A 57,671-nucleotide genomic window follows, 5' to 3' on the forward strand; every position below is an offset into this window, starting at 1 on the left:
TTCCTAAACCATATGAGCGATTTTTAAACGAGGCTTATCGTCAATGGCAGGCTATTTTTAAAATTCCGTAGACTGCTTTCAATAATAAGTTTCAAAATATTAAAGAAAATTTCAATTAGTGTGATCGCGATCTGAAAAAATGCCGTAAATGTGGATAATTAGATTAATATTTATACATAAAACGTTTATTAACTCGCCATGATAATTTAGCGCCTTATAATTTAATAGCGGACGCTTTATTTGCTAATTCAGAGCGATGGAATGATGTTACTTAAGTGAAACTATTTTTAATTGCTGTTAAAACAGTATGTTGGGAGTGGTGTTGAAAACAGGGGAGTTGTCCTTAATAGACACATTCAGAAATAAACTATTGCAGTTTGTGCTATATAGAGTGGGAATATTTCGCTGCAATTAATTACGTGCGTTGTCAGTTTCTGTCAATTTAACGCCGCAGGCAAAGTTGCATAAGGGCAATATAAGCGGAATTCGTCACCCTCTCTAATGTTATAAATAATATTCTCAAGTGTGATCACATTTTAAATTTATGTTAATTAATAGCCGGGCATGGCAACCCCGGCCAGAAATAAAATGTCTATTTACGGGTGGCATACCAGCATAGTAATGACCCGGCGCAAACCATTAATGCTCCTTGCCAGAATGAGAATGAAAGCGGCGAGCTCAGCACAATAGCCGCCAGTGCGGCAGAAAGTACCGGGGTGAAGTAGGAGACGGCTGCAAGCACCGTCACGTTACCGTGGAGGATCCCAATATTCCAGGCGGCATAGCCGAAGCCAAGAGCAACGCCGCACATCAGCAGCTTCACCACTACCGGCACGCTGAACACCATATCGGGCTGGTCGCTTAGGGCATATTTCACCCACAGGCTTAAGGCGGTCAGCAGGACGAATAGGGTAATGCCGTTTTGCCCTCTGGCATACCTGCTGGTGACGGTGCAGTAGGCGGCCCAGATAAAGGCGCCGGCAAATGCCAGCCCGTAGCTCAGCGGGCTGGAAACGATGTTTTGCATGATGTCGTGAACGTGCAGCCCGTTTTCGCCGCCTAAGACCCAGCCCACGCCCAGCAGGGAGATCGCTAAGCCTGGGATCACCCACAGGGTGGATTTTTGCCCGTTGAACAAAATGGCGAACACAATCGTCAGGCTTGGCCAGAGATAGTTGACCATGCCCACCTCAATTGCCTGCGAGCGTGTCGCGGCAAAACCAAGCGACAGGGCAAGGCACATTTCATAGCTGACAAACAGGACGCTGCCCGCAATGAGATAGCCTTTCGAAAACCGTTTAATATCCGGGAAACCTACCGTCGCCAGACACAATAACCCGCTGACGGTGTAGATCATCGCTGCGCCCCCCACCGGGCCCAGTCCCTCACTGACGCTGCGGATGAGACCCACCATGGTGCTCCACAGCAGTATGGCCGCCAGACCAATCAGCGTTGCTTTTTTTCTGTCCATTACCATGCCAGTCTTATAAAAATCAAAGGGTAAACTTATAGCATCTAACCCATTCACCAGGCGAATTTTCTGTTTCGCGGTTAACCCGAAAGGAGTAATAAATCATACCGGCGGTGACTATTAAGGGGGCGAAGTTCGGCGACCTTGATTTGACGCAAAAAAAACAGGGGCTTTGCTGTTAGTTTGCGGCGCGAAGTCTTTTCAGATAACGAGGACAGCAATGGACGTCAGCCGCAGACAATTTTTTAAAATCTGCGCGGGCGGTATGGCCGGAACAACAGCCGCAATGCTGGGATTCGCTCCCAAAATGGCGCTGGCTCAGGCACGCAACTATAAACTGCTGCGTGCGAAAGAGATCCGTAACACCTGCACATACTGCTCCGTGGGTTGTGGGCTATTAATGTATAGCCTGGGTGATGGCGCGAAGAACGCCAAAGAAGCGATTTATCATATTGAAGGGGACCCGGATCATCCGGTGAGCCGCGGGGCACTTTGCCCGAAAGGGGCGGGACTGCTGGACTACGTTCACAGTGAAAATCGCCTGCGCTATCCGGAATACCGTGCACCGGGTTCCGACAAATGGCAGCGCATCTCCTGGGACGAGGCCTTCTCACGTATTGCAAAACTGATGAAAGCGGACCGCGACGCCAACTTTATTGAAAAGAACGAGCAGGGCGTCACGGTTAACCGCTGGACCTCCACCGGGATGCTGTGCGCGTCTGCGGCAAGTAATGAAACCGGCATGCTGACGCAGAAGTTTGTGCGCTCCCTTGGCATGCTGGCGGTAGATAACCAGGCGCGCGTCTGACACGGACCAACGGTAGCAAGTCTTGCTCCAACATTTGGTCGCGGTGCGATGACCAACCACTGGGTTGATATCAAAAACGCTAACGTCGTGGTGGTGATGGGCGGTAACGCCGCTGAAGCCCATCCGGTGGGTTTCCGCTGGGCGATGGAAGCGAAAAATAACAACGATGCGACGCTTATCGTCGTCGATCCGCGCTTTACGCGTACGGCATCGGTGGCGGATATTTATGCGCCGATCCGCTCCGGTACGGACATTACGTTCCTTTCCGGCGTGCTGCTGTACCTGATTGAAAACAACAAAATCAACGCGGAATACGTTAAGCACTACACCAACGCCAGCCTGCTGGTGCGGGAAGATTTCGCCTTTGAAGATGGCCTGTTCAGCGGCTATGACGCGGAAAAACGGCAGTACGATAAATCGTCCTGGAACTACCAGTTCGACGAAAACGGCTACGCGAAACGCGACGACACCCTGACCGATCCGCGCTGCGTGTGGAATTTGCTGAAGCAGCACGTTTCCCGCTACACGCCGGACGTTGTTGAAAACATCTGCGGAACGCCAAAAGCCGATTTCCTGAAGGTGTGTGAAGTGCTGGCTTCCACCAGCGCCGCCGACAGGACCACCACGTTCCTGTATGCGCTGGGCTGGACACAGCACACCGTCGGGGCGCAGAACATCCGCACCATGGCGATGATCCAGCTGCTGCTCGGCAACATGGGCATGGCCGGTGGCGGCGTGAACGCGCTGCGCGGACACTCCAACATTCAGGGCTTAACCGACCTCGGCCTGCTATCAACCAGCCTGCCGGGCTACCTGACGCTGCCGTCCGAGAAGCAGAGCGACTGGCAAAGCTGGCTTGACGCCAACACGCCGAAAGCGACGCGTCCGGATCAGGTGAACTACTGGAGCAACTATCCGAAGTTTGCCGTTAGCCTGATGAAATCCTTCTACGGCGACGCGGCACAGAAGGAAAACGACTGGGGCTTTGAGTGGTTGCCGAAATGGGATCAGGCGTATGACGTCATCAAGTATTTCAACATGATGGATAAGGGCGACGTCACGGGTTATATCTGCCAGGGCTTTAACCCGGTTGCGTCATTCCCGGATAAAAACAAAGTCGTTCGCAGCCTGAGCAAGCTGAAGTACATGGTGGTTATCGATCCGCTGGTCACCGAAACGTCTACCTTCTGGCAGAACCACGGTGAATCGAACGATGTCGATCCGGCAGCGATCCAGACCGAGGTCTTCCGCCTGCCATCTACCTGCTTTGCGGAAGAAGATGGTTCTATTGCCAACTCTGGCCGCTGGCTTCAGTGGCACTGGAAAGGGCAGGATGCGCCGGGCGAAGCGCGTAATGACGGCGAAATTCTGGCCGGCATATACCATCGTCTGCGCGAAATGTACCGCACCGAAGGCGGCAAAGGCGCCGAGCCGCTGCTGAAGATGAGCTGGAACTACAAGCAGCCGGATCGTCCTGAGTCTGAGGAAGTCGCGAAAGAGAACAACGGCGTGGCGCTGGCGGATCTCTACGACGCCAACGGCAACCTGGTGGCGAAGAAAGGCCAGCTGTTGAACAGCTTCGCGCTGCTGCGTGACGACGGTACTACCGCCTCGTCCTGCTGGATCTACACCGGCAGCTGGACGGAGCAGGGTAACCAGATGGCTAACCGCGATAACGCCGACCCGTCAGGCCTGGGCAATACACTGGGCTGGGCATGGGCGTGGCCGCTGAACCGTCGCGTATTGTACAACCGTGCGTCCGCAGACGTGAACGGCAAGCCGTGGGATCCGAAACGCATGCTGATCGAGTGGAACGGCACGAAGTGGACGGGGAATGATATCCCGGACTTCAATACCGCCGCGCCGGGAAGCAACACCGGGCCGTTTATCATGCAGCCGGAAGGGCTGGGACGTCTGTTTGCTATCGACAAGCTGGCGGAAGGGCCGTTCCCGGAACACTACGAGCCAATGGAAACGCCGCTCGGCACTAACCCGCTGCACCCGAACGTGGTCTCCAGCCCGGTGGTGCGCATCTATGAAGACGACGTGCTGCGTTTAGGTAAAAAGGACAAGTTCCCGTATGTCGGAACGACCTACCGCCTGACCGAGCATTTCCACACCTGGACCAAGCACGCGCGGCTTAACGCTATCGCGCAGCCGGAACAGTTTGTGGAGATCAGCGAAACGCTGGCGAAAGCGAAGGGCATTGCCAACGGCGATCGCGTGAAGGTGAGCAGCAAGCGTGGCTTTATTCGCGCGGTGGCGGTGGTGACCCGTCGTTTGCAGTCACTGAACGTGCACGGCCAGCAGGTCGAGACGGTGGGTATTCCGCTGCACTGGGGCTTTGAAGGGGTGGCGCAGAAAGGCTATATCGCCAACACCCTGACGCCAAACGTCGGCGATTCCAACTCGCAAACGCCGGAGTACAAAGCGTTTCTGGTCAACATCGAGAAAGCGTAAGGAGCGATTAAATGGCGATGGAAACACAAGACATTATTAAACGCTCCGCGACCAACCCGATAACCCCCGCGCCTCGTGCGCGGGACTACAAGGCAGAAGTCGCCAAGCTGATTGATGTCTCCTCCTGCGTGGGCTGTAAAGCCTGCCAGGTGGCCTGCTCGGAGTGGAACGATATCCGCGACGAGGTAGGGCACTGCGTCGGGGTTTACGATAACCCGGCTGACCTGAGCGCCAAGTCCTGGACGGTGATGCGCTTTAGCGAAACCGACCAGAACGGCAAGCTGGAGTGGTTGATCCGCAAAGACGGCTGTATGCACTGTGAAGATCCGGGTTGCCTGAAGGCGTGCCCGTCTGCTGGCGCCATTATTCAGTATGCCAACGGCATCGTCGACTTCCAGCAGGACAACTGCATTGGCTGCGGCTACTGCATCGCGGGCTGTCCGTTTAATATCCCGCGCCTCAATAAAGAGGATAACCGGGTATACAAATGCACGCTGTGCGTCGATCGCGTCAGCGTCGGCCAGGAGCCTGCGTGCGTGAAGACGTGTCCGACCGGGGCGATCCACTTCGGCACCAAAAAAGAGATGCTGGAAGTGGCGCAGCAACGGGTAGATAAGCTCAAAGCGCGCGGCTATGACAAGGCAGGGATCTATAACCCGCAGGGCGTGGGCGGTACGCACGTCATGTATGTTCTGCACCACAATGACCAGCCGGAGCTGTATCACAATCTGCCGAAAGATCCGGCGATAGATACCTCAATCAACCTCTGGAAAGGGGCGCTTAAACCGCTGTCTGCGGCGGGCTTTATCGCCACCTTTGCCGGGCTGATTTATCACTACATTGGTATCGGGCCGAATAAAGAGGAGGATGACGACGAGGAGGAGCATCATGAGTAAGTCGAAAATGATTGTGCGCACAAAGTTTGTCGATCGCGCCTGTCACTGGACGGTGGTGATCTGCTTCTTCCTGGTGGCGGTATCCGGCATTTCGTTCTTTTTCCCGACGCTACAGTGGCTTACGGAAACCTTCGGGACGCCGCAGATGGGGCGCATTCTGCATCCGTTCTTCGGCGTGCTGATTTTCGTGGTGCTGATGTTTATGTTCGTGCGTTTCGTTCATCACAACATCCCTGACAAGCAGGATATTCCCTGGATTAAAGGGATTGTAGAGGTACTGAAAGGCAACGAGCATAAGGTCGCGAAGGTAGGCAAATATAACGCCGGGCAGAAGATGATGTTCTGGACCATCATGAGCATGATTTTTGTGCTGCTGGTGACCGGGGTGATTATCTGGCGACCGTATTTTGCGCACTATTTCCCGATTCAGGTGGTGCGCTACGCACTGCTGATCCACGCGACGTCAGCCATTATTTTGATCCATGCCATCCTGATCCATATGTATATGGCATTCTGGGTGAAAGGTTCAATTAAAGGCATGATTGAAGGGAAGGTGAGCCGCCACTGGGCGCAGAAGCACCACCCGCGCTGGTACCGGGACGTTGAGCGTCTTGAAGCGCAAAAAGAGAGTTCAGAAGGGATGAAGTAAATGCCCTGCGCCGTCGGCTTTGCCCGGCGGCGCTGCGCTTGCGCGGGCCTACTTCTCAATATCAAAACCGCTCTGCAATATACCGGAAGGGATATTTTGTTGGCTTCACTTTGCCGATTTTTCGTTTCGGTAAATCCACCTTGTCGACGTGAACGTCTTTATAAGGGATCTGCGAAAGCAGATGCGAAATAATATTCAGCCGCACCCTTTTTTTGTCTTCTGAACGCGCCACAAACCACGGCGCCCAGGCGGTATCGGTCGCTTTAAACATGGCGTCACGGGCGAGGGTATATTCATCCCACAGATTGAAAGATTTAATGTCCATTGGAGACAGCTTCCAGATCTTGCGACCGTCGTTAATGCGGTCGCGCAGGCGGCGCTCCTGCTCTTTTGGCGTGACCTCAAGCCAGTATTTCAGCAAAATGATCCCGGCATCGACCATCGCTTTTTCCATCACCGGTGTTCCATCAAGAAATTTTTCGACCTGCTCTTCGGTACAGAAACCCATTACCTTCTCCACGCCTGCGCGGTTGTACCAGCTGCGGTCGAAAATCACGATTTCACCGGCAGAGGGCAGATGGGATACGTAACGCTGAAAATAGAGCTGACTTTTCTCTTTATCGGTAGGGGCCGGTAGCGCAACGACGCGGAAAACCCGAGGGCTGACGCGCTCGGTGATGGCTTTGATGGTGCCGCCTTTACCGGCGCCGTCCCGTCCTTCAAAAACAATACAGACCTTTAACCCTTTGGCGACCACCCATAGCTGGAGCTTAACCAGTTCAACATGGAGGCGGCGAAGTTCTTGCTCATACGCTTTGGTTTTGAGTGGCGCATTTTTAGCGACATCATCAACAATACGGGTTTTCTTCTTACTGACCATGGTGGATCTCCCTTTGTGTGCGGTCGCGGAATCGAGGCCGTACTAAGAGTGTAATCGACCTGAATGAATGGATTAATGTGTCAGAAAGCTGATTTGAACTGGTTCACCATACAAGTTTATTCAATAATGCTCGCTGCATATTTTTCAACAGTGGTCGCGGTATGAAAAAAACAATTTTTTCGTTAGCACTGGCTACCTTTGGCCTGGGGATGGCTGAATTTGGCATCATGGGCGTGCTGACAGAACTGGCTCATGACACGGGCATTTCAATTCCCTCCGCCGGGAATATGATTTCCTTTTATGCTTTTGGCGTGGTGATCGGCGCGCCGATTGTGGCGCTGTTCTCCAGCAAATTCTCGCTGAAAACCACGCTGCTGTTTCTGGTGGCGATGTGCGTCGTCGGTAATGCGCTTTTTACTTTCTCTGACTCCTACGTAGGGCTGGCAGCGGGGCGGTTGATCTCTGGTTTCCCGCATGGCGCGATTTTCGGTGTGGGAGCGATAATCCTGTCAAAAATTGCACCGCCGGGAAAAGTAACGGTCGCTGTCGCCGGGATGATAGCCGGGATGACCGTTGCCAATTTGCTTGGCGTCCCGCTCGGGACGTGGCTGGGACATGAATTTAACTGGCGTTACACCTTCTTTTTAATTGCGGTGTTTGACGCCCTGGTGATCCTGTCTGTCCTGCTCTGGGTTCCCTCTCTCTATGACAATTCTACCACTCGCCTGGCAGAGCAATTCCACTTTCTGAAGACGCCTGAACCGTGGCTGATCTTTGCCGCAACGATGTTTGGTAACGCCGGGGTGTTTGCCTGGTTTAGCTTCGTGAAGCCGTTTATGGTCAACGTGTCAGGCTTCTCCGAGGGCGTCATGACCGCGATCATGATGCTGATGGGGCTGGGTATGGTGCTGGGCAATCTGCTCAGCGGTAAGCTATCGGCGCGCTTTAGCCCGTTGCGTATTGCCGCCACCACCGACCTGGTGATTGTGGCTTCGCTACTGTTACTGTTTGCGTTTGGCGAACTGAAAACGGCCTCGCTGCTGATGGGATTTGTCTGCTGCGCCGGGCTGTTTGCGCTCTCTGCGCCGCTGCAAATTCTGCTGCTGCAAAATGCGAAGGGAGGCGAGATGCTGGGGGCCGCAGGCGGGCAAATGGCGTTCAATCTCGGCAGCGCGATTGGCGCCTGTTTTGGTGGAATGATGATTACCCTTGGCTTTAGCTGGAGTTATGTCACGCTCCCGGCAGCGATCTTATCCTTCTCCGCGATGACCTCACTGCTGCTGTATGGCCACCGGTGCGCTAAAAAGCGTCAGGCCAACGCGGGGGCATTGGCCTGATTTCACACGTTGCCCGCAGGTCGCGGCACGTAAGCGTGAACTACACAAATTTCGCCAGCGGGTCAGCGGCGGCAAATGCGACCGCTCTGTCTGCTGCTGGCGGATAAATCAGTTTGTTGGTGATGGCCACTTTGATTTTCTTGCCCTCATCGCGCACGGATTTAACACGCTGTTCCCACCCCTCGGTATACACCGCGCCCCAGCCACCCAGATCCAGACAGGTAACGTAATTCACCTGACGGTAAGGGTACGGCGCCAGATTTAACAGGCTGGCGGCGGCGTTATGTCCGGCGAATTTTCCCAGCTGGATCGCGTGCTGGCAGGTCATGAGCGCCGTGTTGCCCACGTCGTCCGTTTTTGCGTGCGCCATATCACCCGTCGCGTAAACCTCCGGATGCGCAGGCACCTGCAACGTGTCGGTGACTTTCAGACGTCCCTGCGAGTCGCGTTCCCCGGTAACGTGCTGGCTGAGGGGGTTCGCTTCGACACCTGCCGTCCATACCACGGTAGCGCTGGCTATGCACTCTCCGTTTTTGAGCGTCACGCCGCAGGCATCAATGGCTTCAATTTCACTGTTTAAACGCCATTCAACCCCCAGCGCGTTGCTGGCTTCTTCAATTGTGTTACGCAGCGCCTGGCTGTAATGTCCGCCAAGGGTTGTACCTCTTTCAACTACGATTACTTTGGTCTTTGTATCAGCACCGAAACGAGTGCGGAGTCGGGCTGGGAGTTCCGTTGCCAGCTCAATGCCGGTAAAACCGCCGCCGCACACTACCACGGTATTACGCTCCGGGGAGGAAGGACGTGTAGCCAGGGCGTCCAGGTGTTGCTCGAGCAGCCTGGCGGATTCAAGCTGATCGATATCGAAGGCGTATTCCGCCAGGCCGGCAATCGGGGGACGCTTAGTCTGGCTACCGGTTGCGAGGATCAGGCGTTCGTAGGTGACTTCAGCTGTGGCGCCGTTTGAATCGCGATAAAAAACGGTTTTTGACGTTGTATCAATGCGTTGTGCTTCACCCGAAATAAACGCAATATCGAGCTCAGCAAACAGATCGGTCAGCGGCGCGACCATCGTTGACACGTTTTCCTCATAAAAGCGGGGGCGAACGCGCAGTTCCGGAACGGGGGCCAGCACGGCAATGTTAAGGCTGTTGTTACCCTCCAGAGCAGAAAGACGCGCGGCGCTGACCGCAGCCCACATGCCGGAAAACCCACTACCCACAATTAAAATCTGCTTTTTCATACTTGATCCTTTTGATCGTCAGGCCATATGTCTGACATAACTGCCACTATACTTGTCGGAGTTAACTGCGACAACTTTTTTCTGAGTTAAAAATCGTTATAATGCAGCGAACGATAACCCGGAGTAAGCCATGGCGTTTTACAGTTCTGGTGTGGAATACGGCATTCACAGCCTGATGTGTATGGTGGATGCTAAAGGTAATGAGCGTGAGATGAGCGTCCGGGAGATGGCGGCCTTGCAGGGCGTGCCGTACGACTATCTTGGAAAGATCTTCACCCGATTGTCCCGTGCGGGGCTGGTTATCAGCACCGAAGGCAAAGGGGGCGGGTTCCGGCTGGCGCGTCCGGCAGAGTTGATTACCGTGCTGGACGTGGCGCATGCCATCGACGGCGAGAAAAATATGTTTGAGTGTCGGGAAGTGCGACAACGCCTGGCGGTGTTTGATGAAACGCCACCGGCCTGGGTGTGCGACGGCCCGTGCGGAGTGCGGTCAGTTATGGACAGCGCGCAGCAGCGGATGGAAGAGGAGTTAGGGCGCCATACTATCCTCGACCTGGCGCGTAAAATGTACCGAAAAGCGCCGGACACGTTCCAGATTGAAGTTCAGGAATGGATTTCCGATCGGCGTTCGTCCACCTGAAAGGCCGGGCAGGGCAAAGCCGCCACCCGGCAACTGCCGTTTAAGAACGTAAATCAATCACCATACGGCCACGGATCTGGCCCTGTTCCATCTCTTTGAAGATGGCGTTGATATCTTCCAGCGGGCGCATCGTGACTTTCGGAACCACCTTACCTTCCGCGGCAAACTGGAAGGCTTCGAGCAGATCCTGACGGGTACCCACCAGGGAGCCCACCACCTGAATACCATCCAGCACCAGACGAGGAATATCCAGGCTCATCGCTTCCGGCGGCAGGCCAACGGCCACCACGCGCCCACCGGCGCGAACCGCGTCAACGGCAGAGTTGAAGGCCGCTTTCGCTACCGCCGTCACCACCGCCGCATGGGCGCCGCCGGTTTTCTCCTGAATGACTTTTGCCGCATCTTCATTGCGGGAGTTCACGGTTAAGTCTGCACCCATGCTGGCAGCCAGTTTAAGCTGTTCATCGTTCACATCAATGGCGATGACTTTTGCATTAAAGACGTTTTTCGCGTATTGCAGGGCGAGGTTACCCAATCCGCCCAGACCGTAGATCGCAATCCACTGGCCGGGTTTGATCTTGGAGACTTTTACCGCTTTGTAGGTGGTGACCCCGGCGCAGGTGATGCTGCTGGCCGCAGCAGAGTCCAGCCCCTCCGGGACCTTAACCGCGTAATCCGCGGTTACGATGCACTCTTCCGCCATGCCGCCGTCAACGGAGTAACCCGCGTTTTTCACGTCGCGACACAGGGTTTCGTTGCCGGTATTACAATATTCACAGTGGCCACAGCCTTCGAAGAACCACGCTACGCTCGCACGATCGCCTACTTTCAGCGAGGTGACGCCCGGACCAATTTCTTTGACGATACCAATCCCTTCGTGGCCGAGGATCACCCCGGTCTTGTCGCCAAAATCGCCATTTTTAACGTGGAGATCGGTATGGCAAACGCCACAGCACTCCATCTTCAGCAGCGCTTCACCATGCTTGAGCGCGCGTAAGGTTTTCTCTGTAACGTTAACCTGATGATCCTGAGTGACAACAGCAGCCTTCATGTGTTTCTCCTTTTCATGATGAGTATCTGCATTGCAGGTGTAATACCCATTAAGGATTAATACTTTGGCGCAGTAATGCAAGGCAGCCGCAACATAATGTCATCATTTAGTGCAGTTTCAGATTAAGAATACGGCGATCCTCTAATAATCAGTAGGGGAAAACACTGACATCAAAAAAGACCCGGCGTAGCGACCGCCGGGTACAGATTTACAGCTGGGCTTCTATCACCTCAATCTCTTTTCGCCATTGCGCCTGCAACTGCGGTTTTTGATGTTTGGGCTTGCGCGCCAAATCTTCTTTCAGCAGCGTTTCCAGCGCGACCAGGCGTTCGAGCAAATCATCAGACGCAGCAAGTGGCGCGTTCAGCGCTGATATCGACGGTTCGGGGACAACCGGACCGGTCCCCTCGCGCAGACGATCGAACACCGCCTCCGCATCGTGCCATTCGCTCAGCCTGCCGTCCTCAATAAGCCAGAAACGGTTACAGCTCTGGCCGATCAGTTGACGGTCATGGCTTACCAGCAGCGCGCCGCCTTCAAACTGTTGCAGGGTAACAGCCAGCGCGTCTTTGCCTTCCATGTCCAGATGATTTGTCGGTTCATCCAGCATCAGCAGGCTATAGCGGGCAAGCGTCAGGCCGACGAACAGCAGGCGCGAACGTTCCCCGCCGCTCAGCGTACTGACTTTTTGCCCGTGCCGCGCCCACGGGAAGCCGGCACTGATGAGCGCCATTTTACGGGTCTGCGGATCTGGCGCGAAAGGTTCCAGCGCATCCAGCAGCGCCGCATCGTCCGGCAGCTGGTGCAGCGTCTGGTCGTAGTAGCCGACCGAGACGCGCGGATGACGCTTAAGCCTGTCGTCTACAATCTCGTCGCGAAAATGACGCCAGATAAGCTTCATCAGCGATGATTTACCGCAGCCGTTACGCCCCACAATCGCCACGCGATCCCCACTTTTCAGCCGCGCGCTGTCGAGGGTAAACAGCGCTGGCAGACCCGGCTCCGGAGGCACGCCGAGGTCGGTTATTTCCAGCAGGCGATCGGCCCGCAGCGCGTCCCCGCGCAGGGTTAAGGTCCACGGGCTTCCCGCCGTCAGTTCCGTCTGGTTTTCTTTCAGCCGTTCGACCTGTTTTTCCATCTGCTTAGCCTTACGGGAGAGATCTTCGTTGTCGTAGACCTTGCCCCAGGTCGCAAGGCGTTTGGCGCTGGCCGTTACGCGGTCGATCTCTTTTTGCTCTGCCTTGTGGCGCTGCGCATCGCTTTCGTCTTTCGCCTCCAGCGCCTGACGGGCGGCAGTGCAGGGAAGGGCGAAGTAGTGCAGTGTTTTATCGCGCAGGATCCAGCTGCCGTTGGTTACCGCGTCCAGAAGCTGCCTGTCGTGAGAGACCAGCACAAAGCTGCCGGACCAGCGCTGTAAAAACTGCTCCAGCCACAGCAGGGTCGGCAGGTCGAGGTGGTTGCTCGGTTCGTCCAGTAACAGCAAATCCGGATCGTTTATCAGCGCTCTCGCCAGCAATAAACGCGTATGCTGACCGCCGCTCAGTGTGGCGGATTGCAGCGCCGTTTCCTGCGTCGTAAAGCCCATTCCGGCCAGCAGCGTCTCGGCCTTCCAGCGCAGACTGTCGCGCTCAGCGGTCGGCAGCTGCGCCAGCACTGCATCCAGCATGGTCAGGGGATAAAGGGTCTCCGGCAGATGTTGTTCCACGCGCGCCAGCAGGCAATGTCCCGCCAGTGAAACGGTTCCAGCAGCAGGGGACTGCGTCCCGTCGAGGATCTTCAGCAGCGTACTTTTTCCGCAGCCGTTATCACCCAGCAGGCCAATGCGGTCGCCTTTTTTCAACGTAAAGGAGAGAGAGTCGAAGAGCGTGCCAAACGCGGTATCAACACGTAAAGAATGTGCAGTAAGTAGAGTGCTCATTGTTGCTTACCCAGGAGTTACAGGCATGTTTATGCCTCGTCAAACATCGCTGACGATAACTCAGTAAGCCCGAGAGAAGGGATTTCAGGGGTTGGTGTCTTCGCTCAAGCGGAAGTTATCGCAGCACGATACCGATAACGCTTGAGCTGGTGCGATCACCAAATGTATGTGAAACATTGAAAATTTCACAGTACAGCATAATTGGCCTCCTTATATATTCAGTGGGTTGATGGATGAAGGGAGTGTAGCGGGGGAATGTGGGTTTGGCTAGCGGGAAGTGCCGTATATTCCCTTCACCCTGACCCTCTCCCCTTTAGGGAGAGGACTGGGGTAAGGGGCAATGTTTAAATCGAAGTACGACGATAGCTACGGTATTCCGGCATCCAGAAATTATCGTCAATTGCCTGCTGCAACGCATCGGCAGAGGTTTTCACCGCTACGCCTTGCTGCTGCGCCATTTTGCCCACCGCAAAGGCAATGGCACGGGACACCTTATGTATGTCCTTCAGCTCCGGCAGTACCAGTCCTTCACCGTTGTTCACCAGCGGAGAGTGACCCGCCAGCGTTTCGCTCGCGGACATCAGCATTTCGTCGGTGATGCGTGATGCGCCGGAGGCGATGACACCCAGGCCAATACCCGGGAAGATGTAGGAGTTGTTGCACTGCGCGATGGGGTAGAGTTTGTCCTTCCACACCACCGGATCGAACGGACTGCCGGTCGCGACCAGGGCATTGCCTTCGGTCCAGGCGATGATGTCCTGCGGCGTTGCTTCCACGCGTGAGGTCGGGTTTGACAGCGGCATCACGATAGGACGTTCGCAGTGCTTGTGCATTTCGCGAATGATCTCTTCCGTAAAGAGGCCAGTCTGCCCGGACACGCCAATCAAAATGTCCGGCTTGACGTTGCGCACCACGTCAAGAAGGGAAAGCACTTCGTTGTCGGTATCCCAGTTTTTCAGGTTCTCGCGCTTCTGCACCAGTTTGGTCTGGAACGGAAGCAGGTTCGGCATGCCGTCGGTCAGCAGGCCAAAGCGGTCCACCATAAAGACGCGGGAGCGGGCCAGCTCTTCGCTCAGGCCTTCTCGCTGGGTCTGGGCAATAATTTGCTCGGCGATGCCGCAGCCCGCAGAGCCCGCGCCCAGGAAGACAATTTTCTGATAGCTAAGCTGGCTGCCCGCCGCACGGCTCGCGGCAATCAGCGTACCGACGGTCACGGCCGCGGTGCCCTGAATGTCGTCGTTGAACGAGCAGATCTCATCGCGATAACGGTTAAGCAGCGGCATGGCGTTTTTCTGCGCGAAGTCTTCGAACTGCAACAGAACGTCCGGCCAGCGGTGCTTCACGGCCTGAATGAAATCATCAACAAACTGATAATACTCGTCGTCGGTAATGCGCGGGTGACGCCAGCCCATGTACAGCGGATCGTTCAGCAGCTGCTGGTTGTTAGTCCCCACGTCCAGCACCACCGGCAGGGTATAGGCCGGGCTGATCCCGCCGCAGGCGGTATAGAGAGAAAGCTTACCGATAGGAATACCCATCCCGCCAATGCCCTGGTCGCCAAGGCCAAGAATACGTTCGCCATCGGTCACCACGATCACTTTGATATTGTGGTTCGGCACGTTTTGCAGAATGTCGTCCATGTTGTGACGGTTCTGATAGGAGATGAACACGCCGCGGGAACGGCGGTAGATCTCGGAGAAGCGTTCGCACGCCGCGCCGACCGTTGGGGTGTAAATCACCGGCATCATCTCTTCGAGATGGTTCTGCACGAGGCGGTAGAAAAGGGTTTCGTTAGTATCCTGGATATTACGCAGGTAGATGTGTTTATCGATTTCGGTTTTGAAGCCCTGATACTGGATCCAGGCACGTTCTGCCTGTTCTTCAATGGTTTCAACGACTTCAGGCAGCAGGCCCAGCAGGTTAAAGCTGCTGCGCTCTTCCATGCTAAAGGCGCTGCCTTTGTTCAGAAGAGGGAACTCCAGTAAAACCGGACCGGCGTAAGGAATATAAAGGGAACGATGTTTTTTCAGTTTGTTGTCCATGTCACTCACTCTTTTTAAGAAGATCCGTCCCTGACACTGCTGTTTGTCATCTTTCTGGCCTGTGCTACGGGGTGCGGTCGGTTGGTATTATAAAGGAGCTGAATATTAATTACCGCAACACATAAACAAAAACACCATCGGGATTACCGATGGTGTTGTGAATATCGTGCCGGGACTTACTTGCCGGAAGGGCGTTTTCTGCCGGTAGCGTGGGTAACCTGCGTTTCGCTACCCTCCTCAATCACCACTTTACGCTTGTTAGAGAGCTTGTAGTTCAGTCCCAGAATGTGGCGTGCCTGACGGTTCGATTTCATATTAACTCCTCAATCCTGTTGATAGTTTTAAGGACAAGTTTGCTTACGCAAACGAAATGTAACCCCTTAGGTTGCAGATCCAGCTTAGCAGGTTTTTATAAAGGTGCGTTGCGCCCGCTAACCACATAGTTGATGGTTTGCTGGTAGATGTCACTGAGGATGTCATTGTCCGTGGCTTCCACCCACTTGGTCAGTTCCATCAAAATGTCATCTTCAGTAACAACACCGTGCTCGGCGTGAAGACCTTGTGCGATCGCGTTAACAAGTTCCGGTTGTGCTGCTGTGGTATGTGCCGGGTAATAAGTAAACATGCTGCCTCCGTGTCGTTGTCTGTTTAATGTTACGGCGTGCAAAATCGTAATTCGCATTCAGAGTGACAAATATTTTCGTCGTTGTGGCTCAGATTCGTCCTGGAAATAAAAATATCACATGCCGTAGCACAGAAATAAATTTTAGGGCTTCCAGCGGCGTAAATTCGTCGTTTTTTCATAAGGCATGGGGGTCGGCCAGGAGATCAATTCCACAACGCTGCCCCAGGGGGTTTGACCATAGCAGAAAGCATTGCCTTCACCTTGCTCATCCGGAAAGCTAAGCGGCTTCGGCGCGGTAAACATCTCGCCGCCGGCGGCGGTGAAAGCCGCGATGGCACTATCAAAATCATCAACATAAACAGCAAAATGCTGAAGGCCAAAATCGCTGGCGCGGGCGGGCATACCCTGCTCAGGTCCGTGCATTTCGAAGAGTTCAATGCCGGGTCCGTGAGGCATGGCGAGCATGCGGATGGCGTGAATTTTAGTGCCGGGAAATAATTTTAAGGTGTGTTGCTGAGCGGACTGGTCAATATTATCGGTTTCAGCATCGACAGAATGATATAAAACCTTCGCGCCGAAAGCGTGCTCAAAAAATAGGGTGGCTTTTTCAATGTCGGGCACGGTAATACCGATATGGTCGATGCCCCTTACTGGCGATTGCATATAAAACTCCTGCTATAAAAAATTTAAATATAGCAGGAGATAATCAGGCTATTACCACTTCATTTCGCCGGTATTCACTTTGGCGCTCAGTTCCAGAGAACTTTCTTCCGCAAGGTTCGGCCACTGTTTTTTCATCGCGTTGATGACGCCGGTTGATTCTTTATGCGTCGTGAGGGCCAGTTCAAAACGCTGTAGATAGTCACGGGTAAAGTCAATCGCGCCGGTTCCCGCAGGTGGTGTTCCCAGGTAGTGGCCTGGAATCACGCGATCGGGCTTACGGGCGGCCATATTATCCAGGGTCTGCTGCCACTGTTTGCGGCTTTCTGGCGTCTGAGTATCCGCCGTCCAGACGTGAATGCCCCAGGCGACGCCCGTGCCGCCGAGGATGGTTTTCGCGGAGGGGATCCAGACATACGCTGCATAGCTTTCAGGCTCTTCAATGCTCACTCTCTCACCGTCAATCATAAAGGTGGTTGAGGCAAGCACCTGCGGTACGTAAAGCTGCGTGGGCGCGCCGTCTTTCATCTGCGGCCCCCAGAAGGCGAGCTTGGCGTCTTTAGTGGCGTTGATATGGTCCACCACCTGCTGCGTAGCGACAACCTTGGCGTTCGGGAAGGCTTTCACCAGCGGTTGCAGACCAAAATAGAAATCCGGATCGCCGGAGGTGATCACAATTTTGTTCAGCGTTTTACCGCTGTGGCGAATTTTTTCCACCAGCGCTTCGCCATCCTTCACGCTGAACTGCGCGTCAAACAGCACTGCCTCTTTCGGCCCAGATACCAGGGTGGAAGAGACGGCAAAAATCCCTTTTTCTTGCGGGTTGTACGTATCAATGGTTAACGGCGCGGCAAACGCGGCCGGAGTAACAAGGGTGGTCAGCAAAGCAAGGCGGGCGATGGTCATGGTCAACTCTCTTTTTATCAGGAAAGTCTCTATTGTACGGATCTCTGCATTTGCCAGAATTCCTGAAACAGGAGATGCTTAGTTTCATAAATCGAGCAAATGGAGGTCAGAATGGATCGCGTAATTGCCGCCCAGGTGTACAATCGCATCTGTGAGCTGGGAAGTTTAAGCGCGGCGGCGCGGGCGCTGGGGATCTCTCGCCCGATGGTGAGCCGCTATCTGGAGCAAATGGAGAAGTGGGCCGGTGCGCGGCTGGTGAACCGTTCCACCCGCAAGCTGACGCTAACGGCGGCGGGAGAGAAAGTGCTGCAAAAGACCCGTACGCTGTCGCAAATTTCTCAGGAAATTGAAGATCAGTCCGTGAAGGATTTGCCCTCTGGCACCCTTCGCGTCGCCTGCGCGCATTTTACCGCGACCCAGCTGATCGCTCCGGTGCTGCCGGATCTGTTGCAGCGTTACCCTCAGCTGCGCATCGAACTGGATGTCAATAACCATCCGGTGAGCCTGGTGGGAGAGCGAATTGACGTGGCGATCCGCATCACCGATAGCCCCGAGCCCGGCATGATCGCCCGCAGGCTGGGAGAGTGCAGGTCCGTGCTTTGCGCCTCGCCGCAGTATCTTGCCAGCCGGGGCGTTCCTGAACAGCTTGAAGATTTAGCCCGGCACAACTGCCTGCATTACAGCTTCTTCGCGGGGCAATCGTGGCGTTTTTTGACGCCCGAAGGCGAAGCGATCGCAACGGCGGTGAGCGGCAATCTGAGCGCCAGTATCTCGTCTCTGCTGATGGAAGCAGCGATAAACCACTGCGGTATTGCCATGCTGCCCGAACGCGAGGCCAGCGCGGCGCTCAAAGAGGGCAGCCTGGTGCCGGTGCTTAACGCCTTCACGCCAAAACCGATCGGCATTTTTGGCATTTATCAGTCGCGTGACTATCAGCCGGCGGCGCAGCGCGTGTTTCTCGACGCGCTGGCAAACCACCTCGCTGCGCCTTCGGACTAGTCTGTGTTCCCTGCAAAACGGGTGAGGCGTCCTATACTTAACCCTTTGTAAGCCAAAAGGAGAGCAAGAATGACGATTCATAAGCACGGTTCAGCACACTGGTCAGGCGACATTAAGCGCGGCAAAGGGACGGTATCAACCGAAAGCGGCGTCCTCAACCAGCAACCTTACGGCTTCAACACCCGCTTTGAGGGCGAGAAGGGAACCAACCCGGAAGAGCTGATTGGTGCAGCGCACGCAGCCTGTTTCTCCATGGCCCTGTCGCTGATGCTGGGTGAAGCGGGCTACACCGCTGACTCCATCGATACCACGGCGGACGTCTCGCTGGACAAAACCGACGGGGGTTTTGCCATCAGCAAGGTCGCGCTGCAAAGCAAGGTGACGGTACCGGGTATCGATCCTCAGCAGTTCGACGGCATTATCCAGAAAGCGAAGGCGGGCTGTCCGGTCTCGCAGCTGCTGAAAGCGGAAATTACGCTGGACTATAAGCTGAACTGATTGCAGGCCGGGCAGATGCCCGGCTTATTTTTTAACGGTTACGCCAGCAGCGCACGCTTCGGCTCCCGGAAGAGGATTGAAGTTGTTGCGGCTGTTCACATCCCTGCGTCGCCAGTGGGCAACGGTCACGGAAATAGCACCCGATCGGCAAGTGCCGGTTGCCGGGCAGGTCGGTTTTTCGCAGCGCCAGCGCGTCGTCAAGCGGCTCGCCGGTGCGGGGAACGGAGTCGAGCAGCAGCTGCGTATACGGATGACGCGGCTGGCCCAGCACCTGGTCCGCCGTGCCCAGCTCAACAATCTGCCCCAGATACATCACTGCCACGCGATCGCTCATGTGCCGGACCACCGAAACATTGTGTGAGATCAGCACGTAGGTGAGATTTCGCTGCTGTTGCAGGGCAACCAGCAAATTGAGGATCTGCGCCTGGACGGAAATATCCAGCGCGCTGGTAGGTTCATCCAGCACGATGATGTCCGGATCCGAGGAGAGCGCCCGGGCAATGGCGATTCGCTGACGCTGTCCGCCCGAAAACGCATGCGGCAGACGGTCAAGGTATTCAGCACGAATGCCCACCTGCTGCGCCAGGGCTTCGGCCAGCTGACGACGCTCCCGCTCGCTGCGGCGTTGCTGTATCCACACCGGCTCGGTGATGATGCGCCAGACGGGTAAACGCGGATCGAGGGATGAGAGCGGATCCTGAAATACCATCTGCATACCGCCCGCCGCGTTCGCGCGCTGACAGGCGCCGGTGCTCAGTTTGAGCATGCCCATCAGCAGCTGCGCCAGCGTACTCTTTCCACAGCCGGATTCCCCCACAATGCCCAGCGTTTCGCCGCGATGGATCTGGAGATCCATGCCGTTCAGAGCGTGCACCTGTTCCGTCACGCGCCCCAGCCAGTTTTTGCGCGCGGGAAAATTCACGTGCACGTCGTCCAGTTCCAGCAATACCTCAGACATGGCGTGTCTCCTGTTGTGGATACCAGCAGGCTGCCTGCTGGCCTTCTGCGCCCGTGGAGTGTAAGCGCGGCGTTTCACCGCATTTCGCACCGGCCGCAAAACAGCGCTCGCGAAAGGCACATCCGCGCGGCAGGTGGCTGAGATTAGGCACCGTGCCGGGAATGGCCGGGAGGATCTCACGCGGTTCGCCATTTTCCGGCGCGCACCGCAGCAGGCCAATCGAATAGGGGTGCACAGGATGGTGAATCAAGGTCTGCGTGCTGCCGCTTTCGATCACGCTGCCCGCGTACATGACGTACATCCGGTCACAAAGCTGCGACACTACCGCCATATCGTGACTGATAAACAGCACCGACGTTCCGCTGGCGCGCGCTTTATGTTTCAACAGCCGCAGCACCTGGAGCTGGACGGTTACATCCAGCGCGGTGGTGGGTTCATCGGCAATGATCAGCTCCGGCTCGCAGGAGAAGGCAAGGGCGATCATCACTCGCTGGCGCATGCCGCCGGAAAGCTCAAACGGATAGCGATCCATCACCTGCGCCGCGTCCGGAATTTGCATCTCGCCCAGCAGGGAGATCGCCTTCTGCTGCGCTTCACGCCGTGAAAGCGGCTGATGCTGGCGGATCACCTCCACCATCTGCCTGCCGATCCGCCGCGTGGGATTGAGCGCCGTCATCGGCTCCTGAAAAATCATCGCCACCTTTGCGCCGCGCCACTGGCGAAGCTGTTTTTCTGACGCGTTCAGCACATCATCCCCGAGCAGCGTGACCCGCCCGTGGTGAACATGGTAACTGCCTTCCGGCAGCAGGCGCATCGCCAGCATCGCGGTGACCGATTTTCCCGAGCCGGATTCGCCCACTACTCCAACAATTTCACCCCGGCCAATCTCCAGCGAGACGTGGTTGAGCGCATGTACATCGCCGCGAAAAATGGGGAAGCTCAGGTGTAAATCTTCAATCGATAATACGGAATCACTCATGACTGCTTCCCTCCTGATTTGGGATCCAGCAGGTCGCGAAGACCATCGCCAAACAGATTAAACCCGACTGCCGTAATCAAAATGGCCGCCCCGGGAAACGCGCAGTACCACCACTGGTCAAGCACGTAGTTACGTCCCACGGCCACCATCGCGCCCCATTCGGCGGTGGGCTGCTGCGCGCCTAACCCAATAAAGCCCAGCGTGGCAGCCATCAGAATAGCGCTGCCGATATCCAGCGACGCCTGAACGATCAGCGGCGGCAGGGCGTTACGCAGGATATGCCAGCGAATCAGGTGCCAGCGCGATGCGCCAAAGGTGCGGGCGGCCTGCACATAGGTAAACTGGCGCACGACCAGCGTCTGACCACGGGCCAGCCGTACGTAAAACGGAATGCGGACAATCGCAATCGCCAGCATCGCGTTAAACAGGCTTGGGCCGAGCGCGGCGGCCAGCGCCATGGTCAGCACCAGCGAGGGGATAGAGAGCATAATGTCCATGATGCGCATGATGCTGGCGTCGCCGCGCCCACCGAGTACGCCGGACAAGCAGCCGAGCAGCGAGCCGATGCCGCCCGCAATCACCACCACCGCCAGCCCCGCCGTGATGGACTGCTGGCTGCCCACCAGCACCCGGCTGAACAGATCCCGGCCCACCTCATCGGTGCCGAACCAGTGCTGGAGTGACGGCGCCTGCAAACGCGCGGTGAGATCCAGCGCGTTCGGATCGTGCGGCACTATCCACGGCGAAACCATCATCATCAGCAGCATCAGGATCATAATGACCCCGCCGATCAGCGTGAGCGGGCTTTTGCGTAGCATCCAGAACAGCTTCGCCCAGTGGATGCGCTGTTTAGCGGTGCTGACAGGGACAGGCGTTTCCTGAGTTAACATCATTCGGCACCTCCGCGCCCGATTCGCGGGTCGATCCACAGATACAGCAGATCTACCACCAGATTGACGAAGACGTAGGCCAGCGACACCACGACCGCGAAGCCCATGACGGCAGGGAAGTCCAGCGCCTGAATGGAGGTCACGACCCAGGCGCCCATTCCCGGCCAGGCAAACACGGTTTCGGTGAGGACGGCCCCGTACAGCAGATCGCCCAGCGCCAGCCCGAGCACGGTAATGGAGGGGATCATGGCGTTGGGCAAGGCATAGCGCAGCACGATGTACCAGCCCGGCAGCCCGCTCGCCCGAGCGGTACGAATATAATCCTCGCTCAGCTGCTCCAGCATGGCGGAGCGCACCTGACGCGCCACAATTCCCAGATGCACAAAGGCCAGGGTCAGGGACGGCAAAATCAGGTGCTGAAGCGCGTTGAAAAATACTTCGCCGTTGCCTTCCAGCAGGGCGTCCAGCAGATAAAAGCCGGTCACGTGGGCAGGGGGATCGAGCCAGTCGTCCAGCCTGCCGCCTCCGGGCAGAATTTGCAGCTGCCCGTAGAACAGCACGATGACCCCCAGACCCAGCCAGAAGGCAGGGGTCGAGATGCCCGTCATCGCCATCAGCCGCACCAGGTGATCCAGCCAGCGGTTACGGTACACCGCCGATAAAATTCCCAGCGGTACGCCAATCACCAGCGCCAGCAGCAGGGAGCAGAAGGCCAGCTCCAGCGTGGCGGGGAAAAAGGCTTTCAAATCTTCCGCAACGGGACGACCGGTGCGAATGGACGTGCCCAAATCACCGTGCGCCAGCGCCTCAACATAGCGGCCAAACTGAATATAAAGCGGCTGGTCCAGGCCCAGCTGCTGGCGGATGCCCTGCACAATGTCATCGCTCGCGCGGTCACCGGCCAGCAGGCGGGCCGGATCGCCGGGGATCAGGTGTGAAATAATAAAGGTAATAATACAGACACCGGCCACGACGAGGATTAACCCCCAGCAGCGCTGGCGCACGATGCTCCAGAACGTCATACACTTTCCCCCGGCATGGACCGTTACTTACTCATGGTGGTGATGTTAAAGACCTGCTCCAGCATCGGATTAAAGGTGAAGCCTTTGACCTCTTTGTTCATCGCCAGCTGGTAGTTCTTCTGGAACAGATAAACGTAAGCCGCCTCGTCAATCACCACTTTCTGCGCCTGCTGATAGTCTTTGGTACGTTCCGCCTGATCGGTGGTTTTCAGTGCCGCCTGCAACAGCGCATCGACCTCTTTGTTCTCATAGAATGAGCGGTTGCCCGGCAGCCCTTTTTTGTCCGATTCGAACCAGTAGTTCATGAACATGTACGGATCGGCAAAGTCCGGGCTCCAGTTACCAATCGCGATGTCATAATCACCTTTGCCGACGCGGTCGCGCATGGTGGCGTTCGCCAGTTTCTCCAGCTTGACGTTAATCCCTAGCTTGCTCAGGCTCGCCTGGGTGGAGAGGGCGATAGGCTCCCAGTTCGGGTCGTTATCGGAGTAGAGGAACGTCAGGCTGGCGGGTTTATCGTTGACTTTCTCCAGCGCCGCTTTGGCTTTGGCCTCGTCAAAGCTGTACTGCATGGCGTTTGCATCGAAGCCCCACATGCCCTCCGGGATCGGGCCGCGCATCTGCTTGCCGTTCCCGCTGATAATGCCTTTCACCATCCCCTGATAATCGGTCGCCCAGGAGACAGCACGGCGCAAATCCACCTGATTCATCGGGGCTTTACTGTTGTTCAGATAGAGATAGGTCACCCGAAGGGACGGGTATTCCGCCACGGCCACTTTGCCTTCCTGCTTCAGGGCGGCAAGCTGATCCACCGGCAGGGCGTCGGCGATATCCAGATCGCCACGGGAAAGTTGCAGGCGACGCGAGGCGCTTTCACCGATAATCTTCACCGAGACGCGCTTAAAGTGCGGCTTTTCGCCCGGCCAGTGCGGGTTGGGCACCATTATCAGCTGCTGACCTTTGCGCCAGCTTTTCAGCATAAATGGCCCGGAACCCGCGGTGTTTTGCGCCAGGAAACCCCGCGCATCGTCGGCGGCATTGGCCTTCAGCACCGCCGGGTTGACGATCGACGCGCCGTCATTCGCCAGCGTGTAGAGGAACGGGGCAAACGGCTGGCTGAGGGTGAATTTCACCGTATGTTCATCCACGGCGTCCACTTTCAAATCTTTCGGGAACGCTTCGGATGGCCCCTGGTTAATTTTCAGCAGGCGTTCAAACGACAGCTTGACCGCTTCGGCGGTCACCGGCGTGCCGTCGGAGAATTTTGCATTGTTTGCCAGGGTAAACGTCCATTCTTTCTGATCCTCTGACGCCTTCCAGCCCGTCGACAGATCGCCTTCCACCTCCGTGGTGCCAGGCTTGTATTTCACCAGACGCTGGTACGAGGGGTAGGTCACCGTCCAGTCGTTGTTATCGATAGTCACCGCCGGATCCAGCGTTTGCGGATCGGCAGCTTTACCTATTACCAGCATATCTTTTGGCACTGCCGCCAGCGCGAGCGGGGCGCTGAGGGCGAGCGTAGCGGCAATCAGGGTAGTAAGCAGCGTTGTTTTCATGGCCGGGCTCCAGAATTACAGTGAGGGTGTGGTCGAATAACAGGCGAACTGGTCGTCCAGCAGCGGGTAGCTTGCGGCGTTCGGCAGCTCGAAATGCCACCACTCGCTGCTGATGCCGACAAAACCGCCGCCGGACATCACGGCGTTCAGGAGCAGACGATTACGCTGTGCCGCGGGCGGAACGGAAGGGTGCCAGGCATGAGAGCGGTCGTGCATTTCGTCAAACGCGGCGCCCATATCCAGCACGTTGTCGTGTTCATCCATCAGCGTGACGTCAATGGCGGTGCCCCGGCTGTGGTTGGAGCCAATTGCGACGTCCACCACGTATTGCGGATTGGGGCAGGCATCCCAGAGTTGCGCCTGCGCCTGCTGGGGTCGGTAGGCGTCGTAGACCACCAGTTTCAGACCGGCCAGCGCGGCGATGCCGATCGCTTTTGCCAGTGCGGTGGCGGCATCCGTATGCAGCAGACACGCGGCGTGCTGGTAGATTGGGCGGCCGGTAATGTTATCGGCAGTGGCGTATTTCAGATCGATATGCAGCGTGGGAAAGGTTTTCGCCACATCAATCAGTTGACTCTCTTCAGGCATAGCTCCGCTCCTTTAGCGTTCAAATTGACCAAACTCTTGTTGTAATTGTCGGTTGACTGCCAGACGCTCCGGCAGCGCATCCCCCAGCGCCTCCACCACGCCCGACAGCAGCAGGTTGAACAGACAGCTCACCGGCGCCAGCGAATCCCAGAAATGGCCGGTATCGGTCTTCACCTGGAGTAAATCAATCGGGTAATCCCGCGCCCACGGGCACCAGATATCGGTGATCAGCGCCATCGGCAGCCCTTTTTCGCTCGCCACGCGGCAGTACTGGCGGGCAATGGCGGAGTAGGCGCGGGTATCGGTCAGCACGATATACGGGTGCGCAAACCCGGAGTTAAGCGACTCCACCCAGCTGCCGGAGAGCCCTTCGGAATAGCTCACGCGCGGGCGCAGGTACTCCAGATGGCTGAAGAACGCATTGGCGATCCCGCGCGTGGACTGGATCCCCAGCACGAAGACGGCATCGGCATGAGCAAGTTGATGGACCACCTGCCTGAACGTTTCGCTTTGCGCCAGCTGGTAGACATGGGCAATGGCCTCCACCTCCAGCGACAGGGAGCGCTGAACGCGATCCGACAGCGGCTGCTGCTGCTTCCAGGAGTCGAGGCGCTCGTTAATGCCCCAGGGCTGATGGGGAGCGCGCAGACTTTTTTTGGCATCGTCCAGGTTGCGATAGCCCAGCTTGCGCAGAAAACGCCCGACGGTGATCCCGCTGGTGGCCGTGGCCAGCGCCACGCTTTCTGCCGTTTCGAACGGGATCTGCCCGACGTGCGCCAGCATCCAGCTTGCCACCCGCTTTTCGCTCGGGGTGAGCTGGCTGAAGGTCGCTTCGATACGGCTCAACACCTCAGGTTTGGTCGTCATACCGCCTCGCTGTTAACTGGCTGTCATTGGCCGGATTTCTGTTACCGCATTAACAATGCAGGACGCGTGCCATGTTCACATTGCGGCGAAAACGCGCTGTGCAGGTAAGTTAATGCAATATTTGTTTAACAGATGATCAACATTTGTGCAGCGTAGTTCACTTTTGGTGCAGTGTCCGACCCGAGAGATATCTATTTGGTGAATACGTCAGTCTCTTCACATTTTTTGGTAAGATGAAGGATCTGTGGACAAGAGAGGGAGCCTCAAATGGCGAATTTGCCCTGGCGGGTCAGCGTGCGCCTGATGGCTCTCGCAAAAAAACTGGCGATGGTTATCGGGATCATTGTGCTCGTCCTGCTCGCGGTGCGGGTTTATCTGTCCCAGCAGGGACCGGCCCTGCATCACTGGCACACCTGGCGCGCTGACGAGATGTCCGTGCAGGAGATGGATAACGCGAGCTTCGCGGCCTATGTCGCCCGTGAAAACGTCATCTTCACCGATCTCGACGCTGAGGTGACGGCGAAAGCCACCGCAGCGGAGCGCACGCCCTTAAACCGCTATTATCGCCAGAGCCTGGTGTGGCCAGGACAGTTTTCTCCGGATGCGAACCGGTCGTTTGTGCTGAGGCCTACCGGAAAGCCGCGCGGGGCGGTGGTGCTGCTTCACGGTCTGACGGATTCGCCCTACAGCGTCAGGCATCTGGCTCTTAATTACCAAAAGCACGGCTTTGTGGCCGTTGTTCCTCGTTTGCCCGGACACGGCACGGCGCCGGGCGCGCTGACAAACGTCGAGTGGGAAGCGTGGCTCGCGGCGACGCGCCTGGCGGTTCGTGAAGCGACGCGTCTGGCGGGTAGCGATCTCCCGCTGCATCTGGTGGGCTACTCCAACGGCGGGGCGCTGGCGATGAAATACGCCCTCGACGCCCTTGATGCGCCGGCACTGCGTAAACCCCAGGAGATTGTTTTGCTGTCACCGATGATTGGCGTCACCGCGTTTGCTCGCTTTGCCGGTTTCGCCGGGCTACCGGCCATGTTACCGGCGTTTGCCAAAGCCGCATGGCTCAACATTGCGCCGGAATATAACCCTTACAAATACAACTCGTTTCCGGTGAATGCGGCACGTCAGTCCTGGCTGCTTACCCAGGCGCTGCATGAGCAGTTAAATCGCGATGTTCAGGCCCACAAACTGGCGCAGCTCCCGCCGGTTCTGGCGTTTCAGTCGGTTATGGATTCAACGGTCAGTACCCGCGCCGTGGTTACCGGGCTGTTTGATCGGCTTCCGGCTAACGGCAGCGAACTGGTGGTATTTGATATCAACCAGGCCGGGAGCTTCCGTCCACTGTTCAGGCCGTCATCCTGGACGGCGGTGGCCGATCTGCTGCCCGTGGCAAAAAGACGTTACAGTGTCACGATTGTAACCAATGCCAGCCCCGACAGCTTCGATATGGTGGCAAAGGCAACGCCAGCGGGTAGCACCCGGGAAACGGTGGTGCCGCTGACGGTCTCTTATCCGCAAGAGGTGTATTCCCTGTCGCACGTTGCCATACCGTTCCCGCCCAATGACGATCTGTATGGCCGACATCCTGAGGTAAAAAATCACTATGGCATTAGCCTCGGGACGATTGCTCTGTGGGGAGAAACATCGGTGCTGAGCGTCGGCAAAGATGCGCTAATGCGCGTGACGTCGAATCCGTTCTACGATTACATGCAGGCGCGGATCGACAGCCGTATCGGGGAAAATTAATTCCGCTGCGGAATAGATTAGGTCCCGCCGGGGAACTGTGTTAAACAGTACCGCTCTGGCCTATATCTCTATCGGACCTCTTTCTGTGCTGACAACTCTCATTTATCGAAGCCAGCTGAGCTTAACCTGCACCTCCGCAGCGTTAAGCGAGCTGGTTGAACAGGCCAGGATCCGCAATACGGAGCAGGGCATATCCGGCATTCTTCTCTCCAGTGGCCGTGACGTCCTGCAAATTCTTGAGGGAACGGAACAGAGCGTAGTCGCGCTGTTTAATACCATCCGCGAAGATAACCGGCATACCGGCGTAGTGGAGCTGATGCGCGATTACGGTCCGCGCAGACGGTTCGATAACGTGGGGATGCTGCGGTTCGACCTGGAGGTTCAGACCCCGAAGGCGATTCTGGCGTCGGTACTGCACTACAGCAAGCTGGAAAGCTACCTCACTTCTGAGGATCGGGTCTTCAAATTCATCCAGACCTTTATCACCGGCAAAATCTCTGCGCCACCGGCTTCGAACTATGAGCCTGATAAATGGACGCTGTCGCGGGAAAGCACGCCGTTTGGTGAAGGGTTAGGCCTGCTTGCGGGCCAGCCCTGCCAGTTTGCGCTGCAACCGATTGTCGAGCCGTCCGAAGGCAAAATCAGCTCTCTTGAGGCGCTCATACGCGGAAACGACGGCGGTAGCCCGGAGCATTTCTTCAGAAGCCTCGATCACCAACGAATTTACGAAGTCGACCTGCAAACCAAAGCCTGGACCTTTGCGCTGGCGAAAAAGCTGGGCATTGGTAGCCACAAGCTGGCGGTGAATCTGCTGCCGATGTCGCTGGTTAACGTGCCCGGTGCGGTTGAGTTTCTGGTGACGCAGATCAAACAGCACGGTCTCCAGCCAGAGCAGGTGGTCATTGAAGTCACTGAGAACGAGATGATTTCCGGCTTCAACCAGTTTAACAGCGCCATCAAACAGCTGCGCGCGGAGGGGGTTGGGCTGGCGATAGATGATTTTGGTTCCGGCTATGCCGGCCTGTCGCTGCTCACGAGATTCCAGCCGGACAAGCTTAAAATCGACAGGGAGATCGTCAGCGATATCCACCTGAGCGGCCCAAAGCAGGCGATTGTGAAGTCGATAATCAGCTGCTGCACCGATCTGGAGATTACCCTGGTCGCGGAAGGAATTGAGAAGATAGAGGAGTGGTGCTGGCTTGAGTCTGCCGGTATTCGCCGCTTTCAGGGCTTTTTGTTCGCCCGTCCACAGCTCAACGGCGTGGGTGATATCCACTGGCCTCATCGGGTGCGTTAAGCAAATTTTCCCTCGCCTTATTTCCCCAATACCACGCCTGTGCTTAAATAGCTAAACCGGTTTAACATTATTTAGCTAAGAGAGTGATATGGAGACGATCTGGGTACTTGGCGATGCGGTGGTGGATCTTTTGCCCGATGGCGAAGGCAAACTGCTGCAATGTCCGGGCGGCGCGCCGGCCAACGTTGCGGTGGGGATTGCGCGTCTGGGCGGCAGGAGCGCGTTTATCGGCCGGGTGGGCGACGATCCGTTTGGGCGTTTTATGCAAAAAACGCTTGCGGATGAGCAGGTTAATACAGAATGGCTGCGTCTGGACCCGCAGCAGCGGACCTCCACGGTGGTAGTGGATCTCGATAACGACGGTGAACGTTCCTTTACCTTTATGGTTCGCCCGAGCGCGGATTTATTCCTCGATGCTGGCGACCTCCCGCCATTTCGCGCCGGAGAGTGGCTGCACGTTTGTTCCATCGCGCTCAGCGCCGAACCCAGCCGTTCCGCGACGTTTCAGGCGATGGCCGCTGTCAGACAGGCGGGCGGTTTCGTCAGCTTTGACCCCAATATTCGCGCCGATCTCTGGCACGATGAAGCCGAGCTGCGCCACTGTCTTGAGCGGGCATTGGCCTGTGCAGACGTGGTGAAACTCTCGGTAGAAGAACTGGCGTTTTTAACCGGAAATGCGCAGGTGCATGAGGGGCTGGCGGCACTGATGCGTACCTGTCCGGCCAGGCGGGTGCTGGTGACGCAGGGAAAAGCAGGGGTGACCGCCTGGCACGAAGGCACATTGACGCACTATCCTGCATCACCCGTGGAATGCATTGATACCACCGGGGCGGGAGATGCTTTCGTCGCCGGGCTGCTGTTCGGCCTGGCACGTGATGGCGAAGCCAGCCTCTCAGACGTTATCACGCTCGCCCAGCGCTGCGGGGCGCTGGCGACAACCGCAAAAGGGGCAATGACCGCGCTGCCTTACCATCACGAACTGTAATTCTCCTCTCATGGGCCGCCGGTCGGCGGCCTGAATTGTCGCCTCGATCACACTTACTAAAACGGTTTAGCAAAAACAGTTGCCGATCCAAAATTTGGCGGTTTAGTATCATCAGCCTAAACCGGTTTAGCAATTTAGCACTTTCACCAATATTTTCGGGATGCGACAAAATGTATAAAAAACGCAGACTTGCCGTGATGATAGGCATGCTGGCCGGCAGTACCTCTGTTTTTGCCCAGACGGATATGACGCGTATCGAAGCGCGTCTGGCGGCGCTGGAGCAGCGCTTGCAGGAGGCGGAAACCCGCGCGCAGGCCGCTGAAAAGCGCGCCACGATAGCGGAAGAGAAAACGCAGCAGCTGGTCACCGCGCAGCAAAAAGCGCAAACCACCACCCAGGCGGTGGCGCAGCGTACCACGGCACTGGAGGAGAAAGCCGATCGGACCGGCGGCTTTGAGTTTCATGGTTATGCCCGTTCCGGCCTGCTGATGAACGACGCGGCCTCCAGCAGCAAAAGCGGTCCCTATCTGACTCCCGCAGGGGAAACGGGCGGGGCCATCGGGCGTCTGGGGAACGAAGCGGATACCTACGTGGAGCTGAACGTTGAGCACAAGCAGACGCTGGATAACGGCGCGACGACGCGCTTCAAGGCGATGCTGGCCGACGGACAGAAAACCTATAACGACTGGTCAGCAGACAGCAGCGACCTGAACGTCCGTCAGGCCTTTGCCGAACTGGGCAATCTGCCGGACTTCACCGGCGCGCTGAAGGGCAGCACCTTCTGGGCGGGCAAGCGTTTCGATCGCGACAACTTCGACATTCACTGGCTGGATTCCGACGTGGTATTCCTCGCCGGGACCGGCGGCGGCGTCTATGACGTGAAATGGAACGATACGCTGCGCAGCAACTTTTCCCTTTATGGCCGTAATTTCGGCAGCGAAGAGGAGATCGACAATAACGTTCAGAACTACATCCTCAGCATGAATCACTTCGCCGGGCCGGTGCAGCTGATGGTCAGCGGCCTGCGGGCAAAAGATAATGACGACCGTAAGGACAGCAACGGCGATCCGATTAAAACCGACGCGGCGAACAACGGGGTGCATGCGCTGGTTGGTTTGCACAACGAGAGCTTCTACGGCCTGCGGGAAGGTTCCGCCAAAACGGCGCTGCTTTACGGCCACGGTCTGGGTGCCGAGGTGAAAAGCATCGGTTCTGACGGCGCGCTGCTGTCTGAGGCCGATACCTGGCGCTTCGCAAGTTACGGTGTCACGCCGCTGGGCGGTGGCTGGCATATAGCGCCCGCCGTGCTGGCGCAAAGCAGTAAGGACCGCTACGTGAAGGGCGACCGCTATGAGTGGGTCACGCTCAACACGCGTCTGATCAAAGAGGTGACCCAGAATTTCGCCCTCGCGTTCGAGGGCAGCTATCAGTACATGGATTTGAATCCGGAAGGCTACAAGGATCGCAATGCGGTTAACGGCAGCTTCTACAAGCTGACCTTCGCCCCGACGCTAAAGGCGGGCAAGATTGGCGATTTCTTCAGCCGTCCGGAGCTGCGCCTGTTCGCCACCTGGATGGACTGGAGCAGCAGGCTGGATAACTACGCCAGCGATGACGCCTTTGGCAGTAGCGGCTTCAACGCGGGCGGGGAATGGAACTTTGGGGTGCAGATGGAAACCTGGTTTTAACCCTTCACGCTCCCGCATCGCGGGGGCGTTTCGAACATCATAAAAAGAGGTCAGGAAGAGGTATCTATGGATTTTAATCATATTGCTCGCGAGCTTATTCCGCTGCTCGGTGGCAAAGAGAACATTGCCAGCGCGGCGCACTGCGCCACGCGCCTTCGTCTGGTGCTGGTCGACGATGCGCTTGCCGACCAGCAGGCTATCGGCAAGGTTGAAGGCGTAAAGGGCTGTTTTCGCAATGCCGGGCAGATGCAGGTGATCTTCGGCACGGGCGTGGTGAATAAAGTTTACGCGGCATTTATTCAGGCAGCAGGAATTGGCGAGTCCAGTAAATCGGAAGCGGCGGATATTGCAGCCCGCAAGCTGAACCCGTTCCAGCGTATCGCGCGCTTGCTGTCCAATATTTTCGTGCCGATTATCCCGGCGATTGTGGCCTCGGGGCTGCTGATGGGCCTGCTCGGGATGGTTAAAACCTACGGCTGGGTCAACCCGGATAACGCGCTGTATATCATGCTGGATATGTGCAGCTCGGCGGCGTTTATTATTTTGCCGATCCTGATTGGCTTCACCGCCGCGCGCGAGTTTGGCGGCAACCCGTATCTGGGCGCGACACTGGGCGGCATTCTGACGCACCCGGCGCTGACCAACGCCTGGGGCGTGGCGTCCGGCTTCCACACCATGAACTTCTTCGGCCTCGAAATCGCCATGATTGGCTATCAGGGAACCGTCTTCCCGGTGCTGCTAGCGGTATGGTTTATGAGCATTGTGGAAAAACAGCTGCGCCGGGCGATTCCGGATGCGTTAGATCTGATCCTGACGCCGTTCCTGACCGTCATTATCTCCGGTTTTATTGCGCTGTTGATTATTGGCCCGGCGGGGCGCGCGCTGGGCGACGGGATCTCCTTCATTCTCAGCACCCTCATTGCCCACGCAGGCTGGCTGGCCGGGCTGCTGTTCGGTGGGCTTTATTCGGTGATTGTCATTACCGGTATTCACCATAGCTTCCACGCCATTGAGGCCGGGCTGCTGGGTAATCCGTCAATCGGCGTTAACTTCCTGCTGCCGATCTGGGCGATGGCGAACGTGGCCCAGGGCGGGGCGTGTCTGGCGGTGTGGTTCAAAACCCGCGATGCCAAAATCAAGGCCATTACCTTACCGTCGGCGTTTTCTGCGATGCTGGGTATCACCGAAGCGGCGATTTTTGGTATTAATCTGCGCTTCGTGAAGCCGTTTATCGCGGCGCTGATCGGTGGCGCGGCGGGCGGTGCCTGGGTGGTATCGGTGCATGTCTACATGACCGCCGTTGGGCTGACGGCGCTGCCCGGGATGGCGATCGTCCAGGCCAGCTCGCTGCTCAACTATATCATCGGTATGGTGATAGCCTTTGGCGTGGCGTTCACCGTCTCTCTGCTGCTGAAATATAAAACGGACTCTGAATAATGACGTTACCTTCCCGCTGGCCTGCCGTGTTGCAGGCCGTGATGCAAGGCCAGCCGCGCGCGCTGGCAGACAGCCATTATCCGCAGTGGCATCCCGCGCCCGTGACGGGGCTGATGAACGATCCGAACGGCTTTATCTGGTTTGCCGGACGTTACCACCTGTTCTATCAGTGGAACCCGCTGGACTGCGATCATCGCTATAAGTGCTGGGGACACTGGAGTTCAGCGGATCTGGTCCACTGGCGGCACGAGCCCATGGCGCTGATGCCCGACGAAGCGTACGACCGCAACGGCTGTTACTCCGGCAGCGCCGTGGATAACAACGGCGTGCTGACCCTGTGCTATACCGGCAACGTTAAGTTTGACGATGGTGGCCGCACCGCCTGGCAGTGTCTTGCGGTGCAAAACGACGATGGCACTTTTGCCAAGCTGGGGCCGGTGTTGCCCCTGCCGGAAGGGTATACCGGGCACGTTCGGGATCCGAAAGTGTGGCGCCATGACGGGCAGTGGTACATGGTGCTCGGGGCGCAGGATCGGCATAAGCGCGGCAAGGTGCTGCTGTTTACGTCAGTCGATTTGCACGCCTGGGTCTCCTGCGGCGAAATCGCCGGTCACGGCGTCAATGGGCTAACGGACGCAGGCTATATGTGGGAGTGCCCGGATCTCTTTGCGCTCGACGGCACGCACGTGCTGATCTGCTGCCCGCAGGGGCTGGCGCGCGAGCCGCATCGCTATCTCAATACCTATCCGGCCGTCTGGATGAGCGGGGCGTTTGATTATCAAACGTCTGCCTTTGCGCATGGCGAACTGCACGAGCTTGACGCTGGCTTCGAGTTTTATGCGTCGCAAACCGCGGTGGCAGAGGATGGCCGCCGCATTCTCATCGGCTGGATGGGCGTGCCGGACGGCGAGGAGATGCTTCAGCCCACCCGCGCGCACGGCTGGATCCACCAGATGACCTGTCCACGCGAGCTGCGCTATCGCGACGGCAAGCTCTGGCAAACGCCGGTGCGCGAGCTGGAAGCGCTGCGCGAGGATGAACACCACTGGCAGGGGCGCGCCGACGATGCGCCGGACCTGGACGGGACGCGCCTTGAGTTCGAGTTAAGCGCTACGCACGTGAAGGTGAATTTTGCCGGTGCGTTGCGGCTGGTTATGGATGATGAGGGTTTACGTCTGGAGCGCGCCAGTCTGGAGACCGGAGAAACGTTGACCCGCTACTGGAGGGGTGACGTTAATCATTTGCGCGTGCTGTGCGACCGTTCCAGCGTCGAAATTTTCATCAATCACGGTGAAGGCGTGATGAGCAGCCGCTATTTTCCTGACCATCCGGCACGGGTGCGCGTCGAAGGTGCGTCCGACATCACATTACGCTACTGGTCGCTGCGCACCTGCATGATAGAATAGGCGTTTTGGCAGCCGGATCTAAGTCGTTGTGAGAAAAACAAAACGCGTCACCATCAAAGATATCGCGGAGCTGGCGGGGGTATCAAAAGCCACCGCCAGCCTGGTTCTGAACGGCCGCAGCAAAGAGCTTCGCGTGGCGGAAGAGACGCGGGAGCGCGTGCTGGCGATTGCCAAAGAACAGCATTATCAGCCCAGTATTCACGCCCGTTCGCTGCGGGATAACCGCAGCCACACCATTGGACTGGTGGTGCCGGAAATCACCAACTACGGTTTTGCCGTTTTTTCGCACGAGCTTGAGACCCTCTGCCGCGAGGCGGGCGTTCAGCTGCTGATCTCCTGTAGCGATGAAAATCCGGGCCAGGAGACGGTGGTGGTCAACAACATGGTGGCCCGCCAGGTGGACGGGCTGATTGTCGCCTCCAGCATGCTCAACGACGCGGACTATCAAAAGCTGAGCGAACAGCTGCCCGTTGTGCTCTTTGACCGTCATATGAACGACAGCTCCCTGCCGCTGGTCATCACCGATTCGATTACTCCAACCGCCAGACTGGTGGCCGACATTGCGCGCCAGCATCCGGACGAGTTCTACTTCCTCGGCGGGCAGCCGAGGCTTTCCCCAACCCGTGACCGTCTTGAAGGTTTTAAGCAGGGGCTGCGCGACGCCAGCGTCGAGTTACGTCCGGAGTGGATCATTCATGGTAATTACCATCCGAGCTCCGGCTACGAAATGTTTGCCGAGCTTTGCGCGCGCCTGGGCCGCCCGCCAAAAGCCCTTTTTACCGCCGCCTGTGGCCTGCTGGAAGGGGTGTTGCGCTACATGGGGCAACATAACCTGCTGCAAAGCGATATCCGTCTGGCCAGCTTCGACGATCACTATCTCTATGACTCTCTGTCTATTCCCGTCGATACCGTTCGTCAGGATAACCGACAGCTCGCCTGGCACTGCTTTGATCTGATTGGCAAACTGATTGAGGGGGAGACGCCGGAACCGATTCAGCGCAAGCTGGATGCAACCCTGCAACGTCGTTACCGGTCAGCCGAATAAAAGATTAGCAACTCGCGAATACGCCCATAACTTTAATTAATTAAAGATCTGTTTTCGCCGATAACCAAAGGGAAACTATATTCCTGAGGTTTGCTGTTATGTCGTTGAAAAAATCATCACTGATTATCCTGTTTTCCCTGCTTTTCTTCTTTGTGGCGAGCACCATCACCAGCGTTGGGCTCATCATCAAAAGTAATAATTCGCTGGATAACGTGAACAAAGAAATTCAGGTGGTTCTGTCGATTATTGACCCCATTAACCACAGCCGAACCCTGCGCGTCAGGGTCATGGAGTATGTGAAAATGGTGGAAGCGGGGGACGCAGCCGTTTCGTCCGCAAAACTGGCCTCGGTAAAAGAGGCGCTGACCAAAGCCGACCGTGCCTTTTCGGCGTTTATGGCCTCGCCGCGTTTGCAGGATGAAGCCCCACTCGTCAATGACTACCAGGTGGCGTGGCAAAACTACCGTAATCAGGGGCTGGCGCCGCTGATCGCTGCGGCTGCCGCTCGCGATGTGTCACGCTTCAATACCCTCATCCCCGTGGTGTCCCAGCTCGATCGCCAATATGAAATTGTGCTCGATCAGGTGCTTTCCGTTCACCAGAAGTACGCGAAAACGCTTAACGAGGATGCCAGCCGTAATTTCGTGTCGGGACTGGTCATTATCGCCTGCATTGCCGCGCTGTTCGTGGTGGTGATCCTTGCCGTCAGCCTGCTGATGAAACGCCTTGTCTTTGCGCCGGTTGACCTGGCGCGTGAGCACTGTAGCCAGATTGCGGCAGGGAAGCTGGATGTACCGGTACCCGTCAAGGGTGATTCCGGGAATGAAATCGATCGCCTGATGGGCTCGATGGAGCAGATGCGTCAGGCGCTACTCTCCACGCTTTCTCAGGTGCGCGATGCCAGCCATACCGTAACCCACGCGGCGCAGGAAATTGCCTCCGGTAATATCGACCTGGCCTCGCGTACCGAGCAGCAGGCCTCCGCCCTGACCCAGACGGCGGCCAGCATGGAAGAGCTGAGCGCGACGGTGGCGAATAACACCGATAACGTCTTCCAGGCCGGTAAGCTGGTGCAGGATGCCGTGAAAAATGCCCGTACCGGCGAAGCGGTAACCCGTGAAGTCATCGAGACGATGAATACTATCGCGTCCAATTCGAAGCGCATTGAAGACATCACCAGCGTCATCAACAGCATTGCTTTCCAGACCAACATTCTGGCGCTGAACGCGGCTGTTGAAGCGGCGCGTGCCGGTACGCAGGGACGGGGATTTGCCGTCGTGGCGAGTGAAGTCCGCACGCTGGCGCAGAAAAGCGCGGTGGCGGCGAAGGATATCGAAAGCCTTATCGCCCAGTCTGTTTCCAGCGTGAAAAACGGGGCGGAGCTGGTGAACCGCTCGGGAGAGGTGATTCATTCTATTATCAGCTCTGTGAATAAAGTGAATGCGCTGATGGAGCAGATTTCGGTTGCCTCTGAAGAGCAGAGCCGCGGAATCGGTCAGGTTGGGCAGGCCGTAACCGAGATGGACGGCGTAACCCAGCAGAACGCGGCGCTGGTGCAGCAGTCCGCCGCTGCGGCAGCCTCGCTGGAGGAGCAGGCGCAGCAGCTGTCGCAGAGTATTTCAAGTTTTAGTCTGCCCAGGACGGCGTAACGGGCAAGCGTTGACAGGGCACGCATCTTCGACCACTCTAAAGCTCTATCTTAGAGAGGTCGTTATGCTTCAACGGTTTGCAAAGAAAAAAGTGCTGTTACTTTCTGCTCTGCTGGCTTCAGGGCTGGTCAGGGCAGAGGAGACGCTTCCGGATGTGCTGAAGCACTTCAGCGAACAGCAGGACATCAAAATCATAAAGAAAATTGATGCCCCCGGCGGCGCGCCTGCGTGGCTGGGGCAGTATCAGGACATGGGCGTGACGCTCTTTCTGACCCCTGACGGAAAGCACGTGGTGTCTGGCTATCTGTATGATGATAAGGGAACAAACCTCAGCGAGGCCTATTTCCAGAAGGAAATATACGCCCCGATGGGCCGCGAGATGTGGAAGAAGCTCAATGCGGCGCATCCGCTAAAAGAGGGCGCGGAGACTGCGCCGAAGAAAGTTTTTGTCTTTGCCGACCCGTTCTGCCCGTACTGCAAACAGTTCTGGGCAGAAGCGCAGCCGTGGGTGAAGGCCGGGAAAGTCCAGCTCAACACGCTGCTGGTCGCGTTTCTCAACCCGAACAGCGGGCGCAATGCCTCGGCGATCCTGAATGCGAAAGATCCGGTCTCGGCCTGGAAAGAGTACGAGCTCTCCGGCGGCAAAAAGCTGCCGAAACCGGAAGGCGCGGCCTCCCGGGAAACCGTTGAGATCCTGCAAAATCATCAGACGTTAATGGACAGCCTCGGCGCGAATGCCACGCCGGCGATTTATTACCTGAATGAACAAAACGAACTGCAACAGGTCGTGGGCATGCCCGACGCGAAACAGCTTGAGGCGATGTTCGGGCCGAAGCCCTAAAAGAAAGGCAGAAACAGGGCGTTTCTGCCTTTTCTTCATCAGCTACCCCAGCGTCCCCGCAGGTAATTCACCGCGTCCTGCGTCTGCGGCTGGTTAAGATAATCTTCGCGGAACAGGATAGTGCCTTTTACGTCAGGCAGGGAATCGTTGAGATCGAGCTGTTTTTTCAGCTCCGGCACGCCGCCGTTCACCGTCCAGTCCGGTTCATTTCTGGAAGGCGCGCCCACCTTGTAGAACGCGATCCCGATATACAGGCGGGTATGGGTGGGTTTCACCACGTCAGCCCACCATTTTGTCAGCACATCGTAACGTGCTGCGTCGCGGGCGAAGGGCCAGTAAATCTGCGGCGCAATATAATCCAGTAACCCCTGCTGTACCCACTTGCGCGTGTCAGCGTAGGATTCATCGTAGGCTGCGGCACCGCGCGTGTCCGAACCTGCCGGGTCGAAGGAGCGGTTGCGCCAGACGCCCGCCGGGCTTACGCCAAATTCTACCTCAGGCTTGGCCTGCTTAATCGCCCGGGAGACCTGCACAATCAGCTCCTGGGTATTGTGCCGCCGCCAGTCGGCTTTTGACGCAAATCCCTCGCCGTAGCGCCTGAAGGTCCAGGCATCATTCAGGGCTGAACCCGGCGTTTCGGTATAAAAATAGTCATCGAACTGAACGCCGTCGACAGGGTAGCGATTCACCACTTCCATCACCACCTGGGTTATCCAGTCCCGCACCTCGGGAATGCCCGGGTCGAGGACAAAACGATCCCCCGAGGTGCGGATCCACTCCGGATGCTGGACGTAGACGCTGGAGGGATGAAGCGACGAGGTCCGGTTTAACGCGGCAATGGTCGACGGCTTCGTATTGGTGGAAACGCGGTACGGGTTAAACCAGGCGTGAACCTTCATGCCGCGCCTGTGCGCTTCATCCAGCATAAACTGGAGCGGATCGTAACCGGGATCTTCCCCGATAGTCCCCGTCAGGGTATCCGACCACGGCAGTATTTTAGAGGACCACAGCGCCGTGCTGTCAGGTTTTACCTGAAAGAAGACGGTATTGATCCCCAGGGTTTTCAGCTTATCGAGCTTGTCCGTCAGCGCCCGCTGCTGCTGGGCGATACGCTGGTCCGCGCTGCGGCCATTCACCGAGGAAACGGGTGGCCAGTCGAGACGGGAGACGGTCGCCAGCCAGATCCCGCGCATGGGTTCGTTGGTCTGCTGTACTGGTTTCGCCTGCGGCATTGGGGTAACGAGTGATTTGGGTGGTTTGGAGGTGCAACTTACCAGTAAAAGCGCGCAGCCAAGCAGCGCGCCGGTCCGTTTTACGTGTCGCATCATTTGCGTTTTAGCTCCTGGGTGTCCGGCTTTCCGTCCAGGGATTAAAGGCCGGTTCGTCCTGTTCCCCGGGACCGTCATCGTGAAGGGATTCGAGGTAAAGGGCTTCGACTTCCGCCCGCGCCCATGGTGTACGGCGCAGAAATTTCAGACTCGATTTAACGCTCGGGTCCTTGCGAAAACAGTTGATTTTGATTCGGTTGCCCAGTTCATTCCAGCCATATCGCGCAACCAGCGCGTTAACCTGCATTTCGAGCGTTACGCCATGCAAAGGATCGTTGGAAGTGTGTGCAGTCATAGGCGTCCGGTAGTCTCAATTTTTATGGGGATGTGATAAACGCTCAAAGGTTACAAGAAAGCAGGGGACGCGGCAATTTCAGCGTGAGGTTCTTCACCCTTGAGAGGGTGAAGAAGAGGAGATTACTATTTTTTAAACAGTTCTGGCGCCCAAGGCGTTGGGTCTACCTCCATAAACGGCGCGCGCTCAAAGCGAGACTTCAGCGCCCAGGGTACCGTACAGTCAAAAATCGTCTTGCAGGTTATCCCGTTTCCACGAATGGAGGGGCTGTAGTCCGGCGACTGGGAAGGATCGAGCTGGTGACCGCGGAGCCCCGGCAGATGGGTGATGCTGACGTCGCCCTGCATGCGGGTGGTCATCGCCCATAAAATGTCGTCGCTGTCGAAGATATCCACGTCTTCATCGACGAGAATAATGTTTTTCAGCTCGGAATAGGTGGCTAGCGCGATAAGAGCCGCCTGGCCCTGACGCCCTTCGTCAGAGGGCTGGCGTTTTTTCACCTGCAAGATGCCGAGGAATTTGCCGCCACCAGCGGTATGCGCGTAAACGTTTTGCAGGAAACCGGGGATGGCTTCTTCCACCGAATTGCGGATGCTGGCCTCGGTGGGTAAACCGGCAAGCGTGGTGTGCTCTTCGCCCGGACCGACCAGCGTTTGCAGGATCGCGTGATGGCGCATCGTGACGGCCTTCACCTTGATCACCGGCAGCGAAGGGTTCGCCTCCCCGCAGTAGCCGGGGAATTCCGGCATCGCATGCCCGGTATGGGTATGCTGATCTTCTTCGACGCGCACGCCCGGCAGCAGTTCGCCTTCAATAATAATTTCCGCACGCGCAATCGCTTTTTCATTTACGGCCACGCCCTGCACCAGTTCAACCGGGCGTTGACGCAGGGCACCGGCGACGCCCAGCTCGTTATAGCCGAAGGGCGTGGTCGGCGCTTCGAAGCAAGCGCCAATGTAGATAGCCGGATCAAGACCCATGTTGATGGTGACCGGCAGCGGTTTTCCCGCCTCTTCGGCTTTCTTACGGAACACTTCGATGTGACGGCCCGCGGCAAGGAACATGGAGAGCTCGTCGCGCTCCTGAACGCAGAGACGGTGAATGGTGACGTCGGTCAGCGACGCGTCTTCCGGATCGCTCGCCAGCACCAGCCCCAGGCAGAAGAACGGGCCGGCATCTATCGGCGTATTGGTCGGGGCCGGAAGCAGCTTACGCAGATCGAAGTCCGGATCGTCGGCGTAAAACACCTGCTCCTGGCACGGCGCCTGCGCCGCCGGAACGACAACGGGCGCAACCGGGTTTTTCACCGCCTGGCCGACGTGTTTTGCCAGTTCAGAGGGCTCGCACCCCAACAGCAGCGCCGCACGTTCGCGGCTGGCGTGCATGCCCACCAGGATGCGGGAATCCGGGTAACCCTTCACGTTATTGAACATCATAGCCGGGCCGATGCGCGTCGGACGTTTGACCGTGCCGCCGGCGCCGATGTGCCGGTAAACGCCCGCCAGCTCAGCATTCGGATCGACCGGATGGTCAGTTTCAATGTACTGGCCTTCGTGGCGCTGGAGCAGTTCGATGGCACTTCTGAGATCGTTAATGTGGTTTTCCATATTACCTCCTTGGTTGAATGCTTCCATTCTTAACCGGACGAACATTGCTATCAATTGCATCATTTATGCTATTTTGATAATCAAAATATTATCAATGACGGAGGCACGATTTGCAGTTTCGACTGATGCGCAATTTTATTGTGGTGGCCGAAGAGCTCCACATGCACCGGGCGGCAGAGCGACTGAATATGGCGCAGCCCGCGCTTAGCCAGCAGATTAAAACCCTTGAAGATCGCCTGGGGGTCACGCTGTTCAGCCGGGCGAATCGTCGCTTAACGCTGACGCCAGCCGGAGAGGCGTTTCTCCATAAAGCCAGAATCGCGATTTTCATGACCGATCAGGCGATTCTGGATGCCAGGCAAACGGCCAGGGGCGAGCAGGGCGTGCTGAATCTCGGATGTGTTTCAAGCGCGATATTCGACAGCAAACTGCCCGCCGCGCTGCGGCTTCTTCATGAGAAATGGCCGGCCATCACCCTTTCTATGATGACGGGGAACGTGCAAACCCTTTACACCGGCGTGCAAAGCAACCAACTGGATGTGGCCATCATCCGCGCGCCGCTACCGCTGCTGCCTGACGATCTGCAAAGCCGTCCGTTCACCACGGAAAAAGTCGTGCTGGCCTTACCGCATCACCATAGCCTGGCGGGATCTTCCGCGCTGACGCTTTCGTCTGTGAAGGAGGAAAAGTGGATTACCCTGCGCGATCCGCAGGGTATGGGACTGGAGCAATACTTTTATGACGCCTGCCACAGCGCGGGTATACAGCCTAACGTCGTGCAAAATGCCACCGATGTCCCCACGGTGATAAGCCTTGTCGCCGCGGGGTTTGGCATCGCCATGCTGCCGGCCTCAGCGAAGGCGATACGCGTACAAAACGTGGTCTTTGTGGATATTCTTGACCGACTCCGGGAGAGTGAGCTGACGCTGGTTTGCCATCGGGTGATTCGCTCTGAGGTTCTGAAAAAATTGATGAACATTCTCGATCATACCTGACGCCCGGCGGCCTGTAGAAGCTGGTCCCGCAGCCAGCGGTTAACCGGGTCCTGACCGTTTTTCGGGTGCCAGTACATACCAATAACGATCGGCGGCAGATCCAGCGGCGGCGGAAAAATATCAAGCGTTTGCGCGAAGCGTTGCAGCATGCGTCTGGGTAGGGTGCAGAGCAAATCGGTACCGCCAACAATCGCAGGCGCCATCGCGTAGCTTTGCGTCGACATCACCACGTTACGCTGGTGGCCAAGCCCCGCCAGATGGCGATCGACAAAGCCTGAGAAAGGGTCCCCCTCGGACGAAACCACCAGGTGGGAAAGGGCGCAATAGCTTTTCAGATCCATCGGCCCCGTACCGCGCGGATGGCCTTTACGCTGTGCGGTGGCATATTCATCGTCAAACAGTTTTCGTCTGACCCATGCATCGTGCGCGCCCGCGTTAATGCCGACATAAATATCCACCTCGCCATTTTCCATCTGCGCCGCCAGCAGTTGGGTTTCGGGGAGCGCAAAACGCAGGCGGATGCCTGGTGCCGCAGCGCTAATCTGATTCTGCAACTCCGCCCCGAGCATCAGCGCCGGATTCTCATGCAGGGCAATCACAAAGGTGCGGTTGCTGTTTTGCGCGTTGAACGTGGTGGGTTCAAGCATCGACGAAATGCCCTGTAAAACCGTCGTGACCTGCGGCCTTAACGCCTCGGCGCGCGGCGTAGGTAACACCCCACGTCCGTGTGGGGAAGGGACAAACAGCGGCTCACCGAACAGGAGACGCAGGCGCGCAAGGCGGGCAGACATTGCCGGCTGGCTGATGCCCAGCCGCGCGGCCGCATGGGTGATGTTCTGCTCCCTGAGCAGGGCATCCAGCGTCAGGAGCAGATCTATATCCATATCGGAAGGTGGCATCTTATTTTGCGTCACGGTTGGTATAGGTCACCGGGACCCACGCGTAGCCTTGCCGCTCGCCCTGCGTGACATAACCGATACCGGGGAAAGGCAGGTGCGGAGCCGCAATGAGATCTTTGTTTTTCACAAACGCCGCGAACGCCGCGTTACGCACCCTGGCGGCGCCGTCCTGATCCTCATCGTAAGCAATCGTCACATTGGGCTGCGGGAACTGAACCGCAGCGACGTGAATAATGTCGCCGACAAAGGTGATTTTTTCACCTTTGCTCTCCAGCGTATAGAACGACGAACCTGGGGTATGGCCCGGATGTACCGTTCCGCGGATGCCCGGCAGAAGCTGTTCCGTCCCGGAGAAGGTCTTCACTTTTCCGGCGTCCAGATAAGGTTTTAAGGTTTTGCGCGCAACGTCGAAGTAGTTCTGGTCATAGCCAGATTTTTTCTGGTTCTCGTCGTTAAAGAAAAATTCGATATCCGGTTTGCCGACATAGACCTGCGCATGAGTAAACACGCGCTGGCCGTCTTTCACCAGGCCACCGGCGTGATCGGAGTGAGCATGGGTGATGAGAATATCGGTAATATCTTCGGGTTTGATGCCCTGCGTCGCCAGGCTTTCAATCAGTCGGCCGCCTTTGCCGGGCCCAAAGAGTTGGCCTGATCCGGTGTCCACCAGGATTTTGTGGCCGGGCAGCGCGATATAAAACGCATTAATCGATGCTTCAACCGGGTTGGCCTGGAAATTTTTTGCCAGTAACGCATCAGTATTTTCCGCCGTTGTACGGCGCAACAGGGCGTGCAGATCCTGCGGTACGCTGCCGTCCGTAAAGGCGGTGACAATCGTATCGCCAACCTGAACGCTATAGCCGCCAGCCTGCTGTTTCACCACGTGCTGGGGAACGCTGGCTACCGCGTGGATCGCGGGTAAGAAAAGAACAGAACCGGTAAACAGGGTTGATAAAGCAAGTTTTTTCACAGTAAACATGATGGGCTCCTCAATAGTAAGTTCATCATAGTTCAACTGAGATTTTTGAGAACGGAAGGGGGGTGAATGTGACCTATCCATGAAATGGATAGGTCTGAGAGAAGTTTTTACAGAACGCCGGTACCGCCGTCAGAACACCAGACCTGTCCGGAGGCGTATGAGCAGGTATCGGAGGCAAACAGCACGTACAGCGGTGCGATTTCAACCGGCTGGCCCGGTCTGCCCAGCGGGGTATCTTCCCCGAACTTCTGGACCTTGGATTGAGGCTGGCCGCCGCTGGACTGAAGAGGCGTCCAGTACGGACCCGGCGCGACAGCGTTCACACGAATACCACGCGGTCCCAGCTGCTGCGCCAGAGACTTGGTAAAGGCCACGTTACAGGCTTTGGTCTGCGCATAGTCCACCAGGATCGCGCTCGGCTTAAATGCCTGAACGGAAGTGGTGTTGATGATCACGGCGCCTTCCTGCAAATGGCGCAGCGCGGCCTTAGTGATCCAGAAGGGCGCATAGACGTTGGTTTTGAACGTCGCGTCAAAATCAGCGGTAGTGAGATCGTCGATCGATTCGCAGAACTGCTGGCGCCCGGCGTTATTCACCAGAATATCCAGGCCGCCCAGTTCGGCGACGGCTTTTTCCACCAGCGTATCGCAGAACGACTCTACGCGAATATCGCCGGGAATAGCGACCGCTTTACGGCCTTCGGCCTTAATCAGCGCAATGACCGATGCGGCATCGGATTCCTCTTCAGGCAGATAGCCGATGGCAACATCTGCCCCTTCACGGGCATAGGCGATGGCGACCGCACGACCAATGCCGGAATCACCGCCGGTGATCAGCGCTTTTTTTCCTGCCAGTTTTCCCGACCCGATATAACTTGTTTCACCATGATCCGGTATTGGCTTCATTTCCGATGCCAGCCCGGGGGCCATTTGCGGTTGTTCAGCAAACGGTGGACGAGGGTAATGCAGCGTGTGATTATTTCCTGTAGACATACCGGCCTCCTTAAATAGTGAATTCCAAGATTAGTCGTTAATTAGACGCAAGCGGGCAAAATTGACAAATTCAGACAAATCTATATTCCATTGCCGGATGTAAATATCTTCTTAAGCCAGCATGTAATACCAGAAAAGGGCGACCTCATCTTTTTCCGGCAGAGCGTTGTAAAGATAGCGATCGTAACCGCCCAGAATAAATCCATAGTGACGATAGAACAGACAGGCTGAAACATTGACGTTCTGCGTCTCCAGCCGTAAGCCGGGCGCATTGAGGCTCCGCGCCCAGACATGGGTGGCAGACATCAGCTTATGCGCCGCACCCGTCCGGCGCTTTGAACGCTCCACGGCAATGTAATCCACTGAGATAAATTTATTCCAGTTACAGGATGCGGTAATAAAACCGGCAATTTCTCCGTCATCCGTTTCGGCAATCAGAAATATTGAATCCGGATTAACACAATGGTTTTCCAGCGTCTGGAGATCCAGTTCATACGTTTTAAGATAAGGCTCTGTTAACGCTTCAATATGCAAATCGCCAGTGAGAAAGGGCTCTCTGGCAACCTCATCAACCGTGAAAGAAAAATCACAGCATTCAAGACGGGCGAGATCGGTACTTAATCCTTTTCGAATATGCATGGTATTCCTTAAGTGGGAGTTATAAATAGATAATAGACGAAGCGGCATACCCTGCTGGCATAACACTCTGTTGATCCTGGTCTAAGCTTGTATTTCGTTCCGCGTAGAATGTGGTCATTCGAGGACAGTGAATGGAATTCAGAACATGTCGCAGGCACTGGGGTGCCGAGTTTATTTCCGATGACGTTGTACGTTTTCGCGTCTGGGCTGAAGGGCAGAAAGATCTCACGTTGCGTTTAACCGACACCGACATTCCGATGGCGGCGGTGGGCGACGGCTGGTTTCAGATTGACGTTCCCGGCGTCAGGCACGGTACGACGTATCAGTTTGTTTTACAGGATGGGTTGGCAGTGCCGGATCCGGCCTCGCGGGCCCAACAGAATGACGTCAACGGCCCGTCGGTGGTGATCGACCCGCGTCGCAATCCGCCCGCGCAACCAGAATGGAAAGGACGGCCGTGGGAAGAGACGGTAATTTACGAACTGCATATCGGGACCTTCACCGAGGAAGGAACCTTCAGGGCGGCCATCGAAAAACTGCCTTATCTGGCCGAACTGGGTATTACGCAGCTGGAAGTAATGCCCGTTTCCCAGTTTGGGGGGCAACGCGGCTGGGGGTATGACGGCGTATTGCTGTATGCCCCGCACTCGGCTTATGGCACGCCGGAAGATTTTCATGCCTTTATCGACGCAGCCCACGCGCTTGGGCTTGCCGTGGTGCTCGATATCGTACTCAATCACTTTGGCCCGGAAGGGAACTACCTGCCGTTACTCTCGCCGGCGTTTTTCCATCAGGATCGGATGACCCCGTGGGGCAACGGGATTGCCTATGAGGTTGACGCGGTCCGACAATACATTGCCGAGGCGCCGTTATTCTGGCTGTCGGAGTATCATCTTGACGGTCTGCGCTTCGACGCCATCGACCAGATCCATGACGACGCAGAGACCCATATTCTTCCCCACATTGCGCAACGGATCCGCGACGCATTTCCGGATCGTCATATTCATCTCACCACCGAAGACAGTCGCAACGTCATTTTCCTGCATCCGCGCGATGAGCATGGTCAGACGCCGCTTTTCACCGCCGAATGGAATGATGATTTTCACAACGCCGCGCATGTCTTCGCGACCGGGGAATCTCACGCCTATTACCAGGATTTCGCCTACGAGCCGGAGAAAAAGCTGGCGCGAGCGCTGGCCGAAGGCTTTGTCTACCAGGGCGAAATCTCGCTTCAGACCGGAAAATCGCGCGGGGTAGAGTGTCGAGAGCAGCCTCCGCAGTTTTTTGTCGATTTTATTCAGAACCACGATCAGGTCGGCAACCGTGCCCAGGGTGAGAGGCTCATCTCTCTGGCTGGCGCGGATAAAACGCGGGTGCTGTTCGCGGCGCTGCTCCTGTCGCCTCATATACCGCTGCTGTTTATGGGCGAGGAGTATGGCGAAACGCAACCGTTCCTCTTTTTCACCGACTTCCACGGCGACCTGGCGAAAGCGGTGCGGGAAGGGCGCGCGAAAGAGTTTACTGGACATGCCGGGCACGATGAAACCGTACCGGATCCCAACGACCTGAATACCTTTATGCGTTCGAAGCTGGACTGGAACAGGGTGGATACGGAGGAAGGCAGGGCGTGGCTGCACCTGACGCGCGAACTGATTGCGCTGCGTCAGCGCTATGTCGTCCCGCTACTGAAGGAGCAGGGCGTGGTTGAAGGTAACGTCCTGCAAACAACGCTCGGCATGATTGCCGTGAGCTGGCGTTTTCCGTCCGGTACGCTGTGGATGGCGCTGAATATCGGTAAAAAGCCGCTCCCCTTGCCGGATCTGCCCGGAAAACCGATCTTTAGCTGGCCGGAGGCAATCGAAAACCTGCCGCCGAACTGCATTGTTGTTCGCTTTGCTGAAGGAGAAGCAACGCTATGATCCCGTCCTCAACCTATCGCATTCAGTTTCGCAACGGCATGACCTTTGACCGCGTGGTGGCCTTGATACCGTATATGAAAGATCTCGGTATCAGCCATCTCTACGCGTCGCCTGTTTTCACGGCAACCACGGATTCCACTCACGGCTATGACGTGACAGACCCCAACGAAATCGACCCGGCGATTGGCGGGCGGGAAGGGTTTGACCGCATGGCGGCGGCGCTTAAGCAGGCGGAGATGGGATTGATTCTGGATATTGTGCCGAACCACATGTCCACCTCCCTGGAGAACCGCTGGTGGCGCGATGTGATCGAGCACGGCAGGCAGAGCCGCTACGCAACCTATTTTGATATCGACTGGTCCCGACCGCTAACGCTGCCGTTTCTTGGCGACACCTTCGAAGCCGAGCTGGAGCGCGGGGCTATCACTATTAAACGTGACAGCGTCACGAATAAAGCGGAGCTGGTTTACTACGACACCGCCTATCCGCTCAATCCCGGCACGTTTGCCGAGGACAAAAGCATCGCTGAGATCCACGAGGCGCAAAGCTGGCGGCTGATGTCCTGGCGGGAAGCGCCGAAACAGCTTTCATGGCGACGCTTTTTTGAAATTACCGGGCTGGTGGGCGTGCGGGTGGAGGATGAGGCAGTATTTGCAGACACGCACCGCCTGATCCTTGAGCTTGTTCACGCTGGCGTCGTCGACGGCCTGCGCATTGACCATGTGGACGGGCTTGCCGATCCGCTGGGCTATTTGCAGCGCCTGCGGGCGGCGACCGGGCCGGATTGCTACATCACGGTGGAGAAGATCCTCGCGAGAGGGGAACAGCTTCCTGCGGAGTGGCCCGTCTCGGGTACCACAGGCTATGAGTTTATCGCCTCGCTGGCGGAAGTGCTGGTGGACGATAACAACCTCTCGCGGCTGGAGACGCTCCACGATGAGACGCTGGGCACGACGGTGGACAGGCATACGGAGTTGCGCAAGGCCAAAGGTCTGATGACCGATCGTAACTTTGAGGGCGAATTCACCACGCTGCTGACCATCGCCAGCGAGCTGGCCCGGCGCAACGACGTGGCAGTGCAGCACGACGATATTCGCCACGCCCTGCGCGAGCTGCTTATCGCCTTTCCGGTATATCGCACCTACGGCACCGCGGAGGGGCTGACGCCCTCGGACGTGGCGCTGCTCTGCCGGGTGGTCGCCAGCGTGAACACGTCCGAACCCGCCCTGAGCCTGATCGTCCGTATTCTTACCGGCGATCTGCCGGAGCATGACCACGCGCAGGCATCCCTTTTCCGCACCCGTTTTCAGCAGCTGACCGGGCCGCTGATGGCGAAATCGGTAGAGGATACGCTGTTCTTCCGCCACAACCTGGAGCTGGCGCTGAACGAAGTGGGCGCCGACCCGACGCCGCGCGCGTTTTCACTTTCCCGTTTTCACCAGGAAATGCGCATTCGTCTTGCCCGCCAGCCCGACGCGCTGCTGGGGACCTCTACCCACGACACCAAACGCGGCGAGGATGCGCGAGCGCGTCTGTACACGCTGACGGAAGCGCCGGATCTGTGGGGAGAAAATCTGGCGCGCTGGCGGCAGATGAACCAGACGCAGGTCCGGTTCCTGAACGATGGCACCGCGCCGAACGCCGCCGATACCTGGATGATCTACCAGGCGCTGGCGGGCGTCTGGCCTGCCACGCTCTCGCCTGACGATCGCGACGGGCTTAATTCACTGGAAGAGCGTTTCCTCGGCTTTATCGAAAAAGCCCTGCGCGAGGCCAAGCAGCGGACCGACTGGATCGACAGCAACGAAGATTACGAGAGCGTGGTGCTGGACTATGTGCGGCATCTGCTCTCCCCGGATAACACCCTGTTCCTGCGTGATTTCAGTGCCGCACTACAGCCGTTCATTCGGGCGGGATTAATGAACAGCCTGAGCCAGACGGTGATCAAGCTGACTGCCCCCGGCGTACCGGACATCTATCAGGGTAGCGAAGGGCTTAACTTTAGCCTGGTCGACCCGGATAACCGACGCGAACCGGATTTCACCGCGCTGGCGGAGAACCTGAGCACGGCGGATGGCAACATCTTTAACGATGCGCGACGCTGGCGAGACGGCAGCGTGAAGCAGTATGTCACCGCCACGCTGTTACGGATCCGGCCGCATTACCCAGCGCTTTTCCGCTACGGCGACTGGCTGCCGCTGAAGGTGACCGGCGAGCGCGAGGAGAACCTGATCGTGTATGCGCGCCTTCACGAGGAAGAGGCGCTTATCGTTGCCGTGCCGCGCCTGGTGTTTGACGTCACCGACAATGCGGCCCTGTGGGCCAATACCACCGTGGCCATACCCCAGGAGCTGGCCGGAAAGCACTATCGGGATCTGTTTACCGGAGAGCGTCGCCTTCTGCCAGAGACGCTGGATTTAACGTCTGAAAAGGGATGTTTGTTGGTTCTGCTTACCTGCGAATAATCGAGGAGAACAAAAATGCCAAAGGATACAACGTTTGAAATTCGGGCCGGCCATGGCCAGCAGCTTGGCGCAAATTATGACGGAAAGGGGGTAAACTTCGCCCTGTTTTCCGCCCACGCGGAGCGGGTAGAGCTCTGTCTGTTTGACCCTTCCGGGAAAACCGAAATCGCCCGGCTGGAGCTGCCGGAATATACCCATGAGGTGTGGCACGGCTATGTGCCCGACCTGAAGCCGGGCGCGCTCTACGGCTATCGCGTTTACGGACCCTACGATCCGGAGAACGGCCATCGTTTTAACCCCAACAAGCTGCTCATCGATCCGTATGCCCGCGAACTGGTGGGCGACATTGCGTGGAACGATGCCCACTTCGGCTATGAGCTGGGGCATGACGAGCTCGATCTCAGCTTTGATACGCGGGACAGCGCGCCGTTTACGCCGAAATGTAAGGTCATCGACCCGAACGCCGTCGACTGGCAGGACTCGCGTCGGCCTGACGTGCCGTGGCCGCACACTGTGGTCTATGAAAGCCATGTGAAAGGCTTTACCCAGCTTAATCCGGCCATTCCGCCCGAGCTGCGCGGTACGTTTGAAGGGATGGGGCACAAAGCCTCCGTGGATTACATCAAAAGCCTGGGGATCACCTCGGTGGAGCTGCTGCCGGTTCACTGGTTCCCGGACGATCAGCACCTGCTGGATCGCGGTCTTAAAAACTTCTGGGGCTATAACTCGCTGGCTTTCTTTGCACCAGCGTCCCGCTATTACGGTCCGGCGGGTATCCAGGGTTTCCGCGACATGGTGCGCGCGTATCATGATGCGGGCATCGAGGTGATCTTAGACGTGGTTTATAACCACACGGCGGAGGGCAACGAGCTGGGGCCAACCCTGTCGTTCAAAGGGATTGATAACTTCTGCTATTACCGCACCATGCCGGATCAGCATCGGTATTACATCAACGACACCGGCACCGGGAACACCGTTAACACGTCGCACCCGCGCGTGTTGCAGATGGTCATGGACTCCCTGCGTTACTGGGCGGAATCGATGCAGATTGACGGCTTCCGGTTTGACCTCGGGACCATACTTGGACGCGAGCCGGAGGGATTCGATCCGCGCGGCGGCTTCTTCGATGCCGTGACCCAGGACCCGGTGCTGTCGAAGCTGAAGCTCATCGGTGAGCCGTGGGATATCGGCCCGGGTGGATATCAGGTTGGGGGCTTCCCGCCAGGCTGGGGCGAGTGGAACGATAAATACCGCGATACGGTACGTGAATACTGGAAGGGGGATAACGTCTCTAACGATTTTGCCGCCCGCCTGCTGGGGTCCGGCGATCTGTATGACCTGCGCGGTCGTCGTCCGTGGGCCAGCGTCAATTTTATCACCGCGCATGACGGCTTTACGCTCAACGACCTGGTGTCGTACAACGAGAAGCATAACGCCGATAACGGGGAAGATAATAACGACGGACATAACGATAACCGTTCGTATAACTACGGCGAGGAAGGGCCGACGGAAAACCCGGATATCATCGCCACCCGCGAGCGGCAGAAGCGTAATTTCCTCACCACGCTTTTCTTCTCCCACGGGACGCCGATGCTGCTGGCGGGAGATGAGTTTGGCCGGACGCAAAAGGGCAACAATAACGGATACTGTCAGGACAGCGAGATCTCCTGGATAAACTGGGAAGGGCTATCAGAAAACGACGAGGCGCTGCGCGAGTTTACCCGTCGACTGATCGCCCTGCGCGCGGAGCAACCGCTGCTGCGCCGGGAGAACTGGCGCGACGGGCTGGAGATCCGCTGGTTTAACGCCGGCGGCGGCCCGCAGCAGTCGGAACAGTGGGACGAGGGCTCCACCCTTGGTCTCTCCATCAGCCGTCCGGACCTTCAGCAGGAAGAGGGCGTCTGGCACGACGTGCTGATGCTGTTCAATCCGTTTGAAGGCACCGTGCCTTTCCAGATACCGCAGTTTGGTGAAGGGGGTTGGGTGCTCGAACTCTCGACGGCGGAGGATGCCCCCACGGGGGAAATCATCACTGAATCTGTCGATTACGAGCTGGCCGGGCGGAGTATCACCCTGTTCCGCCGTCCTTAAAGCGAGGCCGCCGCGCGTGCGGCGGTATCGTACAGAGAAGAGATCGCGCGCAGCAGCTGCGCGGTCTCGCCAATTGACGTTCCCGGAATGCCACTTTCCGCATGAATGTTGATCAGGCAGGCTTCCCGCACCTCACGGTACTTCATGCACAGCGCTTTCCCGTCCTCGGTCGTAGAGAAAAAAAGCTCTTTCCCCGCTTTCTCGCTGGTGACGTAGCCCGCCTTCACCAGCTTTTTCAGCGCATACGTCACCACGTGGGTATCTTCCACGTTCAGCACAAAGCAGATGTCGGCCAGCTTCTTCTTGCGGTTGCGGTGATTCACGTGGTGCAGAAGCGAAACGTCAAAGGCTCCCATATCCGGTTCACCTGCTGCGGTCATGCAGCGCACCATCCACTTGTTGAATGCGTTGCTGGTCATGATCAGGGCGTATTCCAGCTCTGATAATTCGGCACACCGCTCTGAGACCAGATGACGGGAGGAGACGATACGCCCGTCCGCAATATCGTCGTGGTTTAACGCTGCCTTCGTTTTCTTAGTCGTCATACCGATCCTTTCTCCAGAATGTAAACCCGTCGATAAAATAAGAACATTTTATTGATAAATTGTTTACATGTTTTTGACGTTCAGATATAGCTTTTTAGTGCAGGTTCTGCGGAGCCTGACGCAAAACACAACATCGCGCGCCGTAATGCACCGGCTTCGCTCTGCTGCGAAGTATAAAAAATAGCCGTCGGCGCGCAACGCTCACTTTGGATAGGGTAACGTTTATGGACAGTTCTACACTGTTGCCGCTTATCGGGATTCCGGTGGTGGTTATTGGTTTTGCACTGCGTTTCAACCCGCTGCTGGTTGTCGTGGTGGCGGGGCTGGCGACGGGCCTGCTGGTTGGCATGGATTTCGGCATGCTGCTGGAAACCTTTGGCGAAAAGTTTGTGAATAGCCGATCGCTTGCCACCTTCATCCTGATCCTGCCGGTGATTGGCCTGCTGGAGTATTACGGGCTGAAAGAGCGCGCCCAGGCATGGGTGGCGAAGATCGCCAGCGCCACCTCGGCGCGTATCCTGATGCTCTACTTTGTCGCCCGCGAAGGGACGGCTGCGCTCGGGCTGATGTCGCTGGGCGGCCACGCGCAGACGGTGCGTCCGCTGCTGGCGCCGATGGCGGAAGGGGCCGCGCTGAATGAATACGGCGACCTGCCGCAGCACATTCGCGACAAAATCAAAGCCCATGCCGCCGCCTGCGACAATATCGCGGTTTTCTTTGGGGAAGATATCTTTATTGCCTTCGGCGCGGTGCTGCTGATTGACGCCTTCCTCAAGGAGAACGGGATCGAGGGGATCGAGCCGCTGCATATCGGCCTGTGGGCCATTCCGACCGCCATCGCGGCCCTGATTATCCATATGACGCGCCTGCTGCGCCTCGACGCCAGCATTCGTCGCGACGTGATGGCCTGGAAAGCAGAGCAGGGCACGCAGGAGATCGCATCATGATGACGCTCATCACCATAAACCGCGTGTACTACCTGATTGGCTTCGTCGTGATGCTGCTGGTTGTGATGACCCTACGCGATCGCGCCAACCCGAAACGCTTTACGACCGCGCTGTTCTGGTCCCTCTTCGGCGGGATCTTCCTGTTTGGCGATCTGATGGTGCAGGAGCTGGGCAGGTCGCTGGCGTATCGCATTATTGGCGGCGCCGTGATCGTGATTGCGCTGCTGGCCGGTTTCGGGCTGGTCGGGAAGGGGCACTATAAAATGGCTACCGAGGAGGAGCGCGTTGCCTCGTCGAACCGGCTGAAAAACTGGCTGTTTTTACCCGCGCTGATGATCCCGGTGGTGACGGTGATCGGGACGCTGTTCCTGAAGGGCGTCTCGATCGGCGGCGTTTACCTGCTCGACCAGAAACAGCTCACCCTGGCGGCGCTGTGCGTGGCCTGCGTGGCGGCGATCCTCACGGGCTGGTGGCTGACGAAAGGCACACCGCTGCACGCGATTCGTCAGTCTCGTCGGCTGGTCGACACCATCGGCTGGGCGGTGATCCTGCCGCAGATGCTCGCCATGCTGGGTGGGGTGTTTGTGGTGGCCAATACCGGTGAATCGGTGCAGAAGGTGGTCAGCCTGTTTGTGAACCCGGACAGCCGCTTCATGCTGGTGGTGATTTACTGCGTGGGGATGGCACTGTTTACCATGATCATGGGTAACGCTTTTGCGGCGTTCCCGGTGCTGAGCGCCGGTATTGCCTTGCCGTTCCTGATTAACGTTCATCACGGTAACCCGGCGCCGCTGCTGGCTATCGGCATGTACGCGGGCTACTGCGGCACGCTCATGACGCCTATGGCCGCTAACTTCAACATCGTGCCTGCCGCGCTACTGGAGCTAAAAGACAAATATCAGGTCATCAAGATCCAGATCCCGACCGCGTTAACCCTGCTGGTGGTGAACGTGTTCTTAATGTATTTCCTCGTGTTTCGCTAAGGAGCCGCTATGGAATTAACGCAACATCAGGCTGACGCCTTCGCCAGAATGCCGTTGACCTATTTACGTCAGGAATACCCGAATCACATTATGCACCTGCTCAACGATGACGGTGACGTATTGCCGCCTCGCGAGCTGCATCCGATATTTTACGGCTGCTTCGACTGGCATTCGGCTGTACATGGCTACTGGTTACTGCTGCGCTGCCTGCGTCTCTATCCCGAACTGCCATGTCGGGAGGAGATTATCGCCCTGTTCGACGAACACCTGACCGATGAGAAGGTGGCGAAGGAGCTGGCCTATTTTACCGCGCCGTTCCGCGCGTCGTTTGAACGGCCCTATGGCTACGGCTGGCTGCTGGCGCTGGCGCAGGAGCTGCAACAATCGACGCTGCCGCAGGCGGAGCGCTGGTACCAGACGCTGCAACCGTTAACTCTGGACATTCGCCAGCGGCTGGTGGATTACCTCAGCAAGCTTACCTATCCGATCCGCGTCGGGACGCACTACAACACGGCGTTTGCACTCGCGCTGGGGCTGGACTATGCCCGCGCGGTAAACGACGAAACGCTTGAGCACGCCATCCTGGACGCGGCGACGCGGTTTTATCTCGCGGATACGCATTATCCGGCACATTATGAGCCGGGCGGCGACGAGTATATCTCCGGGGCACTGACCGAGGCCCTGCTGATGAGCAAGGTGGCGGAGGATTTCCCGGCCTGGTTCGATGCGTTTCTGCCCGAAATCGCGTCCGTTTCAGCGCTGATGCATCCGGCAGAGGTGAGCGACCGCACCGATCCGAAAATTGCGCACCTCGACGGGCTCAACCTCAGCCGCGCGTGGTGCATGAAGCATATTGCCCGTGCCTTGCCGGAGAATCATCGTGCCTGGCAGGCGTTACGCGATGCCGTTGCGCGCCATCTTTCGGCAAGCGTGGAGCATGTCGTCGGCAGTCATTACAGCGGCGGACACTGGCTGGCGAGTTTTGCGCTGCTGGCGCTGGAGTAGCCCAGCCAGGCCTCATTTTATCAGCCTCAGCGACCGTAACCGGCTTACGCTAACCAATACGGATACCGCTGAGGCTGCCGTGGCGATCCACAGCGCAGCATGAACGGGTCTTCCATCTGCTGTCAGCATTACCCCTACAACCGCTGCACCGAGACACTGTCCGAACGTCCGCATGATGGACAAAACGCCTGAAGCAAAGCTCGCATGGTCACGCGTAACGTTTGAGAGCATTTCCCGGTTGTTGGGGCTCTGGAAGCAGCCAAACCCCATACCGCACACCAGGCACCGCAGACAGATATCCCACATGGCTGGGCTGGCAGGCAGCGTCGCCAGTAGCCCCAACCCCACAGCGAAAATCATCAGTCCGAGAGTGGAGATCGGCGGAGCCGAAATTGTGTCCGCCCACCGGCCTGCATGCGGTGCAATCAGCACGATCCCCAACGGCCACGGCGTAAACAGCAGAGCAGAGACGAGCGGGCTAAAGCCATAGACGCTTTGAAGCAGGAACGGCAGGGAAATGAAGGCGATCCCCTGGCTGACGAACGCCATCATCGACGTAAGGGCCGAGAGGGTAAAACGTTCATTTTTGAAGATGGCAGGCGGCAATAACGGGTTGGCCGAGCGGCGGATCTGCCAGACAAAGGCGATGCCGCTTAGCGCGGCGAGCGCCGACCAGCAGAGGCTGGTGATGTGATGTTCTGCGTTCTGAAAGCTGTTCGCCGCCACGATCGTTGAGCCCAACAGCAGCGCCGACAATATTGCCCCCGATGTATCGAAGGGCGCCTGATTTCGAACCGCGTCACGCGGCAGCGCTCTGACAGCCAGATACAAGGCGAGAGCGCCCGGAATAACGTTTATCGCAAACAACCATTGCCAGCTCAGCATATGAAGAATTGTACCGCCCAATACCGGCCCGATAGCGGAGCTGAAGGCGATGAGCAGGGCGTGCAGCCCAAGAACGCGGCCCAGCAATCGTCCGGGAAACACGGACCGCAATATCGCGGGGGCAATACTCAGCGTCGCTGCGCCGCCGATCCCCTGAAGCACACGCATGCCGACGAGCGCTTCCGGGGTATTCACCAGCGCGCAGCCCAGTGACGTCAGGGTGAAGGTCGTCAGGCCTGCGAGAAATACGGGGCGGTAACCCAGGCGGGCCGCAATCGCCGCAAATATCGCTAGCATCATCGCAGCCGCCAGTAAATATCCGTTGGCGAACCAGACGGCAAAACTGGCAGATACCTGCATCTCCTGAGCCATAGATGGCAGGGCAATATTGATCATGGTGCCATCAAATACGCCCATTAACGTGGTGGTCATGACTGCGGCCATCACCCGTGCGCGCACCGGGCCAGGCAGTCCTTCGTCGCCGGGTTGACTGGAAAAGAGCGTCATCATGTTGTCCTCTGAAAGATTATGGATGACGAAACTATAAAGATGGCTTTTACCGGGCGGAAGGCGCACCATTTGCACTTTATCGTTGCATGAAACGCCTTATCCGAATGTGAAGGGAGGAGGGATAATGTCCGATCCGGATTTTAATTTGCTAATAGCGCTCGACATACTGCTGAGTGAAGCGAGCGTGGCAGGCGCGGCACGTCGTTTGAACCTCAGCACCTCGGCCATGAGCCGCACGCTGAGCAGGTTACGCGACGTCACAGGCGATCCGATTCTGGTACGCGCCGGACGAAACATGGTCCTGACCCCGTGGGCCGAAGCAACGCGGGATCGCGCCCGGCGCGCGGTTCACGAGGCGAAGGCGGTATTGCAGCCCTCAACCGAAACGTTCAACGTGGAAACGCTAGAGCGCCTTTTCACCATCCGGGCAAACGATGGTTTTGTGGTGGCGTTTGGGCCTGCGCTTATAGCGGCTGTGGCCAACGCCGCGCCGGGCGTCTGTATACGCTTTGCGCCCAAGCCGGAAAAAACGTCGCGCTATCTGCGGGAAGGA

Annotated in this window: 50 protein-coding genes (1 of these 50 running past the window's edge); 24 read left to right on the forward strand and 26 right to left on the reverse strand. The window is 57.2% G+C overall.

All coding sequences use genetic code 11. From position 1 onward, the window contains the following. Positions 1-592: 592 nt before the first annotated feature. Positions 593-1,471: an aromatic amino acid DMT transporter YddG gene (gene yddG / locus IM267_RS14780; protein ID WP_063451255.1), complete on the reverse strand. Its 879-nt coding sequence runs from the start codon at positions 1,469-1,471 to the stop codon at positions 593-595. Positions 1,472-1,691: 220 nt separating this feature from the next. On the opposite strand from yddG, the gene fdnG reads away from it, so the two are divergent. The 3 genes from fdnG to fdnI are packed head-to-tail and all read left to right on the forward strand — an operon-like array spanning position 1,692 to position 6,284. Continuing rightward, complete coding sequence (gene fdnG, locus IM267_RS14785) at positions 1,692-4,739, forward strand: formate dehydrogenase-N subunit alpha (RefSeq protein WP_193033690.1); 3,048 nt, start codon at positions 1,692-1,694, stop codon at positions 4,737-4,739. Positions 4,740-4,750: 11 nt separating this feature from the next. Continuing rightward, on the forward strand, positions 4,751-5,635 hold the full coding sequence (fdxH, locus tag IM267_RS14790) for a formate dehydrogenase subunit beta (RefSeq protein ID WP_193033691.1): 885 nt from the start codon (positions 4,751-4,753) through the stop codon (positions 5,633-5,635). After that, complete coding sequence (gene fdnI / locus IM267_RS14795) at positions 5,628-6,284, forward strand: formate dehydrogenase-N subunit gamma (RefSeq protein WP_193033692.1); 657 nt, start codon at positions 5,628-5,630, stop codon at positions 6,282-6,284. Before fdxH ends, fdnI begins: the two co-directional genes overlap by 8 nt. Positions 6,285-6,345: 61 nt before the next feature. On the opposite strand, the gene ppk2 is transcribed toward fdnI, so the two are convergent. Further along, entirely contained in the window at positions 6,346-7,164 is an 819-nt protein-coding gene (ppk2, locus tag IM267_RS14800; RefSeq protein WP_102751144.1) for a polyphosphate kinase 2, read from the reverse strand. A 161-nt stretch (positions 7,165-7,325) separates the two neighbouring features. Between ppk2 and araJ the strand changes: the two genes are divergently transcribed. Further along, the gene (gene araJ, locus IM267_RS14805; protein ID WP_193033693.1) at positions 7,326-8,501 is read left to right on the forward strand and encodes an MFS transporter AraJ; all 1,176 of its coding nucleotides are present in this window, start codon (positions 7,326-7,328) and stop codon (positions 8,499-8,501) included. Positions 8,502-8,541: 40 nt separating this feature from the next. Here araJ and IM267_RS14810 read toward each other — a convergent pair whose 3' ends face one another. After that, entirely contained in the window at positions 8,542-9,744 is a 1,203-nt protein-coding gene (locus IM267_RS14810) for an NAD(P)/FAD-dependent oxidoreductase (RefSeq protein ID WP_193033694.1), read from the reverse strand. Between the two features lie 130 nt (positions 9,745-9,874). Here IM267_RS14810 and IM267_RS14815 point away from each other — a divergent pair, with 130 nt between their 5' ends. Next, positions 9,875-10,384 (forward strand): Rrf2 family transcriptional regulator, encoded by a 510-nt coding sequence (locus IM267_RS14815; protein ID WP_063451263.1) that lies wholly within the window; start codon positions 9,875-9,877, stop codon positions 10,382-10,384. 40 nt (positions 10,385-10,424) lie between these two features. On the opposite strand, the gene adhP is transcribed toward IM267_RS14815, so the two are convergent. The 7 genes from adhP to IM267_RS14850 form a co-directional block, all read right to left on the reverse strand. Then, the gene (adhP, locus tag IM267_RS14820; RefSeq protein WP_193033695.1) at positions 10,425-11,435 is read right to left on the reverse strand and encodes an alcohol dehydrogenase AdhP; all 1,011 of its coding nucleotides are present in this window, start codon (positions 11,433-11,435) and stop codon (positions 10,425-10,427) included. Positions 11,436-11,643: 208 nt separating this feature from the next. Then, positions 11,644-13,353, reverse strand: coding sequence for an ABC-F family ATP-binding cassette domain-containing protein (locus IM267_RS14825; protein ID WP_193033696.1), 1,710 nt, complete (start codon positions 13,351-13,353; stop codon positions 11,644-11,646). A 344-nt stretch (positions 13,354-13,697) separates the two neighbouring features. Continuing rightward, on the reverse strand, positions 13,698-15,395 hold the full coding sequence (locus IM267_RS14830) for an NAD-dependent malic enzyme (RefSeq protein WP_003857058.1): 1,698 nt from the start codon (positions 15,393-15,395) through the stop codon (positions 13,698-13,700). Between the two features lie 176 nt (positions 15,396-15,571). Next, positions 15,572-15,709, reverse strand: a complete 138-nt coding sequence (sra, locus tag IM267_RS14835; protein WP_003857059.1) for a stationary-phase-induced ribosome-associated protein — start codon at positions 15,707-15,709, stop codon at positions 15,572-15,574. Between the two features lie 95 nt (positions 15,710-15,804). Next, entirely contained in the window at positions 15,805-16,020 is a 216-nt protein-coding gene (gene bdm / locus IM267_RS14840; protein ID WP_022648192.1) for a biofilm-dependent modulation protein, read from the reverse strand. A gap of 141 nt (positions 16,021-16,161) precedes the next feature. Beyond that, entirely contained in the window at positions 16,162-16,683 is a 522-nt protein-coding gene (locus IM267_RS14845; RefSeq protein ID WP_063866669.1) for a VOC family protein, read from the reverse strand. Between the two features lie 51 nt (positions 16,684-16,734). Next, positions 16,735-17,586, reverse strand: coding sequence for a Vmh family MBL fold metallo-hydrolase (locus IM267_RS14850; protein WP_193033697.1), 852 nt, complete (start codon positions 17,584-17,586; stop codon positions 16,735-16,737). Positions 17,587-17,697: 111 nt separating this feature from the next. Here IM267_RS14850 and IM267_RS14855 point away from each other — a divergent pair, with 111 nt between their 5' ends. Further along, a complete protein-coding gene (locus tag IM267_RS14855) occupies positions 17,698-18,585 on the forward strand; it encodes a LysR family transcriptional regulator (protein ID WP_255507899.1) in 888 nt (295 codons plus the stop codon). Between the two features lie 69 nt (positions 18,586-18,654). Continuing rightward, complete coding sequence (locus tag IM267_RS14860) at positions 18,655-19,083, forward strand: OsmC family protein (RefSeq protein WP_063866672.1); 429 nt, start codon at positions 18,655-18,657, stop codon at positions 19,081-19,083. 31 nt (positions 19,084-19,114) lie between these two features. Here the strand turns inward: IM267_RS14860 and IM267_RS14865 are convergent, their stop codons facing one another. The 7 genes from IM267_RS14865 to IM267_RS14895 are packed head-to-tail and all read right to left on the reverse strand — an operon-like array spanning position 19,115 to position 25,943. After that, the gene (locus IM267_RS14865) at positions 19,115-20,041 is read right to left on the reverse strand and encodes an ABC transporter ATP-binding protein (protein WP_193033699.1); all 927 of its coding nucleotides are present in this window, start codon (positions 20,039-20,041) and stop codon (positions 19,115-19,117) included. After that, positions 20,034-21,020 carry an ABC transporter ATP-binding protein gene (locus IM267_RS14870; RefSeq protein WP_193033700.1) on the reverse strand — a complete coding sequence of 329 codons (987 nt, stop codon included), beginning with the start codon at positions 21,018-21,020 and terminating at the stop codon, positions 20,034-20,036. The genes IM267_RS14865 and IM267_RS14870 overlap by 8 nt, the downstream gene beginning before the upstream one ends. Beyond that, entirely contained in the window at positions 21,017-21,913 is an 897-nt protein-coding gene (gene ddpC, locus IM267_RS14875; protein ID WP_193033701.1) for a D,D-dipeptide ABC transporter permease, read from the reverse strand. The genes IM267_RS14870 and ddpC overlap by 4 nt, the downstream gene beginning before the upstream one ends. After that, entirely contained in the window at positions 21,910-22,932 is a 1,023-nt protein-coding gene (locus IM267_RS14880; RefSeq protein ID WP_006810693.1) for an ABC transporter permease, read from the reverse strand. The genes ddpC and IM267_RS14880 overlap by 4 nt, the downstream gene beginning before the upstream one ends. A 23-nt stretch (positions 22,933-22,955) precedes the next feature. Beyond that, positions 22,956-24,488, reverse strand: coding sequence for an ABC transporter substrate-binding protein (locus IM267_RS14885; RefSeq protein WP_193033702.1), 1,533 nt, complete (start codon positions 24,486-24,488; stop codon positions 22,956-22,958). A gap of 15 nt (positions 24,489-24,503) precedes the next feature. Next, positions 24,504-25,076, reverse strand: a complete 573-nt coding sequence (ddpX, locus tag IM267_RS14890) for a D-alanyl-D-alanine dipeptidase (RefSeq protein ID WP_102751154.1) — start codon at positions 25,074-25,076, stop codon at positions 24,504-24,506. 12 nt (positions 25,077-25,088) lie between these two features. Next, positions 25,089-25,943, reverse strand: coding sequence for a MurR/RpiR family transcriptional regulator (locus IM267_RS14895; protein WP_193033703.1), 855 nt, complete (start codon positions 25,941-25,943; stop codon positions 25,089-25,091). 267 nt (positions 25,944-26,210) lie between these two features. Between IM267_RS14895 and IM267_RS14900 the strand changes: the two genes are divergently transcribed. The 9 genes from IM267_RS14900 (at position 26,211) to dsbG (ending at position 38,034) form a co-directional block, all read left to right on the forward strand. After that, positions 26,211-27,686, forward strand: a complete 1,476-nt coding sequence (locus IM267_RS14900; RefSeq protein ID WP_193033704.1) for a carboxylesterase — start codon at positions 26,211-26,213, stop codon at positions 27,684-27,686. Positions 27,687-27,771: 85 nt separating this feature from the next. Further along, a complete protein-coding gene (locus IM267_RS14905) occupies positions 27,772-28,983 on the forward strand; it encodes a diguanylate phosphodiesterase (RefSeq protein ID WP_063451535.1) in 1,212 nt (403 codons plus the stop codon). Positions 28,984-29,071: 88 nt separating this feature from the next. Further along, positions 29,072-29,968 (forward strand): aminoimidazole riboside kinase, encoded by an 897-nt coding sequence (locus tag IM267_RS14910; RefSeq protein ID WP_193033705.1) that lies wholly within the window; start codon positions 29,072-29,074, stop codon positions 29,966-29,968. Between the two features lie 170 nt (positions 29,969-30,138). Beyond that, positions 30,139-31,656, forward strand: a complete 1,518-nt coding sequence (locus IM267_RS14915) for a carbohydrate porin (protein ID WP_107535387.1) — start codon at positions 30,139-30,141, stop codon at positions 31,654-31,656. Between the two features lie 66 nt (positions 31,657-31,722). Further along, entirely contained in the window at positions 31,723-33,093 is a 1,371-nt protein-coding gene (locus IM267_RS14920) for a sucrose-specific PTS transporter subunit IIBC (RefSeq protein ID WP_112792346.1), read from the forward strand. Then, positions 33,093-34,499 (forward strand): sucrose-6-phosphate hydrolase, encoded by a 1,407-nt coding sequence (locus IM267_RS14925; protein WP_193033706.1) that lies wholly within the window; start codon positions 33,093-33,095, stop codon positions 34,497-34,499. Before IM267_RS14920 ends, IM267_RS14925 begins: the two co-directional genes overlap by 1 nt. A gap of 28 nt (positions 34,500-34,527) precedes the next feature. After that, on the forward strand, positions 34,528-35,544 hold the full coding sequence (locus IM267_RS14930) for a LacI family DNA-binding transcriptional regulator (RefSeq protein WP_063451279.1): 1,017 nt from the start codon (positions 34,528-34,530) through the stop codon (positions 35,542-35,544). A gap of 98 nt (positions 35,545-35,642) precedes the next feature. Further along, positions 35,643-37,193, forward strand: coding sequence for a methyl-accepting chemotaxis protein (locus tag IM267_RS14935; protein ID WP_193033707.1), 1,551 nt, complete (start codon positions 35,643-35,645; stop codon positions 37,191-37,193). A gap of 64 nt (positions 37,194-37,257) precedes the next feature. Then, complete coding sequence (gene dsbG, locus IM267_RS14940; protein ID WP_193033708.1) at positions 37,258-38,034, forward strand: thiol:disulfide interchange protein DsbG; 777 nt, start codon at positions 37,258-37,260, stop codon at positions 38,032-38,034. A gap of 38 nt (positions 38,035-38,072) precedes the next feature. On the opposite strand, the gene IM267_RS14945 is transcribed toward dsbG, so the two are convergent. The 3 genes from IM267_RS14945 to IM267_RS14955 form a co-directional block, all read right to left on the reverse strand. Continuing rightward, positions 38,073-39,362 (reverse strand): glycoside hydrolase family 10 protein, encoded by a 1,290-nt coding sequence (locus tag IM267_RS14945; RefSeq protein WP_193033709.1) that lies wholly within the window; start codon positions 39,360-39,362, stop codon positions 38,073-38,075. Positions 39,363-39,369: 7 nt separating this feature from the next. Continuing rightward, positions 39,370-39,657, reverse strand: a complete 288-nt coding sequence (locus IM267_RS14950; RefSeq protein WP_063451283.1) for a VF530 family DNA-binding protein — start codon at positions 39,655-39,657, stop codon at positions 39,370-39,372. A gap of 125 nt (positions 39,658-39,782) precedes the next feature. Beyond that, entirely contained in the window at positions 39,783-41,264 is a 1,482-nt protein-coding gene (locus IM267_RS14955; protein ID WP_193033710.1) for a UbiD family decarboxylase, read from the reverse strand. A gap of 110 nt (positions 41,265-41,374) precedes the next feature. Between IM267_RS14955 and IM267_RS14960 the strand changes: the two genes are divergently transcribed. Further along, complete coding sequence (locus IM267_RS14960) at positions 41,375-42,259, forward strand: LysR substrate-binding domain-containing protein (protein ID WP_063451285.1); 885 nt, start codon at positions 41,375-41,377, stop codon at positions 42,257-42,259. On the opposite strand, the gene IM267_RS14965 is transcribed toward IM267_RS14960, so the two are convergent. The 4 genes from IM267_RS14965 to IM267_RS14980 all read right to left on the reverse strand — a co-directional run bounded on the left by IM267_RS14965 (position 42,250) and on the right by IM267_RS14980 (position 45,768). Further along, the gene (locus tag IM267_RS14965) at positions 42,250-43,143 is read right to left on the reverse strand and encodes a LysR family transcriptional regulator (protein WP_193033711.1); all 894 of its coding nucleotides are present in this window, start codon (positions 43,141-43,143) and stop codon (positions 42,250-42,252) included. The genes IM267_RS14960 and IM267_RS14965 overlap by 10 nt on opposite strands. A 16-nt stretch (positions 43,144-43,159) precedes the next feature. Then, the gene (locus IM267_RS14970) at positions 43,160-44,137 is read right to left on the reverse strand and encodes an MBL fold metallo-hydrolase (protein ID WP_193033712.1); all 978 of its coding nucleotides are present in this window, start codon (positions 44,135-44,137) and stop codon (positions 43,160-43,162) included. 107 nt (positions 44,138-44,244) lie between these two features. Continuing rightward, on the reverse strand, positions 44,245-45,129 hold the full coding sequence (locus IM267_RS14975; protein ID WP_063866691.1) for an SDR family oxidoreductase: 885 nt from the start codon (positions 45,127-45,129) through the stop codon (positions 44,245-44,247). Positions 45,130-45,240: 111 nt separating this feature from the next. Beyond that, on the reverse strand, positions 45,241-45,768 hold the full coding sequence (locus tag IM267_RS14980) for an N-acetyltransferase (RefSeq protein WP_193033713.1): 528 nt from the start codon (positions 45,766-45,768) through the stop codon (positions 45,241-45,243). A gap of 131 nt (positions 45,769-45,899) precedes the next feature. On the opposite strand from IM267_RS14980, the gene treZ reads away from it, so the two are divergent. From treZ to glgX, 3 genes are read left to right on the forward strand one after another with little or no spacing between them, the layout of a single operon-like run. Further along, positions 45,900-47,687 carry a malto-oligosyltrehalose trehalohydrolase gene (gene treZ, locus IM267_RS14985; RefSeq protein ID WP_193033714.1) on the forward strand — a complete coding sequence of 596 codons (1,788 nt, stop codon included), beginning with the start codon at positions 45,900-45,902 and terminating at the stop codon, positions 47,685-47,687. After that, on the forward strand, positions 47,684-50,152 hold the full coding sequence (treY, locus tag IM267_RS14990) for a malto-oligosyltrehalose synthase (RefSeq protein ID WP_193033715.1): 2,469 nt from the start codon (positions 47,684-47,686) through the stop codon (positions 50,150-50,152). The genes treZ and treY overlap by 4 nt, the downstream gene beginning before the upstream one ends. 15 nt (positions 50,153-50,167) lie before the next feature. Continuing rightward, a complete protein-coding gene (glgX, locus tag IM267_RS14995; protein WP_107535374.1) occupies positions 50,168-52,243 on the forward strand; it encodes a glycogen debranching protein GlgX in 2,076 nt (691 codons plus the stop codon). Here the strand turns inward: glgX and IM267_RS15000 are convergent. Next, positions 52,240-52,788: a winged helix DNA-binding protein gene (locus IM267_RS15000; RefSeq protein ID WP_063866695.1), complete on the reverse strand. Its 549-nt coding sequence runs from the start codon at positions 52,786-52,788 to the stop codon at positions 52,240-52,242. The two genes, glgX and IM267_RS15000, sit on opposite strands and share 4 nt — an antisense overlap. A 224-nt stretch (positions 52,789-53,012) precedes the next feature. Between IM267_RS15000 and IM267_RS15005 the strand changes: the two genes are divergently transcribed. From IM267_RS15005 to IM267_RS15015, 3 genes are read left to right on the forward strand one after another with little or no spacing between them, the layout of a single operon-like run. After that, the gene (locus IM267_RS15005; RefSeq protein WP_063451294.1) at positions 53,013-53,735 is read left to right on the forward strand and encodes a DUF969 domain-containing protein; all 723 of its coding nucleotides are present in this window, start codon (positions 53,013-53,015) and stop codon (positions 53,733-53,735) included. Further along, complete coding sequence (locus IM267_RS15010) at positions 53,732-54,718, forward strand: DUF979 domain-containing protein (RefSeq protein ID WP_193033716.1); 987 nt, start codon at positions 53,732-53,734, stop codon at positions 54,716-54,718. The genes IM267_RS15005 and IM267_RS15010 overlap by 4 nt, the downstream gene beginning before the upstream one ends. A gap of 9 nt (positions 54,719-54,727) precedes the next feature. Further along, on the forward strand, positions 54,728-55,723 hold the full coding sequence (locus tag IM267_RS15015) for a DUF2891 domain-containing protein (RefSeq protein WP_193033717.1): 996 nt from the start codon (positions 54,728-54,730) through the stop codon (positions 55,721-55,723). Between the two features lie 12 nt (positions 55,724-55,735). Here the strand turns inward: IM267_RS15015 and IM267_RS15020 are convergent, their stop codons facing one another. Then, complete coding sequence (locus IM267_RS15020; RefSeq protein WP_193033761.1) at positions 55,736-57,115, reverse strand: DHA2 family efflux MFS transporter permease subunit; 1,380 nt, start codon at positions 57,113-57,115, stop codon at positions 55,736-55,738. A 127-nt stretch (positions 57,116-57,242) separates the two neighbouring features. On the opposite strand from IM267_RS15020, the gene IM267_RS15025 reads away from it, so the two are divergent. Beyond that, positions 57,243-57,671, forward strand: the beginning of a protein-coding gene (locus tag IM267_RS15025; protein ID WP_193033718.1) for a LysR family transcriptional regulator. It continues 480 nt past the right edge of the window; 429 of the gene's 909 nt are visible here — the first part of the coding sequence; its start codon is at positions 57,243-57,245; its stop codon lies beyond the right edge, outside the window.

Origin of the sequence: Enterobacter cloacae complex sp. P15RS (assembly GCF_014895905.1) — a bacterium.
In the GTDB taxonomy this organism is placed as follows: Bacteria; Pseudomonadota; Gammaproteobacteria; order Enterobacterales; family Enterobacteriaceae; genus Enterobacter; species Enterobacter quasihormaechei.

What these genes read in the sequence shown, in the direction of transcription:
- ddpX (WP_102751154.1), bottom strand. Translation starts at nt 25,076, where the DNA reads ATGCCTGAAGAGAGTCAACTGATTGATGTGGCGAAAACCTTTCCCACG.
- IM267_RS14900 (WP_193033704.1), top strand. Translation starts at nt 26,211, where the DNA reads ATGGCGAATTTGCCCTGGCGGGTCAGCGTGCGCCTGATGGCTCTCGCA.
- IM267_RS14935 (WP_193033707.1), top strand. Translation starts at nt 35,643, where the DNA reads ATGTCGTTGAAAAAATCATCACTGATTATCCTGTTTTCCCTGCTTTTC.
- IM267_RS14830 (WP_003857058.1), bottom strand. Translation starts at nt 15,395, where the DNA reads ATGGACAACAAACTGAAAAAACATCGTTCCCTTTATATTCCTTACGCC.
- IM267_RS14815 (WP_063451263.1), top strand. Translation starts at nt 9,875, where the DNA reads ATGGCGTTTTACAGTTCTGGTGTGGAATACGGCATTCACAGCCTGATG.
- treY (WP_193033715.1), top strand. Translation starts at nt 47,684, where the DNA reads ATGATCCCGTCCTCAACCTATCGCATTCAGTTTCGCAACGGCATGACC.
- dsbG (WP_193033708.1), top strand. Translation starts at nt 37,258, where the DNA reads ATGCTTCAACGGTTTGCAAAGAAAAAAGTGCTGTTACTTTCTGCTCTG.
- IM267_RS14915 (WP_107535387.1), top strand. Translation starts at nt 30,139, where the DNA reads ATGTATAAAAAACGCAGACTTGCCGTGATGATAGGCATGCTGGCCGGC.
- ddpC (WP_193033701.1), bottom strand. Translation starts at nt 21,913, where the DNA reads ATGATGTTAACTCAGGAAACGCCTGTCCCTGTCAGCACCGCTAAACAG.
- IM267_RS14920 (WP_112792346.1), top strand. Translation starts at nt 31,723, where the DNA reads ATGGATTTTAATCATATTGCTCGCGAGCTTATTCCGCTGCTCGGTGGC.
- sra (WP_003857059.1), bottom strand. Translation starts at nt 15,709, where the DNA reads ATGAAATCGAACCGTCAGGCACGCCACATTCTGGGACTGAACTACAAG.
- araJ (WP_193033693.1), top strand. Translation starts at nt 7,326, where the DNA reads ATGAAAAAAACAATTTTTTCGTTAGCACTGGCTACCTTTGGCCTGGGG.
- IM267_RS14885 (WP_193033702.1), bottom strand. Translation starts at nt 24,488, where the DNA reads ATGAAAACAACGCTGCTTACTACCCTGATTGCCGCTACGCTCGCCCTC.
- IM267_RS15010 (WP_193033716.1), top strand. Translation starts at nt 53,732, where the DNA reads ATGATGACGCTCATCACCATAAACCGCGTGTACTACCTGATTGGCTTC.
- fdxH (WP_193033691.1), top strand. Translation starts at nt 4,751, where the DNA reads ATGGCGATGGAAACACAAGACATTATTAAACGCTCCGCGACCAACCCG.
- IM267_RS14955 (WP_193033710.1), bottom strand. Translation starts at nt 41,264, where the DNA reads ATGGAAAACCACATTAACGATCTCAGAAGTGCCATCGAACTGCTCCAG.
- IM267_RS14855 (WP_255507899.1), top strand. Translation starts at nt 17,698, where the DNA reads ATGGATCGCGTAATTGCCGCCCAGGTGTACAATCGCATCTGTGAGCTG.
- adhP (WP_193033695.1), bottom strand. Translation starts at nt 11,435, where the DNA reads ATGAAGGCTGCTGTTGTCACTCAGGATCATCAGGTTAACGTTACAGAG.
- ppk2 (WP_102751144.1), bottom strand. Translation starts at nt 7,164, where the DNA reads ATGGTCAGTAAGAAGAAAACCCGTATTGTTGATGATGTCGCTAAAAAT.
- IM267_RS15000 (WP_063866695.1), bottom strand. Translation starts at nt 52,788, where the DNA reads ATGACGACTAAGAAAACGAAGGCAGCGTTAAACCACGACGATATTGCG.
- IM267_RS15015 (WP_193033717.1), top strand. Translation starts at nt 54,728, where the DNA reads ATGGAATTAACGCAACATCAGGCTGACGCCTTCGCCAGAATGCCGTTG.
- IM267_RS15020 (WP_193033761.1), bottom strand. Translation starts at nt 57,115, where the DNA reads ATGACGCTCTTTTCCAGTCAACCCGGCGACGAAGGACTGCCTGGCCCG.
- IM267_RS14925 (WP_193033706.1), top strand. Translation starts at nt 33,093, where the DNA reads ATGACGTTACCTTCCCGCTGGCCTGCCGTGTTGCAGGCCGTGATGCAA.
- IM267_RS14810 (WP_193033694.1), bottom strand. Translation starts at nt 9,744, where the DNA reads ATGAAAAAGCAGATTTTAATTGTGGGTAGTGGGTTTTCCGGCATGTGG.
- IM267_RS14845 (WP_063866669.1), bottom strand. Translation starts at nt 16,683, where the DNA reads ATGCAATCGCCAGTAAGGGGCATCGACCATATCGGTATTACCGTGCCC.
- IM267_RS14980 (WP_193033713.1), bottom strand. Translation starts at nt 45,768, where the DNA reads ATGCATATTCGAAAAGGATTAAGTACCGATCTCGCCCGTCTTGAATGC.
- IM267_RS15005 (WP_063451294.1), top strand. Translation starts at nt 53,013, where the DNA reads ATGGACAGTTCTACACTGTTGCCGCTTATCGGGATTCCGGTGGTGGTT.
- IM267_RS14910 (WP_193033705.1), top strand. Translation starts at nt 29,072, where the DNA reads ATGGAGACGATCTGGGTACTTGGCGATGCGGTGGTGGATCTTTTGCCC.
- IM267_RS14865 (WP_193033699.1), bottom strand. Translation starts at nt 20,041, where the DNA reads ATGTCTGAGGTATTGCTGGAACTGGACGACGTGCACGTGAATTTTCCC.
- fdnI (WP_193033692.1), top strand. Translation starts at nt 5,628, where the DNA reads ATGAGTAAGTCGAAAATGATTGTGCGCACAAAGTTTGTCGATCGCGCC.
- IM267_RS14945 (WP_193033709.1), bottom strand. Translation starts at nt 39,362, where the DNA reads ATGATGCGACACGTAAAACGGACCGGCGCGCTGCTTGGCTGCGCGCTT.
- IM267_RS14880 (WP_006810693.1), bottom strand. Translation starts at nt 22,932, where the DNA reads ATGACGTTCTGGAGCATCGTGCGCCAGCGCTGCTGGGGGTTAATCCTC.
- treZ (WP_193033714.1), top strand. Translation starts at nt 45,900, where the DNA reads ATGGAATTCAGAACATGTCGCAGGCACTGGGGTGCCGAGTTTATTTCC.
- IM267_RS14850 (WP_193033697.1), bottom strand. Translation starts at nt 17,586, where the DNA reads ATGACCATCGCCCGCCTTGCTTTGCTGACCACCCTTGTTACTCCGGCC.
- IM267_RS14895 (WP_193033703.1), bottom strand. Translation starts at nt 25,943, where the DNA reads ATGACGACCAAACCTGAGGTGTTGAGCCGTATCGAAGCGACCTTCAGC.
- IM267_RS14860 (WP_063866672.1), top strand. Translation starts at nt 18,655, where the DNA reads ATGACGATTCATAAGCACGGTTCAGCACACTGGTCAGGCGACATTAAG.
- IM267_RS14825 (WP_193033696.1), bottom strand. Translation starts at nt 13,353, where the DNA reads ATGAGCACTCTACTTACTGCACATTCTTTACGTGTTGATACCGCGTTT.
- bdm (WP_022648192.1), bottom strand. Translation starts at nt 16,020, where the DNA reads ATGTTTACTTATTACCCGGCACATACCACAGCAGCACAACCGGAACTT.
- IM267_RS14975 (WP_063866691.1), bottom strand. Translation starts at nt 45,129, where the DNA reads ATGTCTACAGGAAATAATCACACGCTGCATTACCCTCGTCCACCGTTT.
- IM267_RS14965 (WP_193033711.1), bottom strand. Translation starts at nt 43,143, where the DNA reads ATGGATATAGATCTGCTCCTGACGCTGGATGCCCTGCTCAGGGAGCAG.
- IM267_RS14970 (WP_193033712.1), bottom strand. Translation starts at nt 44,137, where the DNA reads ATGTTTACTGTGAAAAAACTTGCTTTATCAACCCTGTTTACCGGTTCT.
- glgX (WP_107535374.1), top strand. Translation starts at nt 50,168, where the DNA reads ATGCCAAAGGATACAACGTTTGAAATTCGGGCCGGCCATGGCCAGCAG.
- IM267_RS14950 (WP_063451283.1), bottom strand. Translation starts at nt 39,657, where the DNA reads ATGACTGCACACACTTCCAACGATCCTTTGCATGGCGTAACGCTCGAA.
- IM267_RS14870 (WP_193033700.1), bottom strand. Translation starts at nt 21,020, where the DNA reads ATGAGTGATTCCGTATTATCGATTGAAGATTTACACCTGAGCTTCCCC.
- yddG (WP_063451255.1), bottom strand. Translation starts at nt 1,471, where the DNA reads ATGGACAGAAAAAAAGCAACGCTGATTGGTCTGGCGGCCATACTGCTG.